We start from the raw sequence: 55,220 nt of genomic DNA on the forward strand, positions 1-55,220 counted from the left end.
ACCCGCTCCCGCCTGGGACGACTCGTCCGCCAGGGAGTCCTCGAGCAACCCGAACGCGGCCGCTACCAGAAACGGACTTAACGTCCTCTCAGAGATGGCCTTTCCAGGACTTCGTCGACACCGCCGACCCGGCATGCTGGAGGGCTGCCTGGAACGGGCAGGACATGGTCGGCGTCGCCCTCTGCTCCATCCGCCGTCACGACCACACCGTGGGTGAGGTGGAAGAGCTGAGTGTCCGGACGGACCAGCGACGCCTCGGAATCGGCCGGGTCCTGCTGCTGGACGGGCTGCGGAGCCTTCGCGAGCAGGGTGCAACGACCGCCCGGCTGTTCACGGGCACGGCAAATCCGCACCGGTCCTACGACCTTTACGAGAGTGTGGGGTTCCGGCGGCAGAACGAGTACGTCCGTTACCGCAAGCCGCTTGCTTGATCGACCGGCCATTGGGCTGTCGGGTCAGTCCACAGGATTTGACAATTCCTCCTGAAACGCGAGCCTGGGCGCCTTGGATGTTGCGTCAGCAGAAGGAGAAGCGTTCGGCGGCTTCGGCGGGTGTGACTCCTTCTCTGCGCCCGGGGACGTCGTGGACGGCTGCTGCGCCCTCTGAGCGCAGTTGGTCGGTACTGGCGTCCCGCGTCATGATCGCGGCGTAGGCGCGGACATCCGCGGCAGTGACGTCCGGACGCGCCCGCTCGCTGTGCTGTTGCAGGAGGTCGGTGATGTCGGAAGTGAATCGCAGCATGGTCACAGGAGCGTTGAAGCGCCTGGCGATGGCGAGGAGCCGTGCGCGGGCCTGCGAGGTGACGTTCGTCGATTCCGCGACCGCGCTTCGCCCCGCAGCGAGCCTGGCGACGATCCTGCGGTCGCGTTCCTCGAAGACGCGCGCGTCCACCTCATCGAAGTCGGATTCGGCGGGCGGGGTGCCGAAGAGCTCCGCACGGATCTCGTCGCTGGACACCACGGCTTCTGCATCGATGCACCGCCGCCCGATCAGTGCCCTCACGAAGCTGGTCTTGCCCGAGGCCGGTGGCCCGACAAGGACGACGAATCCCACCGGTACCAGGATCACCCCGACGCCGGCGGGCTCGGGACCGTTCGTCACGGGGCGGGACTGTCGAGGTAGAGGCCGCAGGCGCAGTCCAGGGCGTCTTCGGGCGAGCCGAAGGGAAGGCCGGTGGGCAGGATGTTGTCCTCGTACTTCTCTCGGCTGGCGAGGTGGAGCGCGAAGCCCCAGGTGTGCAGGACGCCGGTGAAGCGAAGCCGACACAGGGGCAGGGGCCCCTCCTCACCGGGCAACTCGCCTGCCACGTAGGCGAATCCGGACCGGAAGCGGACCTGCACGCGAGCGAGCTGGGGCCAGTGCTCCTTGGCGCGGGCGTTCAGCCGGTGGCTCAGGTGGTGCTGCATGGACTCGGGCGGGTTCTTCGGCACGGAGTCCATCCTGCAGGCATCCGCCGCGACACGCCATGATCATCTCTTTGGTCGGGGTTGACGGACGGGGTTGCGGGGATGGACACGGCAGTGGTCGTGGAGCTGGACGAGGTGGCGCGTCGGCACCTGATACGAGTGGCGGTCTCCGTGAAAGAACAGGTGAGAGCTGTTCTACGGGCACGGATCGTACTGGCCGCAGCCGAGGGTCTGAGCAACGGTGCCATCGCGCGGGAACTGGCCGTCGGGGTGAGCACAGTCCGCAAATGGCGCGGCCGGTTCGCCGGCTCAGGCCTGGGCGGGCTGGGGGACGCCGCCCGCTCGGGCCGCCCCAGGACCTACGGCCCCGAGGTTCGGGTGGCGATCGTAGCGGCGGCCACCGGCACACCGCCGCACCCGGAGGCGACAAGGTCGCACCGCACGATCGCCGCCGAGGTCGCCGCCACTGTGTTCGCCGACATCTCCCCCTCCCAGGTCGGCCGGATCCTGGCTGACCTGGACCTGAAGCCGCACCGGGTCGGCGGCTGGCTCACCCGCCGTGACACCCCCGACTTCTGGGACCGTGTCACGGACGTGTGCGACCTGTACCGCTACCCGCCCGAAGGCGCGGTGGTGCTGTCCATCGACGAGAGACCGCGATCGCCGCCCGCTCGCGGCGCTACCCGGGCCGACCCACCCGACCCGGCGAAGCCGTCCGCGAGGAGTTCGAATACCGTCGTCACGGCACCGCGTCACTGGTCGCCGCGTTGGACGTGACCACCGGCGAGGTCCTCACCGAGATCATCGCCCGCAACGACGCGGTGACCTTCACTGCCTTCCTGGCCCGGCTCGATACCGCCATCGCCCCGGGCCGGAACATTCACGTCGTCCTGGACAACGGCTCCTCCCACACCGCGAAGCACACGAAGAAGTGGCTGGCCCAGCACCCGCGCTGGACCGTGCACTGGACCCCGCCCCGTGCCTCCTGGCTCAACCAGATCGAGCTGTACTTCTCCGCGATGACCCGCCGAGTCCTTCGCCACGGCGACTTCTCCAGCCGCGACGACCTCATCGACAAACTGGAGACCTACGTCATCGGCCGAAACGAAACCGCGAAGCCGTACAAGTGGACCTACGACGGCACCCCACTCAAGGTCACCTGATCAACCCAACACCCCTCCACGAACTTCCGCAGAGCAGCACTAGGACACGGCTCGTGAGACAGCGTGCGCTGCACCAGGGCACTGCGACCTTGTGAGAAGGTCGAGGGCGTGCCGTGCCGCCAGGTCGATCAGGCTGATGTTCGCTGCGCCGGCCACGTCCGGTTCCCGTGGCGCGTCGCGCCGCGGAACGTCCTGGCCGACGACGGCGATGCCCCGGCCGTACGCGGCGCGAAGCCGTGCGGCGGTGCTGGACTTGCCGGCGCCGCTCGGCCCGCGCACCACGATCGGCACCGTGTCGGGGCTGCCTGTTACGCCGGTACTGCGCACGCCGCCCGGGGAGCCGCCTTCCGCTGTGATCCATGACGTACGACGGTATCTGTCGGCAGGTCCCGGGCGGGGGAGATCCGCCTTGCCGGGCCTGTAAGGGCCCGTTGGGCGGGGCGGTGGGTTCGGAGTGGGAGTTGCCGCAGCGAGGCGGCACTGGAGACCGCACAGAGTGCCCGGACTGCGCCGCCGCCCGTGAGAAGAAGGATCTCGGCCCGCTGCGGCTGTCGCTGCCGACCGCGAAGGAGTGGACGTAGAAGCGGCGGAACAGGCTCGAGGGTCCGTGGTGGGAGCTGCGGCTGCTCCATGAGAAGCTCTACCCCGCCTGGAAGCGCCCAGTGTGATCTGCTTCCGGCTCAGGGCGCCTGTACAGGGGTTCCTGGGCCGGGGGTGTGCGGGGGTGGGGTCGGCTACCGGCCGGATTCGTCGAAGGCGGCCTGGAGGTCGCCGGCCAGGGATCGGAGGTCGCGTGCTCAATCAGGCTGCTGACACCGGGGGCACAGCTCGTGGCGGCCCTCGGGTGTGATCACGGTGCCCCAGCTGCGGCATTCTTCGCAGCCGCGGGCCCGGTCGATGTTCGCGCGGATGGTGGGAGCGTGGGGGTGGGCTCCATGAGTCATGGGTGATTTTCCTCTGTAGAGCACTATCACTTACGCCCAGTTTGCCATGGTTCGTATAGATATGCGACATGGGTGGCTGGCGTTCGTGATCTGCTTGGGCGGCAGGACACAGGTCCACGGCAAGCACAAGGTGCGCCCGGACGGGGTGTGGCGGGCTCCGGAGGTGGGGGTGCCGGTGCTGATGGTGGAGGTCGGCCGCTCCATCATGGCCCCGGCCCGGGTCGCGACCAGGGCCCCTCCTCGGGTGGCGGCGAAGTTCGCCGCCTACCGCGAGCTGTTCCGCACCAAGGTCAAGGACAACGACCCGGCCCTGGCCGGCGGGGAGCCGGCCGGCCGGCCGGTGCTCCGGTGGCGTGGTTGGTGGGGGTCGGCCAGCCGGGAGGGGAGCTGTGGGGTGGGGGGGGTGCGGTGGTACGCCCCTGGCTGTTCCAGGTTGTCCGGGGGCGGGGGCGGGCCGGTGGTTCCGTCTGCTGTCCTGGGCGGGACGGTGGTTCTGTCCCCCCCCCCCCCCCCCCCCCCCCCCCCCCCCCCCCCCCCCCCCCCCCCGCCCCCCCCCCCCCCCGCGGCCGTGCGGTCGGTCAGCCGGTGGTCAGCCGGTGGTCAGCACCAGCTTGTGCTTGGCCGACTTCTCGACCGCGTCCGGCGAGTAGGCCCAGGTCAGCAGTTTGCCGCCGAGCCAGAGGTCGGTCTGGTCGTTGTAGTTGGGGTGGAAGGCGTGCCCGGAGGCGCCGCCGACGTTGATCCAGCGCGAGGCGTCGAGGTCACTGAGGTCGACCACCATCCGCATCGACGGGATCCAGTCCACCTGGTAGCCGGCCGCCGCGTTCCAGCCGGCCGCGTCGACCGCCGCCGAGCCGCCGGAGAGGCGGTACGGGCCGCGGTTGAGCAGCTTGTGGACGACGCCGGAGGCGATCGAGGAGTCGTCGGAGCCCAAGGTCTGCTCGCGCAGGGTCAGCTTGTGCAGACGGCCCCAGCTCCAGGTCGAGATGTCCTTGCTGAGCAGCGAGGTGAGGTCCTGGCGGGCATTCTTCATGGCCTCGGCGAGCAGGTTGTCGAGGCCCTTCTGCTCCTTGTGCTGCGAGTCGATGTACGTCCACCAGCTGCTGTCGGGCTTGTCCAGCTGCTGGCGCACCACCTCGGTCCAGCGGTCGCCGCCGTCCGGCTGGGCCTTGCCCGGGTCGCGGGTGCCGCACTCGGTGACGATCTGGGAGCTGCTGTCCGGCTTGGTCGGGTCGGTCTGCCGGCGGACCAGCAGGCAGTTGTCGTCCGCCCGCAGGTCGGCCGGGAACTTCTGGCCGAAGGAGAGGCTGAGCAGCTGGCGCCAGACACCGTTGTAGTAGGCGGCGGCGGCCGAGTCGGCGTCCTGGTGGAAGTTCCAGTCCTTCAGCAGGTCCTGCGCCTCACGCACGTACGGGTCGTCGATCGGCACCTTGAGCAGCAGCGGGACCAGCTTCTTCGCGAGGATGCTGGTGTTGTCGAGCTGCATCTCCTGCATGTCGTCCGGCGAGATCCTGCCGTTGTTCTTGAGCTTGAGCTCGATCTGGTCGGTGATCTCCTTGGCCCGGGTGCCGTACTCCCAGTCCTTGGTCAGCAGGTACTTGTACGACGGGTCGACCACGGCCTGGTTGGCGGTGACGATGTAGCCGGCGGAGGGGTTGTAGCTGTAGGGCAGGGCGGTGAACGGGATGGAGCTCTTCCACTGGTAGGCGGAGTCCCAGCCGGGGGCCGGGTAGCTGCCGTCGCCCTTGCCGCGCACGGGGATGTCGCCCGGGGCCTGGTAGCCGATGTTCGAGGCGTCGGCGTAGATCAGGTTCTGCGCGGGGACGGCGAAGTCCTTGGCGGCGCCCCGGAACTCCTCCCAGTTCTTGGCGCGGTCCAGCGCGAAGACGGCGTCCATGGTCTTGCCGGGGTTGAGCGCCGTCCACTGCAGGGCGACGCCGTAGCCGCCGGTGCCGCGGTCGGGGGCCGCGGTCCCGTTCGGGGCGTACTTGCCGACGTTCTGCTGCTCGGTGCTCTGGTCCGAGATCAGCGGGGCGCCGGTCTGGGTGGTGCGGACGGTGATGGTGCGGTCCTCGCCGCCGGCGACCTTGATGGTCTCCTTGCGCAGCGTGAACTTCACCTCCTTGTTGTCCACGAGGTACGTCTCCGGGCCGGTGACCTTCTCCAGGTAGAGGTCGGTGACGTCGGCGCCGAGGTTGGTGAAGCCCCAGGCGATGTCCTTGTTGTGGCCGATCACCACGCCCGGCATGCCGGCGAAGGTGAAGCCCGAGACGTCGTACTGGCAGGCGGCCGAGGTGGTGCGGCAGTGCAGGCCCATCTGGTACCAGACCGAGGGCAGCCCGGGGCCGAGGTGCGGGTCGTTGGCCAGCAGCGGCTTGCCGGTGGTGGTGTGCGAGCCGGCGACCACCCAGGAGTTGGAGCCGATGCCCTGGCCCTGACGGCCGAGCAGCTGCGGCATCGCGTCGATCCGGTCGGTGATGTCCTTGAGCGTCGCCTTGGTGGCGGCCGCGCCCTGGGCGGCGGTACCGGCGGCACCGGCGTTGGCCTGGCCGGAGCCGTCGGCGGGGCGGTAGGTGTCGCCGCCGACGGTGCCGGTCTTCACGATCGTGCCGTTGCTCGCGTACGGGTACTCCGGGTACAGCTCGGCGATCTTCTCCGGGCTGAAGTCCTGGGCGAGCAGCGAGCGGTCGATCTCCTCCTGGAGGTTGCCGGAGAGGTTCCAGGCCATCGCCTTCAGCCAGGACACCGAGTCGACGGGCGTCCACTGCTCGGGCTTGTAGCCGCCGTTGACGACGCCGAGCAGCGTGTACTCCAGCGAGGCGCTCTGGCCGCCCGGGTGTTCGCCGAGCCAGGCGTTGACGCCGTCCGCGTAGGCCTGGAGGGACTTCTTGGTCTCGGGCGTGAGCTTCTCGTCGAACTCCTTCTGCGCGACCTGGCGCCAGCCCATGGTCCGGATGAAGGAGTCGGTCTCGACCTGGCCGTCTCCGAACATCTCGGAGAGCCGGCCCGCGGTGATGTGCCGTCGGACGTCCATCTCCCAGAAGCGGTCCTGGGCCTGGACGTAGCCCTGGGCGCGGAAGAGATCCTCGTTGGTGTCGGCGTAGAGCTGGGGGATGCCGTTGGCGTCCCGCTTGACGTCGACCGGCGCGCTCAGGCCCGCCACCTTGACGCTGCCGTCGACCTCCGGGAAGGACGCGCGGACCGCGGCCACTCCCTGGTAGCCGCCGTAGCCGGCGCCTGCCACCAGCAGCATGACCAGCACGATCACGATCAGACGGGCGCGCCGGAACTTCTTCGAGCGGGGCATCTGGGTCCTTGCGGTCCTCGACTGGGGAGCAGGTGGGCGTGTCCAGGGCACTCGGCCATGACAGGGCACCACATTAGGCCGACTCGGCTGGCGGGCGTGCACGGGGGACGCTCACCGTGGGATCTGCGGAGGTCAGAGGAGCGCCGGAGAGACTTCCGGGGAGCGGAGGCGGAGGCCGATGTGACGGAAGAAGCTAAAGATATGGCAAAATGTTAGACTGAGTAACGATCCGCAAGGGGAGCAATCGGCCTTCCCGGCCCCGGCCTCCCTTCCGGTCGACTCCTTCGGCCTCACCGCCGTCAGACACCCCGCCCGCCCCCAGCCTGCCCGAGGTGCCCCTGCGTGAATGTCGACCACCTGAACCAGCTGCTCCTCGAGTTCTCCGTGATCCTGCTGGTCGCGGTGGTCGCCGTGCGCATCTCGACCCGGTCGGGACTGCCCAGCCTGCTGATCTACCTCGGCATCGGCGTCGCGCTCGGCCAGAACGGCCTCGGCGTCTCCTTCAACAACGCCGCGCTGACCCAGGTGCTCGGCTACGCCGCCCTGGTGGTGATCCTCGCCGAGGGCGGTCTCAAGACCAGCTGGCGTGAGGTCAGACCGGTGATGCCGGCCGCCACCGTGCTCGCCACCGTCGGCGTCGGGGTCAGCGTCTTCGTGACCGCCGCCGGCGCGCACTGGCTGGTCGGCCTCGACTGGCGGACCTCCATGCTGCTCGGCGCGATCGTCTCCTCGACCGACGCCGCGGCCGTCTTCTCCGTCCTGCGGATGGTGCCGCTGCCCCACCGGCTGACCGGCCTGCTGGAGGCCGAGTCCGGCTTCAACGACGCGCCCGTGGTCATCCTGGTCGTGGCCTTCGCCACCACCGGCGAACTGGACTCCTGGTACGTGCTGGCCGGCACGATCGTCGCCGAGCTGGCCATCGGCGCGGCCGTCGGCTTCGCGGTCGGCAAGATCGGGGCGTTCGGGATCAAGCACGTCGCCCTGCCGTCCTCCGGCCTCTACCCGATCGCCGTCATGGCGCTCACCGTGCTCGCCTACGCGGGCGGTGCGCTGCTGCACGGCTCCGGCTTCCTCGCCGTCTACATCAGCGCCGTCATCCTCGGAAACGCCAAGCTGCCGCACGGTCCGGCCGTCCGCGGCTTCGCCGACGGCCTGGCCTGGATCGGGCAGATCGGCATGTTCGTGCTGCTCGGCCTGCTCTGTACCCCCGAGACGATGGGCTCGGCCGTGGTGCCCGCGCTGGTGATCGGCGCCGTCCTGGTCTTCGTGGCACGGCCGCTCTCGGTGGTGCTGACCCTGACGCCCTTCAAGCTGCCCGCACGCGAACAGGCGCTGCTGAGCTGGGCCGGCCTGCGCGGGGCGGTGCCCATCGTGCTGGCCACCATCCCGATGGTGGCCGACGCGCCGATGGCCCAGGACGTCTTCAACATCGTCTTCATCCTGGTCGTGGTCTTCACCCTGCTCCAGGGCCCGACCCTGCCCCTGGTCGCCAAGTGGCTGCGGATCGGCGAGGGCTCGATGGGCCAGGACCTCGGCATCGAGTCCGCCCCGCTGGAGAAGCTGCACGGGCACCTGCTGTCGGTGGCGCTGTCGCCGAACTCGAAGATGTCGGGCGTGGAGATCGGCGAGCTGCGACTGCCGGCCGGCGCGGCGGTCACCCTGGTCGTCCGCGAGGGGAGCAGCTTCGTGCCGGACAAGGCGACCGTGCTGCGCGGCAGCGACGAGCTGCTGGTGGTCACCACGGACGAGGTGAGCGAGGCGGCGGAGCGGCGACTGCGGGCCGTGGACAAGGGCGGCAAGCTCGCCGGGTGGCTGTACGGCCGGGGGGCCTGAGCGCCACGAGTGGGGCCCGGGCGTCGCGGGCGGGGGCCCGGGCGTCGCGGGCGGGGGCCCGGGCGTCGCGGGGGCCTGGTGGCACTGCGGGCAGAGGTCCTGAGGGGTTTGTCCAACGTTCACCTTCAATTGGCAGGACGATTTTGGACTCGCCCTGTACTGTGGAGGCAAGCGCGACATCTACGCGCGTATAAGTATGATGGTTGATACACACCCAGCATCTGCCTGACGCAGAGTTGGCGCGACCGCTCGGCGGCCGCGGCCAGACCCCCGGCAACCACGCCGGTCCGGCCCGGTAACTACCCCGGTCGACGCGCGAGAGGACGACTCTCGGCGCCGTCGGGGCCACCCCATGCCCCTTCCGCGCTACCAGGCAGCAGGAAGGACCGACCGTGACGGCCCGCCGAACGGTCGACAACAGCGGCGTCCCCACGGACGCCCCCTCGGGTACCTCGCCGGACACCGCGTCCGCCACCGAGGCCCCCGCCCGCGTCGGGTACGGCGCACTGCTGCGCACCCCGGGCGCCTGGACGTTCCTGGCGCCCGCGTTCGCCGCGCGCCTCCCGTACGCCATGCTCAGCCTGGGCATCCTGCTGCTCGTCTTCGACACCCACGGCTCGTACGGCACGGCCGGCACCGTCGCGGCCGTCTCGGCCGTCGCCCAGGCCCTCGTCGGCCCGCAGACCGGCCGGCTGGCCGACCGGTACGGCCAGGCCGCCGTCCTGGTGCCGAGCGTGATCGTGCACGCCGTCTCGGTCGGCGCGCTGATCGCGCTGGCGCTCGGCCACGCCCCCGTCTGGGCCCTGCTGCTGGCCGCCGCGCCGGCCGGCGCCAGCGTGCCGCAGATCGGCGCGATGGTGCGCTCCCGCTGGGTCGCCAAGCTCTCCGCCGACGGTGCACCTGCGGCCAAGCTGAACACCGCGTTCGCCTTCGAGTCGGTGACGGACGAGTTCACCTTCGTGATCGGCCCCGTGCTGGCCAGCGCCATCGCCACCTCGGTCAACCCCTCGGCCGGGCTGATCGCCGAGGCCGCGCTGACCGTCGCCGGCGGGCTCGCTTTCGCAGCGCAGCGCCGCACCGCCCCGGCCCGGCACCCGCATCAGCCGGGCGCCCGCCGCGTCTCGGCCCTCTCCTCGCCCGGCGTCCGGCTGCTGGCCGGCGCGTTCCTGGGCGTCGGCACCGTCTTCGGCGGGATGCAGGTCTCGGTGACCGCCTTCACCGAGTCCGTCGGCCAGCCCGGCGCCAACGGCACGGTGTACGGGATCTTCGCCGGCGGCTCGATGCTGGCCGGTGTGCTCTACGGCATGATCGCCTGGCGCCGGGCCGCCCAGCAGCGGCTGCTGGGCAGCTACGCACTGCTGGTGCTGGGCTGCTCCACGCTCTGGGCGATGCCCAACCTGGTCGCGCTGTCCGTCGCCGGACTGGTCTGCGGCCTGGCCATCGCGCCCACCCTGATCACCGGGTACACCCTCGTCGAGACGCTGGTCGCGGACGGCGCGAAGACCGAGGCCTTCACCTGGCTGACCGGCGCCATCGGCCTCGGCCTGGCGACCGGCTCCACGGTGGCCGGACGGCTGATCGACAGCCACGGACCGTCGGCCGGGTTCCTGGTGCCGGTGGCCGGCGCCGGGCTGGGCCTGGTCGCCCTGGTCGCGCTGCGGCACCTGCTGGTCGCGCCGGGCGCCGCGAGCACGGTGGTCGCGGGCGGCGGCGAGCGGCCTGTGACGCGGCAGCTGGTGGGTGCGGCCAAGGGCTGAGCGGGGCGCGTACAGCACTCACGCGGGGGTCGCCACACGGCGGCCCCCGGCTCATCTCACATTCGAGTCGCTGGACTGATGCAGCGGAATGCCGCATCATTGACCATCGTTAGCACTCATCAGGCGAGAGTGCCAGGAGGAAGACAAGTGCCCACGTACCAGTACCAGTGCACCGAGTGCGGCAACGGCCTGGAGGCGGTGCAGAAGTTCACCGACGAGGCGCTGACCACGTGCCCCGACTGCCAGGGACGGCTCCGCAAGGTCTTCTCGGCCGTGGGTGTGGTCTTCAAGGGTTCCGGCTTCTACCGGACCGACAGCCGCTCGTCCTCCAGCAGCACGGTGGGCGCGGGTTCGTCCTCGTCGACCTCGTCCTCGTCGGCCGCCCCGGCCTCGTCCTCGGGCGGCTCCGCCCCCGCGGCGAGCCCCGCTCCGGCGGCTGCGGCGAAGCCGGCCGGCTGATCCCAGGCTTTCGAAGGGCCCGTCGTCCCCGCTTCGGCGGGGTCGGCGGGCCCTTTGCCTTCCCCCGGCGTTCCCGGGGCCACATTGCGCCCCGAGGTCATAGTGCGCCCTGGAGTCACATTGCACACCGGGGCCTTAACGCACCCCGGGGTCATATTGCATTCCCGGGCTCATTGAATTAACTCGCACGGGCGATGAAAGTTATCCACAGGCCCGGGTTGTCCACAGGTTCCGGGAAAGGCCTTCCGCCGGGCCTGCGAGCGTCCCAGAGTGTGCGTCACGAGAGGTCGGCCCACCCCGGGCCGGCGCCCTGCGACCACCGGCGGTGCCCATGACGACCACGAGCCTCCCCCTTTCGTTCCCGCTCCCCGCGCCCGCTGTCCCGCCGCGGCGGGAGGTGCCGTCCTTCCCGCCGATCCGGCGCGGATCCGGCCGGCTCCACCGGCTCCGGCAGGCCTTGCGGCACCGGCCCGGGCTGCCGGTCCTGCTCCTGCTCGCCGTGGCCGCGGCACTGGCGTCCGGGCCCGCGTGGGCGGGCCTGTCACCGCCCGGAGCCACGCCTGTCCACCAAACGGGTTGTCAATCGGAGGGCGGCGAAGATCACCCGTAACCGGACAACGACTTCGTCGTTCGCGCGGCATGAAAGGCTTCAAAGAATTCCTGCTGCGTGGAAATGTCGTCGATCTCGCCGTCGCCGTGGTCATCGGCGCGGCTTTCACCAACATCGTCAACGCCTTCGTCAAGGGCGTGATCAACCCGATGTCGGCGCGTTCGGCCCGAAGGACCTGAACTCCTACACGTCCTGCCTCAAGGGCCCCTGTGAGCTGAGCGCGACCGGCGAGGCCGCGTCCGGCATCCTGATCCTCTGGGGCTCCGTGCTGAGCGCGATCCTCCAGTTCCTGATCACCGCGGCCGTCGTCTACTTCTGCCTGATCCTGCCCATGATCAAGTACACCGCCAAGCGCAAGACCCTTGCCGAAGTCCAGGCGGAGGCGGAGGCCAAGGAGGTCGTCCTGCTCACCCAGATCCGCGATGCGCTGGTCACGCCGCAGCGCTGAGCCCAGCTGCACTGCGCTGAGCTGAGCTGTACGGCGCCGAGCTGCGCTGTGGCACGGCGCCGCTCAGCGCCCGGGGCGCCCGGTCAGTCGCCGTGGTGCGGCGGGCGCTGGCTCAGGTACCAGTCCAGCCCCCGCCCACTGCTCTCCCCCGCGGCCTGACGGTCGCCCCAGCCGGTGTCGGTGTCGTCCCGGGACTGCTGGTCCAGCGGGTCGCGGAAGACCAGCCGGGCCTTCGGCGCCGCCTCGGTGGCGGGGGCGGCAGCGACCTCGGTCGTCGCGGGGTCCCCGGTCGTCGCCCGGTCCGTGGCCGCTGCCTGGTCCGCGGTCGCTGCCTGGTCCTCGGTCGCCGCGGCGTCCTGCACGGGCTTCTGCTCGGTCACCGGTCGGCCTCCGTCTTGCACGTTGTCCACTCCTCCAGCCTAGAAGCTCCCGGCGCCGGCCCCGGCCCTGCATCGGCCCTGCACCGGCCCCGGCCGCCGTCCGGGCACGCACGCGGGCCCTGGGTGCGGAGCGTTCCGCACCAGGGCCCGGGGCAGCGGCCGAGGCGGCCTGGGCAGCCGGGAGGGCGTCAGGCGGCCTCGAAGCCCGCATGGTCGGCGATCTTCTTCAGCTCGGCCAGCGCGTGCTTCTCGATCTGGCGGATCCGCTCACGAGTCAGCCCGTGCTGCTTGCCGACCTCCGTCAGCGTCCGCTCGCGGCCGTCCTCCATCCCGTAGCGGGACCGGATGATCGACGCCGTACGGTCGTCCAGCCGCCCGATCAGGTCGTCCAGCTCCTCGCGGCGGAGCATGACCATCACGGCGTCCTCCGGGGACGTCGCCCCGGTGTCCTCGACGAGGTCACCGAACTGGGTCTCGCCCTCGTCGTCGACGGACATGTTGAGGCTCACCGGGTCGCGCGCCCAGTCGAGCACGTCCTTGATGCGCGCCTCGGTGGTGTCCAGCTCGGCCGCGATCTCGGCAGGCTCTGCCTCGCGGCCCAGCTCCTTGGACTTCTCGCGCTGCACCCGCCGGATCCGGCCCAGCTCCTCGACCAGGTGGACGGGCAGCCGGATCGTCCGCGACTGATCGGCGATCGACCGGGTGATCGCCTGCCGGATCCACCAGGTCGCGTAGGTGGAGAACTTGAAGCCCTTCGCGTAGTCGAACTTCTCCACCGCCCGCACCAGGCCCGCGTTGCCCTCCTGGATGAGGTCCAGGAGCGGCAGGCCGCTGCGCGGGTAGCGACGGGCGACGGCGACCACGAGACGGAGGTTGGAGCGGATGAAGACGTCCTTGGCGCGTTCGGCATCCTCGGCTATCGCTTCGAGCTCCTCGCGCTTGACGCCCTTGGGCAGCTCTCCTCCGTCCAGCAGGTGCTGGGCGTACACGCCGGCCTCGATCCGCAGCGAGAGCTCGACCTCCTCGGCGGCATCGAGCAGGGGCGTCCTGGCGATCTCGTCGAGGTACATACCGACCAGGTCACGGTCGGCCTCAAGGTTGGTCGGGCGGGCCGCGCGAGTCCGGTCGGCCCTGTCGCGAACGACGGCACGGGTGGCCATGCTTGCTCCCTTTGCTGGTGTTGCCGAGGTCTGCCTGCCTGCCCTGAGAGGGCAAGAAGTGCGGGCCCCACGGGGCTCACACGTAACGATCCAACGAACAGATTCCGGACAACATTCCCAAGTCGCTCAGATTCTTCCAGCGATGCAGTATCCTGCCGGTTTTCACCCCGGTCGTGGACGGAGGGTGACCACTCCGGTGCGTCGGGTGCCAGCCGGGCGACCGGTTCGGAGCGGCGCGGCGCATAGCCCTTCGCAACCCCTTCACCGCTTCACCCCTTTCCATCGTGAACCCCCGGATCGCCCCCCGCGTTCCCGCGCCACCGGGATCCGCCCGCGCCCACGCCCCGGCGCACGCAGGTTCTCCGCACAAAAGATGCCAAATCGCTATCGATCGAGCGCCCGCTGGGCACACCGCACTGGGAAGGTGTCAGCCATGCACCTGACCAACAGCTCGTCGCCCATCACCCCGCGTAGCCGGCACCTTCGCCGGCACGTGGCGCTCGCGACCGGTTGTGCCGTGCTGTTCGGCATCCTGGCGGCAGTCGTGCAGACCGGGTGGCACCCGCTCGCCCGGTTCGACCATGCGTGGATCGAGAGCATGCACCGCTACGCCCGGGAGCACACAGCCTGGACCGCCTCGGTGCAGACGCTCTCCGACATCGGCGGCACGATCACCATGCGGACGCTGCTCGGCCTCACCGCGCTCTGGCTCTGGCTAATCGGCGCACGGGTGCTGGCCGGCTGGGTGGTGGCGCAGACCCTGGTCGGCTGGGGCGCGCAGTGGGCGTTGAAGCTCGCCTTCGACCGCCAGCGGCCGTCCTTCACCGACCCGGTCTCGCACGCCGGCGGCCCGGCGTTCCCCTCCGGGCACGCGATGGCCTCCACCATCGCCTGCGCCGTGCTGGCCGGGCTGCTGTGGTCGCAGGCCCGGCGCGGCGGGCGGATCGCCGCCTGCGCCGTCGCCGGGGTGACGGTCCTGACGATCGGCTGGACCAGGATCGCCCTCGGGGTGCACTGGCCGAGCGACGTCCTGGGCGGGTGGCTGGCCGCCGGGTTCGTGCTGGGGGCGGTCACCGTCGTCGTCGAGCTCTGGCGGCCCGGCGCCCTGGCCCGGGACGTCCGGCGGGTCAACTGGCGGACCAGGCCGAGGGTCCAGCGCGTCCTGGTCTCCCCGGCCCGGCCCGCCCCCTACGACCCCGCCTTCGAGGACGCCACCGACCGCCCGGACGGCGCGGTCGGCTAGGGCGGGGCGCCCGGCCGCGCGGTTCGCCGCCACGGTCTGTCGCCGTTTTCCGCCGCCACGGTCTGTCGCCCTTGTCCGCCGCCCGGGGCCCGTGGAGCAGCCCCGGCCCCGCGCCGTCACGCCGTGCGCAGCGCGTCCACGACCGTCATCCGCCCCACCCGGCGCGCCGGGAGGACGGCCGCGGCGAGGCCGGTCAGCACGGTGAGCACCAGGGCCCCGAGCACCAGGAGGACGGGCGGGCCGCCGACCGTGCCCAGGGCCGAGGTGACGGACCGGGCGGCCGCCCAGCCATAGGCCAGGCCCAGGCCGGTGCCGACCAGGGCGCCGGCCAGCGCCAGCAGGACCGCCTCCAGGGTGAGCATCCGGCGCAGCTGCTGCCGGGACATCCCGATCGCCCGCAGCATGCCGATCTCCCGGGAGCGCTCGCTGACGCTCAGCATCAGGGTGGCCGCGACACCGAGCCCGGCGATCACCACCGAGAAGCCGAGCAGGGCCATGCTGATCAGCATCATCCGGTCCAGCAGCGAGCGCAGGCTCTCGGCCTGCGCGGCCGTGTCGGTGACGGTGAGCTGCGGCTGCCCGTGCAGGGCCCGGTCCATCGCCTGGCGGGCGGCGAGCCGGTCCGCCCCGCCGGCGGGGCCGATCCAGACCGTGGTGACGGCCGCCGCCGGGGCTAGCCGGTCCAGGGTGGCCGGGGTGACGAAGAGGACGGCCCCGCTCTGGAGCGTGAACGGCAGCGCGCTGCGGCCGGGCTCGATCCGCAGGGTGGCGGCGGGCGCTCCCGCTCTGCCGGCGACCATGTGCTCACCGTGCGCGCCGAGGCCGTCCGGGCCGTCGTCGCCGAAGCCGCTGAGCGCGGTGCCGCCGGCCAGCGCCCGGGCCCGGTCGGCCCCGTCGGTGGCCGGGCCGAGCAGCGCCGGGTCGGCCGCCGCCACCAGGGTGCTGCGGCCGTCGATCTCCAGCGTGGCCGAGCGGACGGGCGTGACGCCGAGCGTCTGCTCCCGTCCGAGCGCGGTGAGCGCCCCGGCCGGCAGCGGGGCGCCGCCGGAGGCGGTCACCGAGAAGACGCCGGGCTGGCGGGCGGAGACCGCCGGGGCCAGGGAGTTGGAGGTGATCTCCAGCGCGGTGACGGCGCTCACCATCACCGTCACTCCGAGCAGCAGCGCCGACCCGGTGGCGCCGGTGCGGGCCGGGTTGAGCCGCAGCTGCTGGGTGGCGAGCCTGCCCGCCGTCCCGCAGAGCCGCCGCACCGGTACGCCCAGCCCCGCGACGACCGCCGGCAGCAGGCGGTGGCAGAGCCGCAGGACTCCGAAGAAGCTGCTGATCGCGCCCAGGGTGACGGCCAGCAAGGACAGCGGCGGCCCTGCCACCACCCCGGCCACCAGCAGCGCGATGCCCGCCGCCAGGAGCAGCACGGACAGCGCCGCCGCGCGCAGCCCGGCGCCACCGGTGGTGCCGGCGGCGCCCCCGAGCGCCGCGACCGGCGGCACCGCCGAGGCGGCCTTGGCCGGTCCGCGCACGGCGAGCACCGTGAGCAGGACGCCGAACAGCCCGGCCGACGCGCAGGTGAGTGGGGACGGCGTGAGCGAGAGGCGGACCGGCCCGAGGTCGGCGGTACCGGCCAGCACGGTGCCGGCGGCGCAGAGTGCCGTGCCGAGCAACACCCCGGTGGCCGACGCGCCCGCGCCGAGCAGCAGCCCCTGGCGGCGGATCAGCCGCCGGACCTGGGCCCGGTCGGCGCCCACACAGCGCAGCAGGGCGAGCTGCCTCGTCCGCTGGGCGAGGACGACGGAGAAGGTATTGCTGACGACCATGCGGGCCACCGCGAGGGCGATCAGCACGAACGACAGCGCCGCGATCAGCACCACCCCGTAGAGCGTCCTGCTCTGCCTGGTCGCCTCGGCGACGGAGGCGTCGTGGGTGCGGGCCTCGGCCCCGCCGCCGAGGGCCTGCCGCAGCGCCTCGGCGGTCTGCGAGCGCGAGGCGCCGGGGGCGAGGCGCAGGTCGAGCCGGGCGGCGCCGACCCCGGTCGCGTACTGCGCCATGGCGTCGTCCGGCACCGCGACGACCGGCCGCCCAGCGAGGCTGGGCGCACCACGGCCGTCCAGGGTGCCGGCCAGGCGGACGGTGCCGGTGGTGCCGTCGGCCCGGGTCAGCCGGACGTCCGAGTCGGGCCGGGCGTCGACCCGCCGGGCGGTGTCGGCGTCGAGCAGCACCTCGCCGGGGCCGGCCGGCCACCGGCCGTCCTTGAGCAGTTGCCAGCGCATCGCCGGGTCGGCCGCGATGGAGCTGACCACGGTCGGCTCGTCCAGCGGCCGCCCGGAGGAGGTCAGCACCCCGCCCCGGCCGACCAGCCGCGCCGACACCGCGGCCACCCCGGGCACCTGACGCGCCCGGTCGGCCGTCCCGGGCTCCAGCAGGCCCTGCGCCTGCGGCCCGGTCACCTGGACGTCGGCCGGCCCGACCTCGGCGGCGGCGGTCTGGCTGAACGAGTCGACCAAGGCCCCGCTGCCGCTGACCGAGACGATCAGGAAGGCCACCCCCAGTGCGATCGCCGCCCCGGTGAGGACCAGTTGCCGGAACTGCCCGCGCAGCTCGGCCAGGGTGTATCGGTACGTCGTCATCGTCCCTCGGATCAACCGCCTGACCAGCCGTGATGCGCCGTCAGGATCACGATCGAGCCTAGGTCGGCCGGTCCGCGCTCCCGTCAGTACGACGTCGCATCCTTGATCACTCCGAGGTCTGAGCCCTCCCGCCCGCCCCTCCTCCTCCGGAGGTACGCCGCCCCCGACGAAAATGGCCCTGACTTTGTGCACGAGATTCGGCTCCGGTCCAGCTCCCTTGGTGCGCACACTCTCCATGAGTGTCGATCCATTGGATCTCTCACGAGATCCCTGCCGCTCGACCACGAACTGATCAAGCGTCACATGTATGGCCGTGCGGACTTCGAACTCCTGCGAAAACGCGCTCTCCCGGCCTGACCCAGAGCGCGGAGCGCAACCGCACACGCTTGCACGCGCCGAGTGACCGGGCACGTTGGTGTCAGCCGTTGCGTTGTCAGGATCGGGATGAACGCCGCAACGGCGGCAGTGGAGCAACCCGGCAGGCTGGCATCTTCACGTGGGGGCAGGCGATGAACATTTTCTTCTGGGCAGCCGCAGCCGTGCCAACGCTATTACTCGCCGATCAGGCCCTGCTGTGGATGGAGCGGCGCGGCTGGGTCTACTGGCGCAAACGCGAGGCTGAAGTCGGCGCAGGGTCGATGTTCAGCGTGATCAGCGAGATCCAGACCCTCCTCTCCCCGAACCAGCGGCACGTGGCGGAGGAGAAGGAGCGCCGGCTGGTGTTGCGTGACGACGAGGAGTCGGGCGCTCCGCTCGATCGCCGGATCGACCTCGAATCCGGGCTTGTCGTGATGCGCCGGCCGCCGTCGTCGACGGACCGGCACGAGAGCCCTTGAGGCCGGTCTTCGACCCGTTGCCGGTGAAGGGAGTCGAACCGCGATGAGAAGCAGGACCGGCCGGAGCAATCCGGCACGGAGCAATCCGGCACGGACGTGGCACAGGGCGACTGACCACCCCGAAACGACTGAGGCCCAGACCGGAGGGATCGCTCCCTCTGATCTGGGCCTCAGCGCGTCTGCGCTGCTGTGCCCCAGGCAGGATTCGAACCTGCGACACCGGCTTTAGGAGAGCCGTGCTCTATCCCCTGAGCTACTGAGGCGCGCTCGGTGGACAGCGTACCGGATCGGGGATGGGGCGGGCGTTGAGGTTTCCGCGATGCGCGGGTGGCCGGGGAGGCGTGCGCGGCGGGGGGCGGGGGCGGTGCCCCGAGGGGGCAACTGCCGACTGGGTGTCAGAGGACGTCCAGTAGCCTGCGAGGGACTGCCAGCGCCCGTACGATCCCGAAGGCCGCCCGATGAGACCAGCTGCCGCCCCGCACCCGGCTCTCCGCCTGCTCGGGCAGGTCTGGCTGTGGCCGGCGCTGGTCATGCTCGGCGTCGGCGGGTACCGGCTCGGGACGCCCGAGCTGTGGCGGGACGAGGTGTCGACCTGGACCGCCGCGACCCGGCCGCTCGGCGACCTGCTCCGGCTGCTCCAGCACATCGACGCCAGCAACGGTGCCTACTACCTGCTGATGCACGGCTGGACGACGGTGGCCGGCGACTCCGTGATCGCGCTGCGGCTGCCCTCGGTGCTGGCGATGGCCGGCGCGGCGGCGTTCGTGGCGCTCACCGCCCAGCGGCTGTTCGGGGGCCGGGTGGCGGCGGTCAGTGGCGGGCTGCTGTTCGCCGTGGTGCCGCTGATCTCCCGGTACGCCCAGGAGGCCCGCTCGTACGCTCTGGTGACCTTTGCGGTCGCCGCGGCGACCTGGTTCCTGCTGCGCGCGCTGGAGCGGCCGGGGCTGCGGCGCTGGGCGCCGTACTGCGTGGCGATGACGATGGCCGGGGCGGGCCACCTGATCTCGTTCAGCACCCTCGCCGGGCAGGTGGCCGTGGTGCTGCTGCACCTCTGGCAGACCCGTGGCGCGGTGCGGCGGCGGCTGCTCTGGCAGTTCCCGGCGGCGGTGGCCGTGGCGGCGCTGCCGGCGGTTCCGGTGCTGCTGCTGGGCAGCCGGCAGTCCGGGCGGCAGCTGGGCTGGATCGGCACGCCGTCCCTCTACCAGCTGCGGCACTTCGGCGAGCCGCTGTTCGGCTCGGCCGGGGTGTTCCACGCCTTCGTCCTGCTCGCCCTGCTGGTGCTGGTGCTGCCCGGGCGGCGGCTGCCCGCGCTGCAGCTGCTGCTGCTCGCCGTCCTGCCGGTGGTGTCCGTCTGGCTGGTGTCGCACGGCAGCACCTCGTACTTCGTCGACCGGTACCTGCTGTTCACCGTCCCGGCCTGGGCGGCACTGGCCGGCGGCGGGGTCCGGGCGGTGTACACGACGGTGGCTGCGGCGGCCCGGCGCAGCCGGACCCCGGGGCAGGTGCGGGCCGCCGGGGTGCTGGTGGCGGTCGGGCTGCTGGCGGTGCCCGCGCTGGTGGCGCTGCCGAAGCAGTCCTCGGTGCGGGACACGGGCTCGCACTCGTTCTCCCGCGAGCCGTACCGGGCGGCCGCCGAGCTGATCGCCGCCGGCTACCGGCCCGGGGACGGCCTGGCGGCCCCGCTGGGCAACCAGAGCTGGTCGATGGTCGGGCCGGGCGTCTCCTACTACCTGCCGGCGGACGTCCGCCCGTACCCGGTCTTCGTCGAGCAGAGCGCGGAGCAGGCGGAGGACCTCTTTCCCTCCGCCTGTCCGCGGCCGGACGAGTGCGTCGGGCAGGGGCAGCGGATATGGCTGCTGGTGCTCGGGGACACCACCGAGCCGCTGGCCGCCATGCCCGACGACCAGGCGCAGGCGCTCAGGGCGCGGTACGGCGCACCGGGCCGGGTGACCCCGCTCGGCGGCGTGACGCTCGCCGTGCTGGACCGCACCGCCCGCTGACGGCCCCGCGGGGGACTCGCCGCCCCGGATGCGGGTGCGCGGGGGCCGGGTGACCATGGAGCACGGCGATCAGGGCGCCTCCGCCCGCCCCGCCCGTCCACGGCCGCGACAGCCCACAGGAGGACGAGCCCGTGAGCGAGCAGCCGGCCGGGCGGATGGCCCGGCTGAAGGAGCGGTCGGCGGAGCTGGCCCGGTACGCCCGCGGGCTGCCCGAGCACGTACCGCTGGTCGGCCGCACACTGGGCCATCTGCTCCGGGTGAACCTGCTGGACTGCGCCACCCGGCTGGCAGCCCAGGCCTTCCTGAGCGCGCTGCCCGCGCTGTTCGTGGTCTCGGTGTTCGCCCCGGCCTCGCTCCGTGAGGGCATGGCGACCACGCTCCGCAAGGAACTGGGCCTGCAGGGCGCGGCCCAGCAGTCGGTGCAGCAGCTGCTGCAGACCGGCCACGACCAGGAGACCGGCATCGGGGTGGTCGGCGCGCTGGTGACACTGCTGTCGGCGACGGCGCTGAGCCGGGCGATGCAGCGGGTCTGCGAGCGCTGCTGGGAGCTGCCCAAGTCGGGGAGCCGGGTGGCGGCCTGGCGCTGGCTGGTCTGGCTGGTGGTCTGGCTGGCCTACCTGGTGTTCCAGACCCCCGTGCGGGAGGGCTTCGGCCTGGGTGCCTGGCTGGGGATCCCGCTGATCTATCTCCTCTCGACGGCCATCTGGTGGTGGACGCAGCACCTGCTGCTGGTCGGCCGGGTGCGCTGGCTGCCGTTGCTGCCGGGCTCGCTGCTCTGCGCGTTCACGGTGGGCGCTCTGGGCATCGCGGCCCGGATCTACCTGCCCCGGGCGATGTCGCACAGCGTGTCCCAGTTCGGACCGTACGGGGTGGTCTTCACCAGCCTCTCCTGGCTGATCGTGATGTTCGCCGGGTTGACGCTGGCGATCGCGCTGGGCCGGGTGGTGTCCGAGGAGGAGGTGGTGGCCCACTGGCTGGGCACCCGCACCGAGCCGGGCCGCTGGGGCGGTGTCCGGCTCTGACGCCGCGGATCCGCCGGGGAGCGACCGCGGAGCCGCCGGGGCCGCGAGGGAGCCACCGCGCAGGCGCCGGGGGAACCACCGGAAACGCCGACGGAGTGGGAAGTCGGACCGGCCGACTTCCCACTCCGTCGTCTTGAGGCGGGTCGCTCAGAGCAGGCGGGTGATGCGGGAGAGGATGGACGGCGGCGCCAGGTCGGACTTGAGGAGCACCGGGACCTCCGTCCGGTTCTCGCCCGCACCCACGCTCAGCGTGCCGACCTGGGTACCGGCCTTGGCCTGGTGGCCGAGCTTCGCCGGGTCCAGGGTGAGGGTGCCGCTGATGCCGGGGAAACCGGCCGCGGTGAGGTCCTTGCCCGCGACGACCGGGACGGTGCCGCCGAGACCGTTGTCGACCCGGCCGACCACATCGCCCTGCTTGGCCAGGGTCTGCCCCGTCACCCCGTTCTGGGCGGCCTGGATCTGCTTGCCGCTGACCCTCAGCACCGTCGGGAGGATCCCGTCGCCGGGCGCGGGGGAGGTGGCCTGCTGGCCCAGGGTGACGCCGAGGATCAGCCGCTTCACGCCACCGATCTCCTTGTACGCGGCCCACATCAGGCAGCCGCCGGCCGGGGTGCTGGAGCCGGTCTTGACGCCGATGATCCCGTTCTTCGCGTTGATCAGGTTGTTGGTGTTGGGGATCTTCTGCCCGTTGAAGGTGGTGTCCGGGGTCGAGACGATCTGCCGGAAGATCTCGTCCTGCATCGCCTGCTCGGCCAGCTTCAGCTGGTCCTTCGCGGTGCTCTTGGTGTCCGGGCTGAAGCCGGCCGGGTCGGTGTAGATGGTGTTGGCCATGCCGAACTTCGTGGCGGTGTCGTTCATCTTCTTGACGAACGCGTCCTCCGAGCCGACGTCCCAACGCGCCAGCAGCCGGGCCACGTTGTTGGCCGACGGCAGCATCAGCAGCTCCAGCGCCTGGTACTGGGTGAGCTGCTGGCCCTCGGTCAGGGTGACCCGGGACTCGTCGGTGTTGCCGGACTCCTGGGCGGCCTGCTTGTCGATGGTGATCTTCGGGCCGCTCTCCCCCTTCTTCAGCGGGTGCGACTGGAGGATCAGGTAGGCGTTCATGACCTTGGTGACGCTGGCGATCGAGGCCGGCGCCTCCTGGCCGGAGCTGCCGAGGCTGCCGACGCCGACCACCTCGACCGCCGACTGGCCCTTGGCCGGCCAGGCCAGGTCCAGCGGGTCGCCGCCGAAGCTGAAGCTGCCCGAGGCGGTCATCTTCACCTTGGTGTCCGGCAGCGGGCGGAGCAGCTGGGCGACCACGACCGCGCCGAGCACGACGGCGAGGAAGACGGTCCAGATGGTGATCCGCTTGAGCGCGCGGCGCAGCGGCGAGACCGGGCGGGCGTTGAGCGCCGCCAGTACCTCCATCGCCTCGGCCGTCGTCGCCGGTCCGAGCATCGGCTGGGTGAGGCTCATCAGGTCGGGGCCCGGCAGGGGTTCGGTGGCAGCCGCCTCCGGGCGCGATGCCTCCGGGCGCGACTTCTCCGGGGCGGGCAGCGGATCGGGGGCGGGCAGCGGCTCCGGCTTCGGCAGCGGCGGGGCCGGCGGCATCGGCTGCGGGTCCGGGGTGGGGAGCGGCTCGGGCGCGGGGGCCGGCTCCGGCTTCGGGCCCGGCGCGGGCTTCGGCAGCGGCTTCGGCGTCGGCTCCGGCTCGGGGAGGGGCGCCGGCTCCGGGTGCGGCTCGGGCACCGGGGGGGGGGGGGGGGGGGGGGGGGAGAGGGGGGGGGGGGGGGGGGGGGGGGGGGCTGGTGTTCTTTTTTGTTTTCTGGGCCGGCTGGGTGGTTCGCCCCCCCCCCCCCCGCCCCCCGCCCCGGCACCCCGCCACCCACCCGGCCCGGCCGCTGGCCGCCGTCTGGGCTTGTCGCCGTGAGGGCCGCCGCCGGCCGGGGTGGTTGGGCCTGGTGTGTCCGGGAGGATTGCTTCGTGACCACGCTTCTTCCGCCCCCGGGGCCCGACCGGCACCGGGCCGTCGTTCGCGAGGTGGCTCTTTTGTGGGCCGCGCATCATCCCGGGCCGTTTCCCGAGGTGCCGTTCGACGACAGGCACGATCTGGCGTACCTGGATTTCAACGTGGCTGGCTGTGTCGTGACCTACCTCACGAACGGTGGTATCCCCGGCCCGGGCCACCGCGGCATCCTCCGGGACTGCCTCCCGGAGCTTCACGAGGCTGTCGCTCTGCTGGCGCGCTCGGCGGAGTATCGCGAAGGCCTCAGTGCCTTCCGGGGCCTGCTTGCGATGGCCGAGCTGATCCTCGCCGACGGGGCCTGAGCCGGCCGTCGCCGGGGCCCGCCTGCTGCTTTTGGCCGCCCCCGGGCGGGCGCCCCCGGAGAGGCCGTCCCACCTCTCCGTGGCTGCTGTCCGGGCCGCGCCCCCAGGTGCTGCCGGCAGGGGCCTGGCGGGCCCTGGCTTGGCTGTCGCGTCCTGTTGTCGCGTGGGGGTGTCGCACCGGGTGCTGTCGTGTGTGGTGACGTGCGCGGACGGGCCGTGCGGCGGCCGATTCCGGTCGCCCGGGAGGGTGCTGGGACATCGCTGTCCCACCTGCGTCCTACCTGTTTCTCAGGCCGCCGGGGGTATGTCCGTTTCGCTGGGACGGTCTCAGGCTGTTTCCCCTGGTGGCGGTGGATGCGCCGCACTGGCTGGGACAGCTGGGACAGCACCGCTGGCCGCCGGACTGACCTGTCTCAGCGAAGTTTGGCGAGTCTCATCGAAGTTTGACTGGCGTGGGTCTGTCTCATCGAAGTTTGACCATCGGGGTGGAGCGGGTTGTCCTGGCCGAGTACGGACGTCATCATCGCGGGATGGCTGAGGAGACGGTTGTTGAGAAGACCTGGCGGCGGATGCTGGAGGGGCATCCCATGGCGCGACGGGGGAGCCCGCGGTCATAGAGGCCGCCTACGCCGAACCGCGGTTGCGGGCCCTGTTCCCTTTTCCGGGCCACGGGGCCCTCAAATTCCACAGGAACACCCAGTTCCCGTGGAGCGGCGACGTTGCCGTTCATCGCGAGCGGCACGCAGTCGTACACGGTGTACGCGCCGCGGTACTCGGGCGTCTTGGGCGAGGTGCTCACGCCGCAGGAGGCGGCCGCGTTGGTAGTGGCCCACCTGCCCCACGACTGCGGGCCGGCTTTCGAGGGGCCGTGGCCCCCACCGGAAATCTCCACCGACTGAACCAGCCGCAGAGCTGCGGTGCTGGTCAAACTTCGCTGAGACTGCTCAAACTTCGCTGAGCCGGGTCACGGGCCGTTGCCGTCCCGTCTCGGGCAGTTTGGTCCCCGTCTCAAGTGATCTGGTCCGATTCGCTTGTCGTCTCAGATGATCTGGTCTGGGCCGGCGGCGCCTGTCTGTCCCCGAGGCAGAGCCTGGTCGTCAGCGACGCTGCGGACTGGCATCAAGCTCTGCAACGGTGGGCTTCTGGCCCGGCTGTTCCGCCACTTCGCCAGGGCTGACCAGGACAGCTACTGGGGATCGGCCCGGGCGATACTTTCACCCATGATTGTCAGATGCTTGGAGATCATCCATCCCGACGGCGATTACCCCGTCGCAGAGTTTGATGGGATCCGGGTGGGCGGTGTCTACCCGGTGTTGGAGATGGTCACAGACGACGACCAGTGCTACATCCGTGTGCTCGGCCCCGACTCACCCGACCCCGGACTGGAATGGGACCCCGTCTCCTTCGAGACAGTGGACACCCGGATACCGCCCGGCTGGACCCTCGCCATCGCCGGCGGCCGCACCCGCCTCGCGGATGCCCGCTGGCAGCGTCCCGGCTTCTGGACCGACTACTACCGCGGCGACCCGCAGGCCCGGGCCGACTACGACCACGTGAAGAGCGAACTCCTCGCAGCCGCCCCACCGCACGAGAACTGACCCCCGCGCCCGGGTGCTCTCTCCCGTATCCGAACCGTCAGGTCAGCAGCCCGACGGTCAGCGCGAAGAAGCCGGGAGAGCTCTCCAATCGCGGGGTGCCCGGGCCTGCCAGCGGCGGACCAGATCAACTGAGACGGCGGCAGACATCCGCACTGGAGAGACCAGGCCAACTGAGATGACCTGCTCCCCGGCGTCTCAACTCATCTGGTCGCCGCAGGTCATGGCCATGGGCACGGACCAGATCAGTTGCGGCGGGACAGTTGCCCTCTGCCACGAAACCTTGACCCTTTTGCCAAGAGATCTTGACCGATCGGAAGGGAGCCGGCAGGTCAGGTGTAGACGTTGCGGCCGTACTCCTCGCGGCTCACCTGGAAGGCGTCCGGCCGGTCGCGGCGGAGCTCCTCGTACCGCAGCGCGAAGACGTCGAGCGCCTCGTGGAGCGTGCAGCCGGACGCGTCCATGATCGCCTTGAGCCCAAGGATGATCCGGTGGTCCAGGATGTGGCGATCCACGCTCTCGGGCAGGTCTTCCATGAGAGGACCGTATCGACAAGCGTTCGACCGCACCGGTCAATATCGCCCTGGAAAACGGTCAAGATCACCTGTCAAAGGACAACCGTCAGGCCGCCACCCGGCCCCGGTCGGGGTCTGCCCGTTGTGCCGAGCCACGGTTCCTGGCCGCTATCCCGCCCGCCAGGGCCGCAACGCGGTGCGACGCGGGCCGTGTGTTGCGGTTCTGACCTGGGCTTTTGCTCCTCCGGGGGCGTGTGGCCGTGGCGGGGAGCCGTGTTGCGCCTCGGTGGGCCGGCGCCTGGCCCGTCGTTCTGCGGGGCAGCGGGCTCCGGGCTCCGGGCTGCTGCCGAGGCCCACCAGCTGCGCCGAGCTCCTGTTTCTGGCCGCTGCCAGGGGCCCCGCCGCGCCCCGCCGCGCCCCGCCGTGCCCGCTCGGCCGGCCTGTCCGCCGCCCGGCCCGTACCGGGGCCCGCAAATCGCGCTCTGACGTCCCGTTGGCCTGTGTTCCCCGGGCTGCTCCGGATTTCACCGTCCGAACCCCGAGTCCTTGCCGGGGCCTGATTTTGTCGGGTCATATGAGAGCCACTGCTTCGGTGTGAACGGGAGCCGGGTGTAGACCGTTCGTGGCGGTGGTGTACTCGCCCGGGGCGGGTGCTCTTCGGTGAGTTCGGGGGCCACTTCGGCGGGAATGGGAGCCACTGATCGGGTGACCGGGCGGGTCTGGGTGGAGTGTCCGAAAAGACCGGGTCAGCGTCGTCGATAACGTGTGGTCGCGGGCCCGGGTTGCCTCCCTGACAAGTCGTGGCCAGGGCCCGCCCCACACGAAACGAGAGCACTGCGACAGCATGCCGTGATCGAGCCCGTTGGGTTCCTCGGCGTGCCTGACGCACTGGTCCAGCTGGCTGTCGCGTGGCGTACCCGGCCGTCCCCCGTCTTCAGCACCGCTGTAGCGTTGTCCGCAGACGATCAGGGGGGTTCAGTGACGAGGTCCTTGCATTTCAGCTGGGAACTGAGCGGCTCCGGCTGGGCGACGTGCAGGATCTGGGACGGCTCGACGAAGCACCGGGAGAGCGTCAGCTATTGTACAAACGCGCTCGCCGACTTGTTGAAAGGCGTGACGGGCCTTTACGGCCCCCATGGCATCCAGCGGTTCTCGTTCGACCTTGAACCGGCAGAGGCGCGGTGGATTCTTCGTCGCCGAAACAGTGACGTGCACATCACGATCCGTCGCTTCCCGGACATGTCGACCAGCTTCGACGCGCCGGACGGCAAGGGCACCCTCGTGTGGACGTCCACACGTCCTCGTACCTCCCTGGCGCATGCGGTCCTGATGGCTGCCGAGAACGTGCGGCGAACCCACGGCGAGGACGGCTACCTCCAGAAGTGGCAGCTGCACGCCTTCCCCACCACCGAACTGGAAACCCTTCGGCACCTGCACCTGGCAGCGGATGACTGCACTCTCCAGCACTGAACCAACGGCACCTCACGGCGCAAACAAAAGCTGAGCCAGAACCGCTTCTTATGCTCAGAGCCGGCCATCGGTGGGGGCCAGTCCTTCGTGCTGCCTGGCGGGTTGTCAGCTCTGAGCGGTGAGGAGGGATTCCTGGGTGGCCTGGTAGCGGTAGGACTCGGTGCCGGTCTGGATCAGCGTGCAGCGGAAGGTGATCCGGTCGGCGATGGCCGCGCAGAGGCGGGCGTCGCCGAAGGTCTTGTCCCACTCGGTGAACGGCGAGTTCGTGGCGACCGCGGTGGCCTTGCGCTCCTCGCGCTCGGTGAAGATCTGGAACAACAGCTTGGCGCCCTTGCGGTCCAGGATGAGGTAGCCGAACTCGTCCAGACACAAAAGATCGATCTTGCTGTAGCGGGCGATCACCGAGGACAGGCGGCGGTTCGCGTCAGCCTCGGCGAGCTCGTTCACCAGCGCCGACGTGGTGGTGTAGCGCACCGACAGGCCGGTCTCGGCAATCGCGGTGCCGATGCCGATCAGCAGGTGGGACTTGCCGGTGCCGGAGTCGCCGATCAGCACCAGCGGCCGGCCCTCGCGCACCCAGGTCGGGGACTTCAGGTCCGCGACGACCTCTGGGGTGACGTTCGGGTTCTTCGAGAAGTCGAAGTCCTCCAGCCGCTTGGGCCGCGGGAAGCGGGCCAGCCGCAGCAGCCGCTGCTGGCGGCGGAGGTCGCGGTCGGTCAGCTCGGCCTGCAGCATGTCCAGCAGGAACTGCTTGTAGGTGGCCTGGTCGCGCCGGGCGCCGGCGGCCAGGTCGATGAACCGCTCGCGGAAGGCCGGCAGGCGAAGCTCGCGACATGCCTCGTCGATGAGCATGTCCTCCGGATCTCCGGGCAGCGACAGTCGGCGGCCGGGGACCTTACCGCCGATGTCCGGCTCGTCGTCCTGGTCCGTGACGGTGATGGTCGGGTTCATGCGCCGTGGCCTTTCTGGGCTTGGCTGTCGCGGCCGACGACCGGGCTGAGCAGCCGGTCGTACTTGCTCATGTCGGGCAACCCCTGGCGCGGGTCGGGCGGCAGGCGGCGCGCGTGCAGGGAGATCACCCGGGCCCCGCCGCCCGTGGCCGCCGGGCCGTCCTCGGTCTCCTCTTCGGCGTCGGCCAGCAACTCGGCGTCGTCGGCGTCGGTGCCCTCCATCGCCTTGCGGGCCTCGATGGCGACCAGGTCGGTGGAGACCGACCCGATCCGCAGGCAGGTCTCCATCGCCGCAACCAGCGCCTCGGCGGGCAGCTGGCGGTGCAGCAGCAGCACCTCGATCAGCATCCGGGTGCCCTCGCGGTCGCCGGCCTTCTTCTTCGCCGCCGCCCAGAACGCCTCATGGACCTTGGTGAAGCCGCCCTCCGCGCGGGCCTGCGCGAGCGCCGAGGCCCCCGCGAACGCGCCCGGCTTGACCAGCAGGATCTCCAGGTAGTGGTCCAGGAAGTCGTGGTAGGTGTAGCGGCGCGTCAGGCGCGGGTGGCGGGCGACGACCTTGCGTCCTCGAACACCCACAACTCGTTCGCCCGCAGCTTGACGCGGACCTTCGCGCCGATGAACTTCGCCGGCACCGAGTAGTAGCACTGCCGCACCGTGATCCGGGAGTTGCGCGCGACCACCGGCGTCAGGTCGATCCCGCAGTCGTAGTCGTCCGCCGGCAGCGGCCGCAGCCGCTCGCGCTCGGCCTCGAAGTCGAACCCGATCGAGGCCGGGCGGCCGTGGATGTGCCGGGCGTCCTCCGCGATGTCGATCGCGGCCAGGCGCTCGTTCAGCTCCGCCAGCGACTCCACCGCGGGCGGCGGGACCAGGTGCTTGCGGCGAAAGCGTCCGCCCTCGTGCTCCACCCCGCCCTTCTCGTGCGCACCGTCCTCGCCCGGCGCGCAGTAGAACGCCGAGAACTGGATCTTCCGTGGGTTCGCGATTTCTGAAGGTTGCGATGCACGAATCCGAGGCCGTAGTCGGCAGGGTCAACAAATAAGCACCGGGGTTGGCCGAAAGCCTCGGCCGCGAGGGAGGTACTGAACTTGATCTGATGGTGTTGGCGTCGGTGTGCGGTACGCGCAGGGCGCGAGGCTGACCGACCAGGCATCCTGAATCGCCTCACGGGAAACCCCGTCGACCGCGCGGGCGAGGCTGTCTAGGCTGCACTGCGTGATCCCCGCACTGTGCGTTCGCCGACTCTTCCACACCGTGGAGGAGTACGAGGGTATGGACGTCTTCCTCGCCGTAGTAGATCCGTGGCTGGACGAGCACGCCGATGCCGTCCGGGAGGCCCTCGCGCCGCTGGCCGCCTTCGGCGGATGGACACGGACCGAGTACGAGTTCGGCGATCCCCTGGAGACGGCGTACGCGCTCAGCCGCGTCAGCGACGCCCTGATCTACAAGTTCCAGCCGCTGCTGCCTCCGGGTTCTGAGATCCCCTGGGCGCACGACATCCACGAGCCTGAGCGCTGGCCGCATGTCACCCGTGACCAGTACCTGGCTGCCTTCTCCCGGCTCGGCATGGCACCGATTGGCGACGTCGCCTTCGAACCGTTCTTCCACGAGGTCGTTCACGTCGCGCAGCACGAGCTCCCGGAGGCGCCGGTTGAGATCAACGGGACGGTCTGGCCGGGCCTGATGTTCGGGGAGATGCTGTTCAGCCGCACCGGTGTGACAGTGCGTGCCGGCGCCCAGCACCTGGTCGCGGGAATCGCGGACCGGTCACCGCTCCATGACGTATTCATGCGCCGTTACCGGGAGACGTTCGACGGGTCGCTGGCCTGGGGCCACAACTCGCAGTGGAAAACCGACTTCCGCCGCGACTACCTCACCGATACCGCCTTCCGCTTCAACGTCGACGAGGAGCCCGACTCAGACCAGGACATCCTCGGCAAACCGTGGAGGCTGACTCCGGCCGAGCGATCGGACCTGGTGCGGCACCGCTGCTTGACCCGTCCCCTCCAGAATCCGGATGCCCGGCAAAGCGCCAGCCCGGGCGGGCGGCTCACCGTCTCGCGGACCTGATCAAGTCCGAGGTCAGGCCGCTCCGTGCCGACGTCTCATCTCCGCCCTCTGGCATCTGCCTACTTTGTCCCCGAGCCGATGCCGTTTCGGCCGCCGATGCTGCGACGGCCTGGGTGTAACGCAGGCTGCTCTTGCCGCCCAGGGCGAAGACATGGGCGAGGTGGAGGGGGTCGGCGCCTGTAGCGGCGGCCTCTTCGAGGATGCGGTCCTGTCGCAGCCGGTCGAGGGCGACGGGCAGCGGCTGGACGAGCCGGTCCAGCCAGAACGTGCCGACCGGCGCGGTGGTGGTGGCCGTGTTGCGGGTGATCAGCAGGTGGGGGTTGGTGCTGTTGGGCCAGCGTTCGTGCCGGTAGGCGAGGTAGTCGCTGATTGCTTCGGCCGTGTATTCGTCCAGTGGGCGGTTCCAGCCGTCCGGGTCCAGGCGACGGCCTGCCAGGTCGACCTGGTCTCGCAGAAGGGCGCGGATGAGGTGGGGGCGCATCGCGTGGATGCCCGCGAGCGCGACGACCGTCCGCAGGACGAGGTCTTGGCGGGCCGCGCCGGCGATGGCTGCCACCTCCTGTTCGGTGAGCGGGACGGGTATCGAGGTGTGCGGCCTTCCCGCGGTCACCCTGCGCATCGGGTTGGCGAAGACCAGCTTCTCCTTCTTCAGGACGCCGAACAGGCTGCGTAGGGCGCTGGCCTCCTGCACTCGGTTCGGCCGGTTGGAGAGCCAGGTGGTGACGTCGTCGCGGGTGACCTGACGCAGTGTGGTGCAGGCCGCCGTCCGCTCGAGCAGGAACGGTCGGACCAGCCCGAGCTGGGTGATGACCGTGGACCGGGCGCGGGGGCTCCGGCGCCGATTGCCGTTGCGCAGGATCGAGACCCAGGCGTCGACTTCCGCCCGGATCCCGTCTGCGAGGAAGCTCAGGCGCTCGTCGCACCAGAGCTGCACGGAGTCGGGCCGGTCGTCCACCAGCAAGTCCAGGTCCTCGAAGACCTCCAGGACGTGGTTGGAGGGGATCGCGGTATGGGTGAGCTGGGCAATGGTGGACGCCCGGACCGGCTCGCCGACCTCGTGGATCGCGCAGAGGATGCGTATGCCCCGGCGGACGGATCCGAGCGTGCGCGGCGGCCAGCCCCTCAGCTCCGCGATCCGCGCGGCCCGCGCCTCCAGGAAGTCGGCCAGCTCCGGATCCAGCAGCGGCGCCCGGCTGCTGACCCCGCGCAGGTCGCGCGCCATCTCGAACAGCGGCAGCTGTACCCAGCGCTGGCGGACGCGGTGCAGCCACCGTTCCGGCGAACCGGCGGCGGTGTTATGCGGGCCGGGCGGTCGGCCGCCACGCGGACGCAGGGTGCCGATGATGAACAGTTGGTGGCCGGTGCGAGCGGCGACCGTCAGGTCGACGCGCGCGTGGTTGTCCCGCCCGGCGATCAGACCGGCCTGTCGACGGCAGAGCCGGCAGATGCCCGCCTGGACGGCCACTTCGCGGCCGCAGACCTCGCAGCGGTGACCGGTGGCGTTGGTGACGAACCCCCAGCACGCCTTGCAACGGGGCCGGTCGAGCCACCCCCAGCCGAAGCAGTCTCGGCAGCTGCGGGCCCGCCAGGGACGCGGCCGGACCAGGGCACTCACAGTGGCGGCCCGGACCGACCCGGGCGACGCTGCATGACGACCGGGCTTCCGCCGACGACCTTGCGTTCGGCCTGCTCCGCGGAAGGCAGACGAAGTTCGATCGGCTCGGGAACGAGCAGGTCAGCGGGCGTGCACTGCAGCACCGCGCAGATCACGTCCAGGTCGTCGAGGCGCACGGTCAGCGGGCGGCCGGACCACAGATGCGACATCTTGCCCGCCAAGATGACCAGCCCGGCGTCGGCGAGCATGCGCTGCAGCTCGGACGCCTTCCAGATGTCGCGCTGGGCAGCGATCATCCGCAGGTTCCACTTCACGTTGTCCTCCCGAACCGCGCGGCGGCCCGCTGGCCGGCGCGGACCCATGCGTCCTCGACGTGGGACTGCTCGACATGCACGTAGATCATGGTCGTGTTGAGCCACTCGTGACCGAGGATCTCCTGGATGGCGACGACATCCATGCCGTTGCGGTAGAGATCCGAGGCCGCGAAGTGTCGCAGCAGATGCGGCGTCAACTGGCCTGTTTGGCACGGAAGATGCGCTGCGACTTCCTCGGCGAGCCCGGTCCGGAGCGCGTCGTCGGTGACCGCCCGGCTGGAGCCGTCGCCGTAACGGCGCTCGGAGGGGAACAACGGGCCTGCAGGGTCCTCGACCCGGTCGTCGAACTCCCAGCGCGGGCGGGTCACCCACCACTCCAGAAGATCGCGCGACCCGTTGATCAGCGGGACCAGGCGCTCCTTCTTCCCTCGGCCGACACTTCCCTTGCCCTTGAGCAGGACCTTGCCGAACTGGCCCAAGTCCCAGCGGACGTCGCCGATCCGCAGCAGGCACAACTCCGATATTCGCGGGCCGATCAGGCTGGTCAGCCGGGCGGCGGTGTAGTTTCGCGCGGCCGGAGCGTACTTGCGCGCGACTTCCATGTCCGCCCGCCAGCCGGAGAACAGCTTGGCGGTCTCCTCCGCCGAGAGCGGGATGCGCACTCGCGAGGCGGTGCCACCGCGCGGCCGGTTGACCTCGTCGAGCGGCGACTCGACCACCATGCCGGTAGCCGCGTGGATCGTCGCCTTGTGCCGAAGCTCCAGGAACTCGAAGTAGATGGCGAACGCCGCAGCCTGGCGGACCTTTGTGCCCTGCGCCGAAGCGCGACGGTGTCGCCCGAAGTACCGGTCCAGGTCCTGTGCCTGCATCTCCCACAACGGTCGGCCGAACCACTCCCGCAGCCCCAGAACCGCGCCGACGTCCGCGCGTACCGTCCCGTCCAGCACTCCGGCGGAGGCACGGGCGAGCACGACGACGGTGAAGTCCGGGTCCTCCACGGGTCTCCTCCCGGGCGGTCGGTGTGGTGCCGTACGCGCAGTCAATCGCTTGAAGGGTTGGGGGCTCAAGGGGATATCGGCCCGTGAGGCCGCCCCACCCCGCGCTCCCCGGCCTGCGTCCCGTCGCCCGCCCGCTGTTCCTCGCCCGTCCGGCTTCTACCGCCGCCCTTGAGGGGGACCTGGCCGTGCTGTTCCGGCTCGCCTCTTCCGTCGCCCCGGCCCTGGGGCCCGCCCCATTGCTGCTCCCGTTTCGGGGGGAGCGCGCCCGCCGGCGCTTCCAGGACGGCAGCTCCAGCACGGGGGCAGAGCAACGACCAGGCGGAGCACGTCTCGGGGGAGTGCCGGCATCGCGGGGCCCCTAGGCCGCCCGGCCTCACCACCACCCGCCTTCGGCACCCGCCTCCACCATCCGCCCTGGCACCCACCCCGCCCCGCAGCCGGCCTGCCCGGGGGCCGCAGGCCACTACCATCGCCCCGCACCGGCTACCCGGCCGGGTGCCACAGGACGGGACCCGCACCCGCTCACCGCAGGGCCGTCAGGCCCCAGTACCCTCAGCCACCCACCGGGCCCGGCCGCCAGGCCGGCCCCTTCGCCGCGGCCGTCAGGCCGCCCGCCTTCGAGGACCAGGTGGTGGTGCCCGGCTGCGCCCCGACTCTCGCCCGCATTCCCTTCCCGATCGTGTGGTGCCTGGTCTCCGTGCTGCCCAGTGCTCCGCAACGCGCCGGAGGGCGGTCGGCCCTGTCGTCGCGTCCGCCGGCCAGGACTGTGCTCGATCACGGCCTGGTGGCCAGCCAGATGGTCACGGCCGCGGTGGCGGTGAGTCCGGCGTTGAGTGCGATCCGGCGGTCTCCACCGGTCAGATGGAGGGCGATCGCGCCGGTCTGCAGGAGTACGAAGCCGATGGCCGCGGTCGGCGCCAGCCAGGGAGCGATGCCGGTCAGCGGCGGCAGGATCAGGCCGGTCGCGCCGAGTATTTCGACCGTCCCCAGGGCCCTGAGGGCGGGCAGGGGTATGCGGTCGACCCAGGCCATCATCGGCCGGAGTTGATCGCGGCTGCGGATGACCTTCAGTGTGCCTGCGTAGGAGTAGAAGAGCGCGAGCAGTCCTGCGGTGATCCAGTAGGCGATGTTCATGGTTTCCGTTCATGGGCCACCGGTTCACGGGGACCCGTCGATTGCGTCGATTGCCGGAAGAGCCCTGGTGAAGGCCCGGTCCGTCGTCCGAGGGGTTCGAACGCCCAAAGGCGGCGGCGCCACCGCCCTGCCGGTCGGAAGGAGGTGGCCGAGCCGTGTTGTGTCGCCGGCTTCAGGCGAGGTCGGTGGCGGGCTCGGTCGCGTAGCGGGTCATCGTGTCGATGTTGGCCTGTGGCGTCAGCGGCCGGCCGCCGGCGAGCGCCTCCTGGAGGTCCCGGAAGTACTGCACATACAGGTCGGGGGTGAAGGTGCTGAGCATGACGGCGGGTTGGTCGCTCAGGTTGGCGAAGGTGTGCGGGGTGCCGGGCGCAACCACCACGAGCGTGCCCGTGGTGGCGTCGTGGTCCTCGTCCCCGACGGTGAACCGCACGGTGCCGGAGAGGATGTAGAAGCCCTCGTCATGTCGGGCATGGCGGTGCTGAGGCGGTCCCTGGGTGTGCGGGGCGAGGACGGACTCGGCGATCGCGAGGCGGTGCCCGGTGTGGCTGCCGTCCTCCAACACGCGCATGCGTGTGGTGCCCAGAACGATCGTCTCGCCGTCGCCGGGACCCACCACCGATACGGCGGGGTCGATCTGCGGCTGACTGGTCTTCGCTTCTTCGGTCATGCATACGAGTGCACCGCCGGGGGCCTGCCGGTGTCCAAGACCCATCCCGCGGCGCCGATACCTCGTGGGTATCTTTGCAGCGTGGAGCTACGGACCTTGCGCTACTTCGTGGCGGTCGCCGAGGAACTTCACTTCGGCCGGGCCGCCACCCGACTGCACATGAGTCAGCCGCCGCTGAGCCGGGCGATCAAGCAGTTGGAGGCCGATGTCGGGGCCCTGCTGTTCGCCCGCTCGCCCACCGGCGTCACGCTCACTCCGGTGGGCGCGGTGCTGCTCGACGAGGCGCGGGCCCTGCTCGACCATGCCGACCGCGTCCGTGTACGCGTGAGCGCGGCAGCCGGCATCGCGACCATCTCCATCGGCATCCTGGGCGACGGCACCGACCCGGGAGTGTCCAGGCTGGCCGCCGCCTACCGCCGAACCCACCCCGGCATCGACATCCGCATCCGTGACACCGATCTGACCGACCCGACATGCGGGCTGCGCGCCGGACTGGTCGACGTCGCCCTGACCCGGGCGCCGTTCGACGAGACCGCCCTGACGGTGCGTGCGCTGCGGACCGATCCGGTCGGCGTGGTCCTGCGGGCCGACGATCCGCTGGCCCGCCGAGACGGGCTGCGGCTGGCCGAGCTGAGCGACCGTCGCTGGTTCCAGTTCCCGCCGGGTACCGACCCCCTCTGGCAGTCCTACTGGAACGGCGGCAGGCCGCGCGAGGGCCCAGTGGTGCGCGCCGTCCAGGAATGCCTACAGGCCGTACTGTGGAACGGCACGGTCGGCCTGGCCCCGCTCGGACACGACCTGCCCGCGGAGTTGACCGTGGTGCCGCTGACCGACATGGTGCCGAGCCGAGTGGTGGCGGTGTGGAACGAAGGTGACACCAATCCGCTGATCCGATCCTTCATCGAGATCGCAACAGCCGCCTACAGTCACTGAGCACCAGCGACCGGTGCTGCCGCAGCTCGTGAACAATGCGCGGCGGCCCCGGGGCCGCCTCCCGAGGTGGTGAACACGTGCCATGGCGGCCGGTGCCGGCGCCTCGACGAGGGGCTGCGATGCGAAGGCCCAGTGGATCCGGGTGGGAGGCTGTCGGCGGACGGAGCCGTACCGCGAGTCGGCTTTCCAGGCGGACGCGGGCGACACGGTGACGATCGAGCCCCCGCAGGCGCACCGCCGGGGCCGCCAAGCCGGATCCCGTTCCCACCACCGCGGCCGCTGTCCTGGTCCGTCGTTCTCGGTGGCCTGGGTCGGGTCCTTGTGCTGTACCGCCGCCGTCGCTGCGACTGTGCCGTCGTGTGCTTGCTGACACGGGCCGGGTCGGGCCGGGATGCCATGGGGCATCACGAGTCCGCTTCGGCGGTCCGTGGTGCCGGAAGGTGGGCGGGCGAGAAGGCGCGTCAAAGGGGGGCAGGCACCGGTTTCGCCGGCGGTACCGGCCCGGGGTGAGGGTGCCGGACCGGCGGACGATGCACCGCTCGGACAGGCGGTCAACCCCGCGACGAGAACCGGGTTCGACCAGGTCCGGAACATGGGGACGGCCGCCACCCCACGGCGTGAGGGGTGGCGGCCGGACCGGGGAAGGACGGTGGTGTTCGTCTACGGAAAGGTAGCGGTCAGCGGGCCGGGGTGATGGTCGGGTTCTCGTTGGGGCAGCTTGCGCCGAGGTCACGCAGGACGTCTTTCTCGGTGGTGTCGACGCTCTGGCCCCGGCAGGTCTCGGATACGGTCCAGCGGTTGACGTGGTCGTACTTCTCGGTCTCGACCGGGCGCCATTCGGCGATGTCCTTGTCGGATTTCTGCCTGTTCGAGCGGGCGGTGACGGCGACCACCGTGAGCCGGTGGAACGGTGCCCGAAGTGGCGGGCTTGAGGCATTGGTCCGAGGTCCGGTTCCGGGTCGGGGTCGTCGGCCGCTGCTCGACGGTCCACGCCGCCCGGCACCGGAGCGCGGATCGATTTCCGGTCAGCCGGTGTGGGTGAACTCGTCGACCGCAACGGCGGGAGACAGGTAGCCGTTCACCCGTACCCGGACGTCGATGGTCTTGGGCTGGAGGGGATCCGGCACCGGCACCGTCGCCCTGATCTGGGTCGGCGAGACCCCCGTGACGGTTGCGGTGCGGCTGCCGAAGTACACGGTGGGCGTGGTGCCGAAACCCACGCCGTTGATGGTGACGGTGTTTCCGAGCTTCCCGCTGTCCGGGACGATGCCGGTGACCACCACGGGCTCCGGGCCGCCGTAGGCGAACTGCCCGAACGGCACGGCCGGGGAGGTGCCCAGGGCGTTGGTGACCCGGACATCGACGACACCGACCCCGTCGGGCGCGATCGCGGTGATCTGGGTGTCACCGACGACGTTGGGCGGCACGCACGGGACGGTACCGAAGTCGACCATGCTCTCCGAGTCGAAGCCGCTGCCGGTGATGGTGATCAGGGCGCCCGGGGCACCGACGCGGGGGCTGATGCTGTCCACCACCGGCGCGGGAGCCGGTACGGGGGAATTCAGCAGCTTCAGGTAGGTCGGGTTGGAGTGCTGGAAGGCGACCTGGGCCAGGAAGTCCTGGGTCGTGCTCTTGAGCACCCTGGGGTCGTAGGCCTTGTAGTCCGCGTTCAGCGGGGAGGAGGTGGTGGCCGGCTGGATGTACGCGTTGGTCCCGCTGAGACCCTTGATCACCGTGAGGAGATCCTTGACGGCCGGGGGCGCGACCGGACCGGGGGAGGGGTACCACTGTTTGGCGGTGTCGAGACTGGCCCAGGCCAGCGGCACGAGGTCGTACTTGTTGACGTAGCCCTGGTACAGGGCCCACTTCACGGAGTTGAAGCGGTCGGCGAAGTCCTTCAGACCGGCGGTGGGGGCGGCGAAGGTGCTCACGGCGAACTGCGGCGAGTCGTTCCAGGTCTGGGCCTGCAGGTACAGCGCGAGCATGGTCGCGATGCAGCCGCCCAGGCTGTGACCGACCACGTAGACCGTCGCCCCCGGGGCGGGCTTGAGCAGGGAGGTGAGCGCCTCCACGAGGCCGGCACCGGCCGCCGAGGACTCGTCGGTCATGGCGACGACCTGGGTGAACGCCGTCATGGCCCCCTTCGAGACGGAGACCGGCGACGGCCCGCCGACCGTGAACGGGACCACCGTGCCGACGTCGAGGTCCTCGATCGTGTCGATCGCGTTGCCGACCGTCCCGCGCACGACCACGGCGAACTGGCTCGACGGACCCTTCGCGATGTACGCCATGTTGGCGTTGTCCGGGCTCAGCCCGAGCCAGGCCAGCTCCCAGTTGCCCTGCGTCGCCAGGGTCTTGTCGGAGAGCTGCTGGACGATGCCGTTGGAGATGCGCTGCTTCTGCACCGCCAGGGTCTCCCCGGACGGACGCGGGGCCGCCCCGGTCGCCGCGATCGCGGCCAGGGTCATGGTCACACCGGGCGGCAGCGCGCTCAGGTCTTCCGTCATGATCACTCCTCGGGTGTTCTGCTCGGTCGTCGAACGTGCCAGATAGGTCGTATCCAATGTATTTTCTGGTGTGAACACCTGAGTGCATATCGGCTCCGCGGCTTCCCGGTGTCGACCGGCAGCCGGTCGGACTCGGGGCCGGTCTCCACGGCTGACCCGACCGGACACGAAGGCACCGGCCCCCGACGTGGCGGCCGGTGTCTTCGCGCTCGAAGACAAGGACGTCGAGGCCATCGGCGACGAGCTGGGCCTGGTTCTGCCTCCGAGCGCCCGGGTCGAGGCGTGGCGCACCTACGGCGGCGACCTGGAGGCCCGAGTCCTGGGCGACTTCGCCGAGATTCTGGAGATCGCCTGCAACGAGGCCGGAGTCGACGACGAGGACGACCGGGCCGCGCTTGCCGAGCACACCACGTCCCAGGACGTCGTGGCCGCCGCGGCCGCCCTCGTCAAGGACCTCACCGCCAAATCTCCCCGGGGCAAGAACCTCGGCAAGATCGCGGCGGAGCTGAAGAAGTTCGCCCCGCTCCTGGACGGCGAGCTGGACGACGACCAGTACGCCGCAGTGCAGCGGCGGCCGCCGTGGTGCGCCGGCTGCCGAAGTTCTTCTACTTCTCCACCTACGAGATGCTCCCCGGCGAGTGCGACCTGACCGCGCTCGTGGCGCGGGCGAAGGCCGGCACGGCCAAGGACGGCGACCACACCATGCTCGCGCTGCTGCGCCGGGCCGGCGACGTCAGCCGGGGGCCTGCGCCCCGCTGGGTGGGCGCTTGGGTCGGGCGTCTGGTCGCCTCCGTCAGGGCTGTCGACCGTCCGGTCGGGTGATAGGCCGAGCGCCCCACACAAGGTCGCCACCGCCGCGTCCGAGACGCGACGACCGGGCTGCCAGGGAGGTCAGCGCCAGTCGAGACCGAGCGCGGCGGGCTGGTCGAGCTGCGCGTGGTTCGCCCGAGACTCCCGACGTTGATGTTCATGCCCCGCAGCTGAGCGAATTCGGTCCCGCCAGACCTGGAGCCAGGGATGCCCAGTCTGATCGGTGACTGCAGCAGGAATGCTCAGGAGAGCACGACGGGGTGGCCGGTCAGGTGGACGCCGGCATGGCGCATCTCGTGGAGGGCGGTGCGGGTGCTGTCGGCGGCGACGCCGGCGGTGTAGTCCAGCAGGACACGGACGGTGAAGCCGGCACGGGCGCCGTCCAGCGCGGTGGCCTTCACACAGTGGTCGGTGGCGATGCCGACGACGTCCACCGCGGTGACGTCGCGGGCGCGCAGCCAGTTGGCCAGCAGCATGCCGTCCTCGGTCGAGCCCTCGAAGCCACTCTTCGAGGCCGAGTGCGCGCCCTTGTAGAAAACCTCGTCGACGGCGCCGTCCGTCGCGACGGGCGCGAAGTTCGGATGGAAGTTGCCGCCCTCGCTGCCGACCACGCAGTGAACCGGGAACGAGGTGGAGAAGTCCGGCCGGTCGGAGAAGTGGCCCCCCGGATCGACGTGGTGGTCCCGCGTGGCGACGACATGCGCGTACCTGCTGCCCGCCGAACGTCGCACCAGGTCGGCGATGGCCGCGGCGCGGTCCGCGCCGCCCTTCACCGGAACGCTGCCACCCTCACAGAAGTCCTTCTGCACGTCCACCACGATCAGCGCACGCCTCACGGTTCACCCTCTCTCGGATCCTGCCGACAGCGATACCCATTCGCGGTCTCCCACCTCCGCTCGCTGTTGCGGATTCACCCGTCCGATACCCAACGCGCGCCGGCCCGGCAGTCCCTCAGGTGGAAGGACACACACGGAAGTCACCGCAATGTCAGCCCAGGATTGACGAGGCGACGCCGCCTGCGGATAACGTTCGCCGACCCGCGCGGCAAGTCCACGCTCGAATGCCGGTGCTCGTTCAGGCCCACAGCCGACCGGCCCCACCACGGCGACAGGGCCAGCGGCAGGGTGAGCGGGGCGGCGCAAGGGGCAGGCTGCGCGACCAGCAGAGTCGGATCGTGACGAGGACTTCTTCTTGACCGGGCGCCGCCGCCGCTTCTGGCAATACGTGGCATGCTCCTTTGCGTGATCGACACTCCCGATATCGACGCTCCGGGCGGGGGCTGGTCGTTCGCGACGGCGCGTGAGCCGGCCGAGTTCCCTGCGGTCGGGGTCGAGGGCGTGCCCGGTGTCGAGCACGCCGGGGGGAGGGGCCGTACCCTGTGCGGGATCCGCGGCCGGTACCTGACGTTCTTCCTGCACCCTTTCCGGCCCCGGGCCCGGCCTCGTGCCGGAAGTGCCGAGTGCTGGCCGAGGCCGCGCCGTCCCGGCCGTGCGGGCAGGAACGCCTGCACGACCTTCCAGGGCGGTGGCGCGCCGGTGCCAGCGTCGGGGGAGGTGTTGCTGGTGGTCGTACCAGCGGGTGGTGACGGCCAGTGCCCAGGTCCACGCGGTGGGAGCGTTGGCGTGCTGCAGTAGCCGCTGGTGGGAGCGCTGCGCGTCCGCCAGGTCGGGCAGGGCCGCTACGTCGAGGGACTGTCCGGGGTCGGGGCCGGTGCTCCAGGTGTGATGCCGGGAGCACAGCCGCTGGTGGGTCGGTGTGTAGGTCCAGGCGGTGCGGCTGGCGCCGTGGGTGCGGCGCAGGACACAGGAGGGGCATGCGGCTGCGGCTTGGCGCTGCGCCGTGTCGCGCAGCCGGCTGATGTGGGGGAGGGCGTGGCTGCTTCCCGGGCGGGGCGGCCGGGTGCCGGTGACGGGTTCCCAGTGTGGCAGCGCCCGGGCGAGGTGGGCGTGGGGTATGCGGGTCAGGGCGGCGATGCGTACCTGGGCGGCGCGGTTGGGGTGCAGCTCGCCGCCCTGGGCGGGGGTGAGGCCCTTTCCCTGCGCGTCGACGGCGATGGCGAGGCCCTCCAGAAGGTGAGGCAGGCCCTGTCCGTAGGCGCGTGCGCCTCGGGTGAGGTAGGAGGCGGTGCTTTCCCCGGGCAGGGGCCGGACGCGCAGGCAGCCGGGGGTGACGGGCGGCGTGTGGAGGAGGATCGGCAGGCGCAGTGTCACCTGCGCCTGCCCGGTTTCTCTCCGGGGGAGCGGGGTGTGCCGAGGGGGCGGTAGTGCTCTTCGGCGAGGTGGTCGAGGTCGATGTTCTCCAGGACGGTGCGGGTGATGCGTTCTGTGCCGTCCAGTCCGGATGATCCGTGGGTGGGAGGTGCGGGTTGTGTAATGCGAGGTTGTACCGGGTCAAGGACTGGGTTCTGGATCACTCCTACCGGCCCCGCCTTGCTCGCAGTCCCAGCTAGGTTGCATTCCTATCTAGGTGGTGATGGAATGCAGCCATGGCCGCAGACCGCAGATCCAGCTGGCTCAAAGGAGTCCTTGACCTTCTCGTCCTCGCCTGCCTCACCGAGGGCGAGAGCTATGGATACGAGATTTCCAAGGCCCTGGCGGGAGCCGGGCTCGGTGAGATCAAGGGTGGAACGCTCTACCCGGTACTCAACAGGCTTGAGGAGGCCGGCCTGGCCGTCGGGGAGTTCAGGGCCGCTGAGCGCGGACCGGGCCGCCGTTACTACCGGCTCACAGACGACGGCCGTCGAGCCCTCGCCGAACAGGGCGAGTTGTGGCTGGAGTTCCACACCGCCGTCAAGACCATGCTGAACAGTGCACGTCCAGGGGGAGCATCGTGATTCGAAGCAACGGGAGCAGCTCGGAAGGCGCCGGCGGGAGCGAGACGGGCGGTGACTACTTCACGGAGCTCGCCGCGTGCCTGATCGCCGCCGGCATGGCGGAGGGGGAAGCGGCAGCGACCGTCGCCGACCTCAGCGGCTATCTGGCGGAGACCGAATCGCCGGACGCGTACGAGGAATTCGGTGCGCCGCAGGCCTTTGCGGCCCGCCTGACCGAGGGGCGCACTGCTGAGCAGCCCGCCGCAGGGGTGGAGACCTGGAAGTGGACCGCCGACATCTATACCGACCGCAAGCACCTCAACCACTACGGCGACCAGGGTTGGGAGGTCGAGGGCCTCGACCGCTTCGGCCGCTTCGTTTGCCGCCGGGAGCCGGACGCCGCGATGCGCTGGGAGTACCGGCGGGAGACCGCGAGCAACGCGAAGGAGCGCGAGTCGGTCGCAGCCGGGCTCGCCCCGGACGCCTGGGAGCTGTGCGGGCAGTGGATGTACTTCATGTACTTCAAGCGCCCGAACGCGGCTAGCGCCGGTCCGGCGGCGGCGCTCGGCGAGTTGGTGGCGGCGCCGGACCGGCAGCTGTTCCTCGGCCGTACGTACCGAGGCAAGGTGAAGCAGGCCCTGGCGGCCGCGGTGATTTCGGCGGTCCTGGCAGCCACGGCGGTGCACTACGCGGGCGACCGCATGGCCTTCCCGATCCTGATCGGTGCGGCCGTCGCGGCACCGATCGGTCTGATCGCCGGCTGGTACCGCGTGAAGCGGGAGGTCATGTCGGGCGTCGAGGACGCCTGACCGCGCAGGGGTCTGTAAAAGAACGGCTCTGTCCCGTAATCGGTGGTAACCCTCTGCGATTCAGGCGCACCCGGCTGGTCGGACGGCACCCGGGCCGCAGCTCCGACAGCCACGTCCCGATCGCGTACCCGCCGATCGACGCCCGAGCCGACCGAGCAGGCCGCAGGCCAGGCACAAACGATCCTGCCCGCTCCGGGGAGCAGGTGGGGAGCGCACCGTGCTACGGGGTCCCGCCGGCCCGGGCAGGGCGGGAGGATGGCGCCGGCCGCCCCCCGGCGAGGGGCGGCCGGCGGCCGGGGCGATCGCACTGCCCGGCCTGATCTTGCGCCAGGCCCGGTGATTCAGCCGAGTACGCGCTTGAGCGGGCTTGCCCCCGCGCCGGCTACCACTACCGGTCCGCCAGCACCTCGGACGACGTGTCCCGCTGGTGCGGAACCGGCGGGCGGAACGACGGTGCGCCCGCCCCGTCCTGCTGGAGCGAGACGGTGCGCGTGGGCGCGGGGATCGAGATGCCCTCCGTCCGGTACCGCTGGTGCAGGCGCTTGATGAACTCGTGCTTGATCCGGTACTGGTCGCTGAACTCGCCGACGCCCAGGATCACGGTGAAGTTGATCCTGGAGTCCGCGAAGGTGTGGAAGCGGACGGCGGCCTCGTGGTCGGGCACGCCGCCGCTGATGTCGGCCATCACGCTGTCGACGACGTCGAGGGTGACCCTCTCCACGTGCTCCAGGTCGCTGTCGTAGCCGACCCCGACCTGGACCAGGATCGACAGCTTCTGCTCGGGCTGGGAGTAGTTCGTCATGTTCGTCCGCGCCAGGCGGCCGTTGGGGATGATCACCAGGTTGTTCGACAGGTTGCGCACCACGCTGTTGCGCCAGTTGATGTCGACGACGTACCCCTCCTCCCCGCTGGTGAGCCGGATGTAGTCACCCGGCTGGACCGTCTTCGAGGCGAGGATGTGCACACCCGCGAAGAGGTTGGCGAGCGTGTCCTGCAACGCCAGCGCGACCGCGAGACCGCCCACCCCGAGGGCGGTGACCAGCGGGGCGATGGACACCCCGAGGGTCTCCAGGGCCACGAGGACGCCCATCGACAGCACCACGGTCCGGGTGATGTTGACGAAGATGGTCGCGGACGCCGCGACGCCCGTCCGGGACGCGGCCACCGACTGCACCAGCCCGGCCACCACCCGGGCCGCGCTGAGTGTCGCGATGACGATGAGCACGGCCGTCAGCGACTGGTCGACCAGCCCCCGGATCCGCGCGGTGAGCGGCAGGGCCGAAGCGGCCACCGCGGCCCCGGCGATCACGGCCGCCCAGGGGACGATGGTGCGCAGCGCGTCGACGATGATGTCGTCCCCGCTCCACTTGGTCCTGCTCGCGTGCTTGCCCAGCCACTTCATCAGAGCCCGCAGCACCAGACCGGCCACACAGCCGGAGGCCAGCGCGATGCCGGCCGCCACCCAGTCGTGCAGGGCCAGGTCCCGGGTCACCGTCGCGCCCCCGCAGTGTGGAGGGCGAGGGAACGGGCCGCCGCCGGCCGCCGTACGTGCTGTGTCGTCACCTTGTCGCCTGTCAGGTCGTGTTGTGCGCGGCCGCGTTGGAGCGGATGTACGCATTCCGAACAAGCTGCCATCCTGCCCCATGGCCTGGCTGCCGCCACAACCGGACCCCGGCGTTCCGTCCGCTCGGCCGACCGGCGCGCCTTCCGCCGGCGCAGCTCCACCAGGACCGTGTCGAGGCCGCTCCCGTCTCACGCGGCGTTGAAGGTGAGCGCCACCACCCTGCGGGACGCGGGCAACTGCCGGAAATCCTGGGGCCGGCCAGGCCAGCCAGCCGGTGGGCGATGGGCGATGGGCGATGGAGGCGTAGGAGGCCGCCACCCGCAAGGTGACGGCCTTCCAGTGCTTTCTCGGCGCCGCAGCAGCGCAGCGCCGACCGGCACCTGCCCTGGCCGGGGAGGGCCTACCAGGCCACTCCGAGAGCCTCCAGCTGCCCGAGCTGCTCCTCGCTGAGCTTCGCCCGGCGGGCCTTGACGTTGTTCAGCCAGGCGGCCACGGCCACGGCCACGGTGCCGCTGCACCACGGCCTGCCCACCACCGTGCCCACCGTGCCTCCGGCCCCCGGCCCCCGCCGAGGTGACACCGGCGGCAACGGCCCACGGGCTCCTGCCCGACTCGCTGTCGGACCGCGGCAACGCCAAGCTCTTCGTGACCCTGTACGGGCGGGACTACCGGCACGTACCGGGCCTCGGGTGGTACCAGTGGGCCGGGCACCGCTGGCGCCTGGACGAGGACGACACCGTCCTGTGGGCGGCCGGCGAGATGGCCGAGAGCATCGCCGTCCACGACCCGCGTGGCATCTACACCAACACCGACCTGCGCCGGCACCGCCGCCGGGCCCTGTCGACATCCGGCATGAACGCGATGCTGATGCAGGCCAAGGCCGACCCCGGCATGGTCCTGAACACCGCCCTGCTGGACGCCGACCCTTACGCGCTGTGCACCCCCGGCGGGGTCGTGGACCTGGGCACCGGCATGGTCGCCGCCCCGGACCCGGCCAAGCACCACCACTCCCGCTCCACCACCCTCGCCCCGGCCCGGATGGCCACGCCGCGCTGGGACCGGTTCCTGGCCGACACCTTCGGCGAGGACCGGGACGGTCGGCAGACCCGCGACTTCCTGCATCTGCTGCTCGGCTACTCCATCAGCGGCGACGTCGGCGCCCAGGTCATGCCGTTCCTCTATGGCCAGGGCAAGAACGGCAAGTCCGTGCTCCTGGACGTGATGATCCAGCTGCTCGGCGACTACGCCGACGCCGCCCCGCCCGGCTTCCTCATGGCCAAGACCTTCGACGGCCACCCCACCGACCTGGCCGAACTCCACGGCCGCCGGGTGATCGTCTGCTCCGAGCTGAAACCCGGCAACCGCTTCGACGAGGCCCGAGTCAAGCTGCTCACCGGCGGCGACAAGAAGGGCTACAAGACCGAGCGCTCCGAAGGCGGCCCCGCCTCACCCGCCTCGAACTGGGGATAACACTCCCCAAAGCCTGAACGGTGACGCCCTGTTGACGGCGGACGTGCGCCGACCGCAGACGGCACTACGCTCCCGCCATGACCAACGACACCGCAGTGGTGCCAGCACCGCGGGAACACGCCGAGCCGTCGTTCCCGGCCGCGTACGGGACCGACGGAACGGGCTGGACCAAAGTCAACGCGTCGCCCGAGTGGTGGAGATGGGTCGCCACGTCCCCCTGATGGCCAGAGTCGGCGGAACAGTTCGCCCGGGCGGGCGAGGAGGCGCCGACTCCCATCTGTGCGGGGCCGTCGGCACGACCACCAAACGCCCTTGTGAATTCGACACCACCACCACCTGGAACCGCTGGTCGGACTTGCCCGGTAAGGACCGTACAAGATCAGCGCCTTCCTGAAGCGGTCGGCCTGACCCAGCCGTCGGAACGGAACGTCGCTTGCGCCGGTCGGCGGCTCCAGTCAGTGGGCCTCGTTGCCCAGCCGCCGGAGCGGTAGGTGTGGTCAGCCCGATGTGGTCGGGGCGCCGGGACGGTCATCCCTTTGGGCGATGGTCGCTGTCCACTGCGGGAACTGCGCCATGGGTATCGCGGACGAGGCGGTGGAGTTGGGGCGCAGCGACGCGGCGGGGAGGAACGCGACGCGGCAGCGTCGGCACAGCCAGGTCGCCCGCCACACTCGTTGGAGCTGCTGCCACTGCTCGTAGGTCCGGGGCCACTGGTCCGCCGTGTCACTTCGACGGCTTCGGTGGTCGGAATGGACGGCGAGTCCGATTCCCAGCAGGACCAGGGCGACGAACAATACGCCGTAGCGGGAGCCGACCTGGTACGCGACGTCGGAGCTGCCGTCGCCGTCGCCGGAGAACAGCGCGCGCAGCCCCAGGAGGCCGAAGAGGCCGGCCAGGACGAAGAGGGTGATCGCGGCCCCGGTCGTGCCCCCTGGCTCGGGTGGCATCGACAGCAGCTCCCGCGTCGGCGGATCGAGGGGCCGGTCGGCGTCCAGCAGGGCGTTCCGCACGGCGACGGTTTCGTCCGCCGCGGCGCACGTAGGACAGGTGGCACTCATCGAGGTGGCTCCGGAAATGATGGACGATGTATGCGAAAGAGCACGTAGTACAGCACAGGGAACTGACTACTCATGTGACCGGCCCCGGAACCGGGAGGGTTGAGCCAAGGCGGGCTTTACCCCGGACAGTGGACGCTTCTGAGGAGCGGATCTTCGGGTCCGTGGAGAGGATGTCCTCATGGGTGCTGCGAGGTACTCGGGGGAGTTCAAGCGGGACGCGGTCGCGCTGGTGGAGTCCAGCGGGCGGCGTATCCCGTCGGTGGCGCGCGAGCTGGGTGTCGACCCGGAGTCGCTGCGGCAGCGGGTCCAGCGCTCCCGGGCGGCTGCCGGCGCGTCGGGTACGGGTGGGGAGGGCCCGATGACGGCGGCGGAGCGAGAGGAGCTGCGCCGGTTGCGCCGACAGGTCCGTGAGCTGGAGCTGGAGAAGGCGACGCACCGGCCCCTGACGGCGCCACTTCTGACCGGTCCTCGTCCACGGGCTGAGCCACTGACTTGCGGTGGTGAGTTTCGCCGGCGGGGTGGTGAGTTCCGTGCCGGGGCGCTGGTGAGTTTGCCCGACCGCCCCGGCCCGCCCAGGTGAGTTTCGGGTGTCTGCGCAGGTCAGCGGCCAGTTGGAACGGCTCGGGGTGCTCCGATCGGGTGGCGGCCAGATTCGGCTAAGTGGTCGGTTCCGGAAGTCCTTCGGGGTTGACTCCGGGGGGCTGCGCGATGTCGCGCAGCCGGCGTCTTGACCGGCGGCGGGGGAGATGGTGTCTGTTGCCGCGCTGGCGTACAGCGATGCAACGTTGTCGATGTTCGAGCTGGACTTCGTCGAGGTTGGTGAGCGTCGTCGGCTGCCGTCGGGCCAGGCGGCGAGCGGGCCCGCGCCGGGCTTCCGGGCTTGTGGCGGCTACGGCTCGATGCGTAGTGCGCCGCGCAGCCGCCACGGCTACCGGGTGGCGGTCCCTTCTGCTGTTGGTCAGCGTCGCAGGTTGGGTGCAGCCACTGGCTTGGTCGACCTGCGCTCCCTTGATGCGCGACGTTGCGGTGACCGGGCCGACTCCGGTGTCACCCGAAGATGCAGTGTGGCGAGCAGTAGGCAGAACGCGGCCATTGCCGACCACAGTGCGGTCGTCCCCGCGTGGGCGAGCAACTGGGTGCCGAGGACGGGTGCGAGCGTCGCGGCGATCCCCCAGCTGGTTCCGAAGACGGCCAGGTAGCGGCCGCTTGCGCCGGGTGGTGCGAGGTCGGTGACGAGCGCGTAGACGCGGCCCATGACCAGCAGATCGCCGAGACTCCACACGGCGGCTGAGGCGAGCAGCGCAGGCAGCGTGCGGGTGAGGGCGAGGCCGGTCAGCCCCGTGGCCAGTAGGAGATGGGCGAGGGCGAGCGTGACGGGCGTGGTGAGCCGGGTCGCCCAGGGCAGGCGGATCAGTGGCTGGGCGAGCACGGTGGTGGCCGCGGCGGCGGTGAACAACAGCCCGGCGTCGGCGGCGGGCAGGCCCTGCCGCGCGAGTGCGAGCGGCAGGGTGATCACGGTCTGTTGGTTGATCAGGGCGTAGGCGGTGCCGGTGGCCAGGACGCTCAGCAGGGCTCGGTCGCGCAGCGGCCGTACGGCGGTGTCGTCCTGGTCCGCTGCGGGCGGTGTCGGGCGGTCGCGCGGAAGGGCCAGGTGGATCAGCAGCGCGCAGGCCAGGCACGTGGCGGCGTCGGTGACGAAGAGCCAGCGCAGGTCCCAGCGTCCGAGCAGGGCGGCGAGCAGCCCGGCGCCCATGGCGCCCGCCGCGAGCGCGGCGCTGAACAGGCTGAACGCGCGCACCCGGTGCTGCTCCGGCACGGACTCGCCGATGATCGCCTGGCTCGGCGGCTCGTAGAGCTCGAAGGCCAGCCCGAGCAGCACCGCCCCGGCCACCGCCCAGGTGAGCGACGCGGAGGCCGCGATCGCCAACTGCGCGACCGCGCATCCGCAGAGCCCGAGCACGATGGTCGTGCGCCGGCCGATTCGGTCGGCCAGATGTCCCCCGGCCAGACGCGAGGGGATCGTCGCGAGCCCGAAGGCGGCGCTGACCAGCCCGGCGGTGGTCAGGCTCGCGCCGTGGTCGGTGCTGATCAGCGCGGTGAGAAAGGGCAGTGAGAAGGCCCCGAGTCGGTTGACGACCCGGGCGAGTAACAGCAGCCGGACGGTGCGGGGCAGTGGTTCGGAGCGAGCCACGGCGCCTCCTGTTCTCGTGAATCGTCCATGTCAGTGATCAACGGGTGGTACGTGAGCTGATGTCCGTGTCGTCGTTGTGTGACCTGCGGGCCCTGCCCGACGCCGGCTGCGCCGGCCGCCGCATCGGTCTGCGCTGCCGGGTCGGCGATCCACCGTCAGGTCGGACCGACGCCGCGGGCGAAGTGCGGCAGCATCATCGCGACCAGGGCGTCGACATCGGCATCGACCATCGGTTCGCCGGTCATGCCCATCCGGTGGAGCAGGGTGCCGACGACGACGTCGATGAAGAACAGGACCCTGTTCTCCGGCTCGTCGAGCGCGTCCTGGAGGGCGAGTCGGTAGGGGTCCTGCAACCGTGCGGAGAGGATCTCGCGCAGGGCCGGGTCGCTGACGGCGTCGCTGAAAACGCCCGCGAACGCGTCGCCCACCCCGCGCTCGCCGATCTTCACCGCGATCCAGCGGATGGTCGAGGACATGAGCTCGGCCCGGTCGGCGCCTTCCTTCAGTGGAACCGGGCCGAACGCGTCGAGGAGGCAGTCCACGATCAGCGCGCCCTTCGACGGCCAGCGGCGGTAGATCGTCGTCTTCGCGATGCCGGCCGCGGCGGCGATGCGCTCGACCGTGGCGCGCGCGTAGCCGACTTCGAGGACTGTGTTCAGGGTGGCGGTGAAGACCTCGGCGTCGAGGCCGGCGCGCGGGCGTCCGGGCGGTCGGGCGGGAGGAGGCGTTCGAGTCATTCCCTCACCATAGCTAGTTCCGCTACCTTAGGTATCGATACCTAAGGTAGCGGAACCATTCGGGGAGGAGAAGGCATGAGCGGGGACAGCGGTGCGCGGCAGCCGTCGGCGAGCAGCAGCGGGTTGCGGCAGCAGGCATTGGGGGGTGAGCCGGACTGGGCGGCGATGACCGCCGAGGAACTGGCTGCCTACCGCGAGGCGGAGAACCGCAGGCGGGCGTCGCCTGCGATGCGGGCGATCACCGGGATGCCGGACCCCGGTGCCGCGATCGACTGGCAGTCGCTGGCGCTGCCCGGCCGCCGCCTGCCGGTCCGGGTCCACCGGCCGGTGCGCGAACGCGGCGCCAGCTCCGCCGACCGGGCGGCGGCCCTGCCCCTCGTACTCCACGTCCACGGCGGCGGGTTCGTGGGCACGGCGGTGCAGAGCGACTGGATCAACAGCCATCTCGCCGCCCAGTTGCCGGCCCTTGTCGTCTCGGTCGAGCACCGCCTCCTCGCCCCGGAGACTCCGCTGTCGGCCGCCGCCGACGACGGCTGGGACGCGCTCGACCACCTGGTGCGGCACGCCGCCGACTGGGGCATCGACCCGGCGCGCATCGCTGTGTTCGGCGAGAGCTGCGGCGCACTGATCACCGCCCTGGCCGCCATCCGCGCCAGGCAGGCCAACCTGCAACTGCGGGCGCAGGTGCTGGTCAACCCCGTCGCGGACGTGACCGGGACGATGCTCGACCACCCCTCGGTCACCGAACACGCCCACAGCCCGACGCTGACCGTTCCCCAACTGCGGCTGTTGCACCGGCTTGCCGTCCCCTCGGGAACCGATCCCCGTGCGCTGTCTCCGCTGCACGCCGGCAGTCTCACCGGGCTCGCCCCGGCGCTGGTGGTGGTGCCGAGTCATGACCCGCTGGCCGACCACGGCCGCCGCTACGCCGAGCGCCTGCGCGCGGCTGGGACGCCCGCGCGGCTGACCGAGTTCCCCGAGACCACGCACGCCTTCGTCAGCATGCCGGCCGTAGTGCCGCAGGCCGAGGCGGCACGGGCGGAGATCACCGAGTTCCTCCGCGACGCCCTCGGCCGCCCCGGCGGCCGCTGACCAAGCGAGTCCGACGGACGGGCCGCGGCGTCCGCCGGCGACCCGCGCCCCGAACCAAGCGGCCAACATCACCCTGTCAAACGGTCACGATCACCTGTCAGAGGACAATCGGTACCCCAGGCGGACACAACCTGTGGGCCCCCGCGGCATGCAGGGATCAAGTGCAGGTACTCGGCTGCGGCCAAGCGGTGCGGGTGTGCCCACATCCTGTCGGACGGGCCGGGAAGAGGACACGGCAGGCTACGGCCTGTCGTGATCCACTTCTCCCGATCGGCCCTTGCCCCATGCCCGTTGCCCCATGCCCGTTGCCCCGGCCTGTCCGATAGCCCCAACTGCCGCCGAGCGCGAGCGGCTGAAGAAGTTGGCCTACGGCCACAAGACCGAGTACCGGCTGCGTGTCTGGGCGCAGGTCGTGCTGCACGCGTCTCGCGGGCGCTCCAACGCGCGCATCGCCCGCGAGACGGGGCTGCTCTGGACACGGTGCGCAAGTGGCGGGGGCGGTTCGCCGCGCTGGGTCTTGCGGGCCTGGCCGATCGAAAACGCACCGGCCGCTCGGCTTCCTTCACCGCACTGCAGGCCGCCCGGATCAAGGCGCTGGCCTGCCGACTGCCCGCCGAGACCGGGGCGCCGCTGTCGCGCTGGTCGTGCCCGGAGCTGGCCCGCGAAGCCATGGTCCAGGGCATCGCCACGTCCGGCAGAGCCTTCGGCATGACGACATCTTCGACGAGGCGCCCCACCGCCGTCGGTGCCCGCCGCGTACGCTGCCGCGCCCACCCGGGCCCACGCGCCGCAGACCTCGGCCCGCCTGCGCGACCTGGGGTCGGCCGTGACCGCCCCGGCCGCTGCGGACACTCGGTTCGCGCCGGGGCCACGGTGGTGCGCCGTGACCTCCACGTTGGCCGGGTGTGGTCCGCCCAGCACTGCCGGGCCCGTGCCGACACCGCCTTGCGCACCGTCGACGGTGTGTGCAGTGCGGCAACCCGTCGGTCTACCGGGCGCAGGGCGTGCCGATGCACCTGGGCGGGTTCTGCCGTCCCGGCCCCGCCCCGGTACCCGCGGCCTGGTGATCGAAGACCGCCTCTATCCGCACCAGTGGATCCAGGACCTGATCGCCACGGCCTGGCTCAACCACCCTGCGTCCGACGAGGAGGCCGCCGACACGGTCAAGGCGTTCTTGTGGTCAGTCGTCCCCGACGGCACGGAGCTGGACGGGCTGACCGTGGTCCAGGAGGAAGGCACCGGGCCGGTGCCGGTGTTCGGCTACCGCCGGGCCGTGCCGGCCGCCGGGCTGACCTCCTGGGCCGAGGCCGAAGCGCACAACACCTTCGGCCCCCTCTACAAGGGCATGAACTACCTCAGCAACGACCGAGTCGACGTCACCGACGAGATGATCGACTATCTCCGCTCCAGGGGCCTGCCGGTGCAGGTGTGTGGCCAGTGCGAGGATTTCGTCACCAACCGGCACCCGAACTGGCCCGGCGTGTGGGTCGCCCTGGGCGAGGAGACCGGACCGTTGTGCCACAGCGCCGACGACGATGACACCTGGAACGACCTGTTCACCATCGCCGTCCACGGCCCGCACCGCGTGCCGTAGCTGTCACCGCTCCCACCGGCAGGCGAAAGCGCCGGCGGTGTTCAACGGGGGACCAACAAGCCCCGGCCTGGAAGGAAGACGGCGTACGAGAGCCCGACCATCGACGTATCGCCCCTCAGAGTTCACCGTTCGGTGCTGAGTCGCAGCTGTGCGCTTTCGCTGGTCACGGCTAGCTCGTGCTCACGGAGTGCCTGGTTAAAGCGTTCCATGGTCTCGGCATACCGCTCCCGGGTCGCTTCGAGCATGGTCACGCGCGAGAACCCGGTGCTGGGGTACGGCTCGATCGGGTGCGCCAGCCCGAGTTCGGAGGCGATGAGCATGAAATGACGGTTGTGGTAACGCCTGGCCCGCGAGGTGTCCCTGATCCCCCGCGCGGCGGCCAGCCTGTGGGCGGCCTCGTGCAGCAGCCACTCAAAATCGAACCGTCGGCCACAGGTGTGGGAGAACACGCTGACCAGCGCCTCGGGCGAGGTCAGATCAGGCAGGTCCTGATGGTGGGCTCGGATGTCGTTCCACGCCCGCTGAATCTCTGTGGCGAGTCTCTCCGGTGTTGAGCTGGGAGCATCACCCTCGAGGCAACGCAACAGCTCCGCCAGTTTCCTGGAGGCATCCTCAGCAATGCTCCCGTCGGAGTGGATGATGGTATTCCGCAGCTCGATAATCCGGCGAACGGTGTCGGCGCGTACTGCCGGGGTGCGGGCACGCAGCCGACGGGCTCCGGGAGAACCGAGGGAAGAACGTTCCAGCAGGGCGTCGAAGTCCTGGTCGTCATCCATGCTCGCCACGCTCCTCCTGTTTCGCTTTGGTCCGCCACCGGTGGATCCGGCCTTCGATCGCCCGGACGGACTTGGCGTCCAGGAGCTCGCGGATCTCCTCCTGGGAGAAGCCGTCGATGGTCAGCGCGACGGCGGCCCTGGTCGTCGGGTTGTCGATCTCCTCGATGTCGGTGAGCACCCGCAGGTTGCCGATCACCTCGTCGGCGACGCTCACGGTTCGCACTGGCTTCTCGTAGAGGGCCTTCTCGCGGCCGAGCGCGCGGGCCTGCCGTTCCTCGCTGGTCTTCCACTGGCGGAACTCGTTCGGGAAGTCGTACGCGCAGGCGCCCATGAAGTAGGTGGTGATGCTGATCCGCTGACCCCAGCCCCGGGCCCTGAGACGGGGAAGGTGATGATCAATCCGGCCGCGCCTCGGTGTGGCCGGCGCCTCCCGCAGCCGGGACCCGGGGTGCCCCCCGTCCCCGAGGTCCCGGCTGGCTGCGGTCGTAGCCGACCACGACGGCGCTTCGTCCGCCGTCCGGTGTCCTTACCCCAAGGGCCGGACTCGCGGGGTGATGCCCCGGGTACCGTCCGGACCTGTCGGGGAGGACACCGGTACCGGTCCCGCCCGCACGAGAGCTTCCGGAGGAACGGTGAGCGCAGCGCCCCTGCACGGCCACCACGACGGCCGTCAGCCCATCGCCCGTACCCAGGACGGCGTCGCCGCGGCGTTACTCGCGACCCGGGCACGCCAGCCGACGTCTTCTCCGCCGTCGTGGCGTTCCTGGTCGACCTGCGCGAGAACCCCTTCCCGCGCCTGAGCATGCCGGTGCCCGGCCGGCCGGGCATGCACTCGGCGCCGCTGCGCCGGGATCTGGGGCTGGTGGAGTACGTGGTGAACGAGGACTCGGACCCGCCGCGGATCTACGTCTCGCGGATCCTGCGCGCGGACTGACCGCCGCGCCGGGTTTTGCACGGCTGAGAATGTCAGGCCGGGGTCGCAGGTGGGCGCAATGCGGTGCTAACGGGGTGTGGGAAGGATGCCGTTGATGATCATCTGCGGGCCGTACGGGGTGGTGCCGGGCGCGAAGGCCACCGCAGTGCGAAGGGGCTTGATGGAGAACCGGTAGCCGTCGATTGGGCCGTGGCAGATCAGCCCGGACGGGCTGGGGATGGCGATACCGTCGGGGGAGAGGGCGTACCCGAGGCGGGTGTAGAAGTCGGTGAGCTCGGGCTCGTGGGTGACGGTCATGACGGCGCCGGATAGCTTGCCGGTGGTGCGGTCGTGGGCCAGTTCGACCGAGCGTGACTCAAGGGCTTGGGCCAGGCCGCGACGGCGCCATCGGTCGACGACAGCGAGGCTGTCCAGCGAGAGTATGAGGTTCGCCAGGAGGCCTGCGTACGGAGAGCCAGCAAGCACCGGATGCCTGGCCGTCCACGGGGACGGAAGCGTTAGTGCGGCCCCTACGAGGTCGCCGGTGCTGGTTTCCTCGGCGATGACGAACGAGACCACGTGCTCGGGGCTTTGTCCGAGGCGAATGGCTTCGCCAACGGTCCGCCAGCTCCCGTGGGGATTGTCCGGGTCTGCGAGGCGCAGGATCGTGGCGATGGCGTCGGCGTCGGCCGGAGTCGCTTGGCGCAGCACGATTCCCTCCGGGACCTGCGAGGCCGGGATGGAGAGGGCCTTTCCGGGTTGGACTCCCTGAGTACGTGTTGGGGCGGCGTGGAGACGCTCGCTGATCAACTGGCTGGCCAGCCGTGTGGAGTTGCGTTGTGCCGGGTTGCCGGACCGCCTCGCGCCTGTCTTCTTCCCCATGTTCCCCTCATTCTGCGGCTGCCGGTCGGCAGTGCCGCTTCCCGGTTCCTACCCCGGGAAAGGCAGTGGTCAGTCGACCCTGTCGGTCAGCTTCGGAGGCGTGGGTGAAAGCGGTCCAGGCCGTGAGGCCTTCTGCTCGGCGAGGAGTTGCTGGAACAGGGTGCAGTCGACGGCGTGCCATTCGCGGACCAGGATCTCGTTGCCATCACAGACGACCTCGAAGTGCCAGGGATAGCAGTCGTGGC

The 55,220-nt window shown here is 71.0% G+C and carries 53 protein-coding genes, 1 tRNA gene and 4 pseudogenes (1 of these 58 running past the window's edge); 28 read left to right on the forward strand and 30 right to left on the reverse strand.

Annotated elements, in window-relative coordinates; all coding sequences use genetic code 11:
• Positions 1-431: GNAT family N-acetyltransferase (locus ACZ6NC_RS36315; RefSeq protein WP_465738150.1), on the forward strand; the 431-nt coding region annotated here is incomplete at its 5' end.
• Between the two features lie 85 nt (positions 432-516).
• Here ACZ6NC_RS36315 and ACZ6NC_RS36320 read toward each other — a convergent pair.
• Positions 517-1,101, reverse strand: coding sequence for an AAA family ATPase (locus ACZ6NC_RS36320; protein WP_465738151.1), 585 nt, complete (start codon positions 1,099-1,101; stop codon positions 517-519).
• Positions 1,098-1,430 (reverse strand): hypothetical protein, encoded by a 333-nt coding sequence (locus ACZ6NC_RS36325; protein ID WP_465738152.1) that lies wholly within the window; start codon positions 1,428-1,430, stop codon positions 1,098-1,100. Before ACZ6NC_RS36325 ends, ACZ6NC_RS36320 begins: the two co-directional genes overlap by 4 nt.
• 78 nt (positions 1,431-1,508) lie before the next feature.
• Between ACZ6NC_RS36325 and ACZ6NC_RS36330 the strand changes: the two genes are divergently transcribed.
• The gene (locus ACZ6NC_RS36330) at positions 1,509-2,183 is read left to right on the forward strand and encodes a helix-turn-helix domain-containing protein (protein ID WP_465738153.1); all 675 of its coding nucleotides are present in this window, start codon (positions 1,509-1,511) and stop codon (positions 2,181-2,183) included.
• Positions 2,066-2,569 carry an IS630 family transposase gene (locus ACZ6NC_RS36335; RefSeq protein WP_465738206.1) on the forward strand — a complete coding sequence of 168 codons (504 nt, stop codon included), beginning with the start codon at positions 2,066-2,068 and terminating at the stop codon, positions 2,567-2,569. Before ACZ6NC_RS36330 ends, ACZ6NC_RS36335 begins: the two co-directional genes overlap by 118 nt.
• Positions 2,570-4,102: 1,533 nt before the next feature.
• On the opposite strand, the gene ACZ6NC_RS36340 is transcribed toward ACZ6NC_RS36335, so the two are convergent.
• Complete coding sequence (locus ACZ6NC_RS36340) at positions 4,103-6,820, reverse strand: penicillin acylase family protein (RefSeq protein WP_465738154.1); 2,718 nt, start codon at positions 6,818-6,820, stop codon at positions 4,103-4,105.
• Positions 6,821-7,162: 342 nt separating this feature from the next.
• Between ACZ6NC_RS36340 and ACZ6NC_RS36345 the strand changes: the two genes are divergently transcribed.
• From ACZ6NC_RS36345 to mscL, 4 genes and pseudogenes are all read left to right on the forward strand, one after another.
• A complete protein-coding gene (locus ACZ6NC_RS36345; protein WP_465738155.1) occupies positions 7,163-8,653 on the forward strand; it encodes a potassium/proton antiporter in 1,491 nt (496 codons plus the stop codon).
• Positions 8,654-9,159: 506 nt separating this feature from the next.
• On the forward strand, positions 9,160-10,410 hold the full coding sequence (locus ACZ6NC_RS36350) for an MFS transporter (RefSeq protein WP_465738207.1): 1,251 nt from the start codon (positions 9,160-9,162) through the stop codon (positions 10,408-10,410).
• A 147-nt stretch (positions 10,411-10,557) separates the two neighbouring features.
• Complete coding sequence (locus tag ACZ6NC_RS36355; RefSeq protein WP_465738156.1) at positions 10,558-10,869, forward strand: FmdB family zinc ribbon protein; 312 nt, start codon at positions 10,558-10,560, stop codon at positions 10,867-10,869.
• 639 nt (positions 10,870-11,508) lie between these two features.
• A pseudogene (mscL, locus tag ACZ6NC_RS36360) lies at positions 11,509-11,927 on the forward strand (large conductance mechanosensitive channel protein MscL).
• Between the two features lie 83 nt (positions 11,928-12,010).
• On the opposite strand, the gene ACZ6NC_RS36365 reads toward mscL, so the two are convergent.
• Positions 12,011-12,307 (reverse strand): hypothetical protein, encoded by a 297-nt coding sequence (locus tag ACZ6NC_RS36365; protein WP_465738157.1) that lies wholly within the window; start codon positions 12,305-12,307, stop codon positions 12,011-12,013.
• Positions 12,308-12,495: 188 nt separating this feature from the next.
• A complete protein-coding gene (locus ACZ6NC_RS36370) occupies positions 12,496-13,467 on the reverse strand; it encodes a sigma-70 family RNA polymerase sigma factor (RefSeq protein WP_465738158.1) in 972 nt (323 codons plus the stop codon).
• A 433-nt stretch (positions 13,468-13,900) separates the two neighbouring features.
• Here ACZ6NC_RS36370 and ACZ6NC_RS36375 point away from each other — a divergent pair, with 433 nt between their 5' ends.
• On the forward strand, positions 13,901-14,710 hold the full coding sequence (locus tag ACZ6NC_RS36375) for a phosphatase PAP2 family protein (RefSeq protein WP_465738159.1): 810 nt from the start codon (positions 13,901-13,903) through the stop codon (positions 14,708-14,710).
• A 116-nt stretch (positions 14,711-14,826) separates the two neighbouring features.
• Here ACZ6NC_RS36375 and ACZ6NC_RS36380 read toward each other — a convergent pair whose 3' ends face one another.
• Positions 14,827-17,334 (reverse strand): FtsX-like permease family protein, encoded by a 2,508-nt coding sequence (locus tag ACZ6NC_RS36380; protein WP_465738160.1) that lies wholly within the window; start codon positions 17,332-17,334, stop codon positions 14,827-14,829.
• Positions 17,335-17,843: 509 nt separating this feature from the next.
• On the opposite strand from ACZ6NC_RS36380, the gene ACZ6NC_RS36385 reads away from it, so the two are divergent.
• Positions 17,844-18,170 (forward strand): DUF6191 domain-containing protein, encoded by a 327-nt coding sequence (locus ACZ6NC_RS36385; RefSeq protein WP_465738161.1) that lies wholly within the window; start codon positions 17,844-17,846, stop codon positions 18,168-18,170.
• A gap of 190 nt (positions 18,171-18,360) precedes the next feature.
• Here ACZ6NC_RS36385 and ACZ6NC_RS36390 read toward each other — a convergent pair.
• Positions 18,361-18,433, reverse strand: a tRNA-Arg gene (locus ACZ6NC_RS36390).
• 195 nt (positions 18,434-18,628) lie between these two features.
• Between ACZ6NC_RS36390 and ACZ6NC_RS36395 the strand changes: the two genes are divergently transcribed.
• Positions 18,629-20,170: a glycosyltransferase family 39 protein gene (locus ACZ6NC_RS36395; protein WP_465738162.1), complete on the forward strand. Its 1,542-nt coding sequence runs from the start codon at positions 18,629-18,631 to the stop codon at positions 20,168-20,170.
• A 131-nt stretch (positions 20,171-20,301) separates the two neighbouring features.
• On the forward strand, positions 20,302-21,192 hold the full coding sequence (locus tag ACZ6NC_RS36400; RefSeq protein WP_465738163.1) for a YhjD/YihY/BrkB family envelope integrity protein: 891 nt from the start codon (positions 20,302-20,304) through the stop codon (positions 21,190-21,192).
• A 147-nt stretch (positions 21,193-21,339) separates the two neighbouring features.
• Here ACZ6NC_RS36400 and ACZ6NC_RS36405 read toward each other — a convergent pair whose 3' ends face one another.
• Positions 21,340-22,923, reverse strand: coding sequence for a D-alanyl-D-alanine carboxypeptidase (locus ACZ6NC_RS36405; protein WP_465738164.1), 1,584 nt, complete (start codon positions 22,921-22,923; stop codon positions 21,340-21,342).
• Positions 22,924-23,157: 234 nt separating this feature from the next.
• On the opposite strand from ACZ6NC_RS36405, the gene ACZ6NC_RS36410 reads away from it, so the two are divergent.
• The 3 genes and pseudogenes from ACZ6NC_RS36410 to ACZ6NC_RS36420 all read left to right on the forward strand — a co-directional run bounded on the left by ACZ6NC_RS36410 (position 23,158) and on the right by ACZ6NC_RS36420 (position 25,100).
• Complete coding sequence (locus ACZ6NC_RS36410) at positions 23,158-23,502, forward strand: hypothetical protein (RefSeq protein WP_465738165.1); 345 nt, start codon at positions 23,158-23,160, stop codon at positions 23,500-23,502.
• A 640-nt stretch (positions 23,503-24,142) separates the two neighbouring features.
• Positions 24,143-24,401 (forward strand): annotated as a pseudogene (locus ACZ6NC_RS36415) (DUF6193 family natural product biosynthesis protein).
• Positions 24,402-24,821: 420 nt separating this feature from the next.
• Positions 24,822-25,100, forward strand: a complete 279-nt coding sequence (locus ACZ6NC_RS36420) for a hypothetical protein (RefSeq protein WP_465738166.1) — start codon at positions 24,822-24,824, stop codon at positions 25,098-25,100.
• A 329-nt stretch (positions 25,101-25,429) separates the two neighbouring features.
• Here the strand turns inward: ACZ6NC_RS36420 and ACZ6NC_RS36425 are convergent, their stop codons facing one another.
• Entirely contained in the window at positions 25,430-25,633 is a 204-nt protein-coding gene (locus ACZ6NC_RS36425; RefSeq protein ID WP_465738167.1) for a hypothetical protein, read from the reverse strand.
• Between the two features lie 828 nt (positions 25,634-26,461).
• On the opposite strand from ACZ6NC_RS36425, the gene ACZ6NC_RS36430 reads away from it, so the two are divergent.
• Entirely contained in the window at positions 26,462-27,082 is a 621-nt protein-coding gene (locus tag ACZ6NC_RS36430; protein WP_465738168.1) for a hypothetical protein, read from the forward strand.
• 105 nt (positions 27,083-27,187) lie between these two features.
• Here ACZ6NC_RS36430 and istB read toward each other — a convergent pair whose 3' ends face one another.
• The 3 genes from istB to ACZ6NC_RS36445 form a co-directional block, all read right to left on the reverse strand.
• On the reverse strand, positions 27,188-27,934 hold the full coding sequence (gene istB, locus ACZ6NC_RS36435; RefSeq protein WP_465738208.1) for an IS21-like element helper ATPase IstB: 747 nt from the start codon (positions 27,932-27,934) through the stop codon (positions 27,188-27,190).
• A 95-nt stretch (positions 27,935-28,029) separates the two neighbouring features.
• On the reverse strand, positions 28,030-28,608 hold the full coding sequence (locus tag ACZ6NC_RS36440) for a hypothetical protein (RefSeq protein ID WP_465738169.1): 579 nt from the start codon (positions 28,606-28,608) through the stop codon (positions 28,030-28,032).
• Positions 28,563-28,937, reverse strand: a complete 375-nt coding sequence (locus ACZ6NC_RS36445; protein WP_465738170.1) for a Mu transposase domain-containing protein — start codon at positions 28,935-28,937, stop codon at positions 28,563-28,565. The genes ACZ6NC_RS36440 and ACZ6NC_RS36445 overlap by 46 nt, the downstream gene beginning before the upstream one ends.
• Positions 28,938-29,301: 364 nt before the next feature.
• Here ACZ6NC_RS36445 and ACZ6NC_RS36450 point away from each other — a divergent pair, with 364 nt between their 5' ends.
• Positions 29,302-30,099: a hypothetical protein gene (locus ACZ6NC_RS36450; protein WP_465738171.1), complete on the forward strand. Its 798-nt coding sequence runs from the start codon at positions 29,302-29,304 to the stop codon at positions 30,097-30,099.
• Here the strand turns inward: ACZ6NC_RS36450 and ACZ6NC_RS36455 are convergent.
• From ACZ6NC_RS36455 to ACZ6NC_RS36475, 5 genes are all read right to left on the reverse strand, one after another.
• A complete protein-coding gene (locus tag ACZ6NC_RS36455) occupies positions 30,080-31,714 on the reverse strand; it encodes a hypothetical protein (RefSeq protein ID WP_465738172.1) in 1,635 nt (544 codons plus the stop codon). The genes ACZ6NC_RS36450 and ACZ6NC_RS36455 overlap by 20 nt on opposite strands.
• Positions 31,711-32,028 carry a helix-turn-helix domain-containing protein gene (locus tag ACZ6NC_RS36460; RefSeq protein ID WP_465738173.1) on the reverse strand — a complete coding sequence of 106 codons (318 nt, stop codon included), beginning with the start codon at positions 32,026-32,028 and terminating at the stop codon, positions 31,711-31,713. Before ACZ6NC_RS36460 ends, ACZ6NC_RS36455 begins: the two co-directional genes overlap by 4 nt.
• A complete protein-coding gene (locus ACZ6NC_RS36465; RefSeq protein ID WP_465738174.1) occupies positions 32,025-33,026 on the reverse strand; it encodes a tyrosine-type recombinase/integrase in 1,002 nt (333 codons plus the stop codon). The genes ACZ6NC_RS36460 and ACZ6NC_RS36465 overlap by 4 nt, the downstream gene beginning before the upstream one ends.
• Before the next feature lie 774 nt (positions 33,027-33,800).
• Positions 33,801-34,160, reverse strand: coding sequence for a DoxX family protein (locus tag ACZ6NC_RS36470; protein WP_465738175.1), 360 nt, complete (start codon positions 34,158-34,160; stop codon positions 33,801-33,803).
• 172 nt (positions 34,161-34,332) lie between these two features.
• Positions 34,333-34,827: a cupin domain-containing protein gene (locus ACZ6NC_RS36475; protein WP_465738176.1), complete on the reverse strand. Its 495-nt coding sequence runs from the start codon at positions 34,825-34,827 to the stop codon at positions 34,333-34,335.
• An 81-nt stretch (positions 34,828-34,908) separates the two neighbouring features.
• Between ACZ6NC_RS36475 and ACZ6NC_RS36480 the strand changes: the two genes are divergently transcribed.
• Positions 34,909-35,760, forward strand: coding sequence for a LysR family transcriptional regulator (locus ACZ6NC_RS36480; protein ID WP_465738177.1), 852 nt, complete (start codon positions 34,909-34,911; stop codon positions 35,758-35,760).
• A gap of 677 nt (positions 35,761-36,437) precedes the next feature.
• On the opposite strand, the gene ACZ6NC_RS36485 is transcribed toward ACZ6NC_RS36480, so the two are convergent.
• Both ACZ6NC_RS36485 and ACZ6NC_RS36490 read right to left on the reverse strand, forming a co-directional pair.
• Positions 36,438-36,653: a hypothetical protein gene (locus ACZ6NC_RS36485; RefSeq protein WP_465738178.1), complete on the reverse strand. Its 216-nt coding sequence runs from the start codon at positions 36,651-36,653 to the stop codon at positions 36,438-36,440.
• A 132-nt stretch (positions 36,654-36,785) separates the two neighbouring features.
• Positions 36,786-38,267: an IPT/TIG domain-containing protein gene (locus ACZ6NC_RS36490; protein ID WP_465738179.1), complete on the reverse strand. Its 1,482-nt coding sequence runs from the start codon at positions 38,265-38,267 to the stop codon at positions 36,786-36,788.
• 187 nt (positions 38,268-38,454) lie between these two features.
• On the opposite strand from ACZ6NC_RS36490, the gene ACZ6NC_RS36495 reads away from it, so the two are divergent.
• Positions 38,455-38,916: a hypothetical protein gene (locus ACZ6NC_RS36495; RefSeq protein WP_465738180.1), complete on the forward strand. Its 462-nt coding sequence runs from the start codon at positions 38,455-38,457 to the stop codon at positions 38,914-38,916.
• Positions 38,892-39,089 carry a hypothetical protein gene (locus ACZ6NC_RS36500; protein ID WP_465738181.1) on the forward strand — a complete coding sequence of 66 codons (198 nt, stop codon included), beginning with the start codon at positions 38,892-38,894 and terminating at the stop codon, positions 39,087-39,089. The genes ACZ6NC_RS36495 and ACZ6NC_RS36500 overlap by 25 nt, the downstream gene beginning before the upstream one ends.
• Positions 39,090-39,319: 230 nt before the next feature.
• On the opposite strand, the gene ACZ6NC_RS36505 is transcribed toward ACZ6NC_RS36500, so the two are convergent.
• Together ACZ6NC_RS36505 and ACZ6NC_RS36510 are read right to left on the reverse strand one after the other, a co-directional pair.
• Entirely contained in the window at positions 39,320-39,913 is a 594-nt protein-coding gene (locus ACZ6NC_RS36505) for an isochorismatase family protein (RefSeq protein ID WP_465738182.1), read from the reverse strand.
• 3 nt (positions 39,914-39,916) lie between these two features.
• A complete protein-coding gene (locus tag ACZ6NC_RS36510) occupies positions 39,917-41,287 on the reverse strand; it encodes a TniQ family protein (protein WP_465738183.1) in 1,371 nt (456 codons plus the stop codon).
• A gap of 275 nt (positions 41,288-41,562) precedes the next feature.
• Between ACZ6NC_RS36510 and ACZ6NC_RS36515 the strand changes: the two genes are divergently transcribed.
• Positions 41,563-41,910, forward strand: coding sequence for a PadR family transcriptional regulator (locus ACZ6NC_RS36515; RefSeq protein ID WP_465738184.1), 348 nt, complete (start codon positions 41,563-41,565; stop codon positions 41,908-41,910).
• Positions 41,907-42,698, forward strand: a complete 792-nt coding sequence (locus tag ACZ6NC_RS36520; RefSeq protein WP_465738185.1) for a hypothetical protein — start codon at positions 41,907-41,909, stop codon at positions 42,696-42,698. Before ACZ6NC_RS36515 ends, ACZ6NC_RS36520 begins: the two co-directional genes overlap by 4 nt.
• Before the next feature lie 388 nt (positions 42,699-43,086).
• Here ACZ6NC_RS36520 and ACZ6NC_RS36525 read toward each other — a convergent pair whose 3' ends face one another.
• Together ACZ6NC_RS36525 and ACZ6NC_RS36530 are read right to left on the reverse strand one after the other, a co-directional pair.
• Positions 43,087-44,190 carry a mechanosensitive ion channel family protein gene (locus ACZ6NC_RS36525; protein ID WP_465738186.1) on the reverse strand — a complete coding sequence of 368 codons (1,104 nt, stop codon included), beginning with the start codon at positions 44,188-44,190 and terminating at the stop codon, positions 43,087-43,089.
• 472 nt (positions 44,191-44,662) lie between these two features.
• Entirely contained in the window at positions 44,663-44,806 is a 144-nt protein-coding gene (locus tag ACZ6NC_RS36530; RefSeq protein ID WP_465738187.1) for a hypothetical protein, read from the reverse strand.
• Positions 44,807-44,835: 29 nt separating this feature from the next.
• Here ACZ6NC_RS36530 and ACZ6NC_RS36535 point away from each other — a divergent pair.
• Together ACZ6NC_RS36535 and ACZ6NC_RS36540 are read left to right on the forward strand one after the other, a co-directional pair.
• Positions 44,836-45,669: pseudogene (locus ACZ6NC_RS36535) on the forward strand (phage/plasmid primase, P4 family); the annotation flags it as partial.
• Positions 45,670-45,809: 140 nt separating this feature from the next.
• Complete coding sequence (locus tag ACZ6NC_RS36540) at positions 45,810-45,953, forward strand: hypothetical protein (RefSeq protein WP_465738188.1); 144 nt, start codon at positions 45,810-45,812, stop codon at positions 45,951-45,953.
• A 276-nt stretch (positions 45,954-46,229) separates the two neighbouring features.
• Here the strand turns inward: ACZ6NC_RS36540 and ACZ6NC_RS36545 are convergent, their stop codons facing one another.
• Positions 46,230-46,790: a hypothetical protein gene (locus ACZ6NC_RS36545; RefSeq protein ID WP_465738189.1), complete on the reverse strand. Its 561-nt coding sequence runs from the start codon at positions 46,788-46,790 to the stop codon at positions 46,230-46,232.
• A gap of 178 nt (positions 46,791-46,968) precedes the next feature.
• Here ACZ6NC_RS36545 and ACZ6NC_RS36550 point away from each other — a divergent pair, with 178 nt between their 5' ends.
• Positions 46,969-47,370 carry a transposase gene (locus tag ACZ6NC_RS36550; protein WP_465738190.1) on the forward strand — a complete coding sequence of 134 codons (402 nt, stop codon included), beginning with the start codon at positions 46,969-46,971 and terminating at the stop codon, positions 47,368-47,370.
• Between the two features lie 378 nt (positions 47,371-47,748).
• On the opposite strand, the gene ACZ6NC_RS36555 is transcribed toward ACZ6NC_RS36550, so the two are convergent.
• Positions 47,749-48,981 carry an MFS transporter gene (locus ACZ6NC_RS36555; protein ID WP_465738191.1) on the reverse strand — a complete coding sequence of 411 codons (1,233 nt, stop codon included), beginning with the start codon at positions 48,979-48,981 and terminating at the stop codon, positions 47,749-47,751.
• Between the two features lie 155 nt (positions 48,982-49,136).
• Positions 49,137-49,718, reverse strand: coding sequence for a TetR/AcrR family transcriptional regulator (locus ACZ6NC_RS36560; RefSeq protein WP_465738192.1), 582 nt, complete (start codon positions 49,716-49,718; stop codon positions 49,137-49,139).
• 165 nt (positions 49,719-49,883) lie between these two features.
• Here ACZ6NC_RS36560 and ACZ6NC_RS36565 point away from each other — a divergent pair, with 165 nt between their 5' ends.
• The 3 genes and pseudogenes from ACZ6NC_RS36565 (at position 49,884) to ACZ6NC_RS36575 (ending at position 52,404) form a co-directional block, all read left to right on the forward strand.
• Positions 49,884-50,810, forward strand: coding sequence for an alpha/beta hydrolase (locus tag ACZ6NC_RS36565; protein ID WP_465738209.1), 927 nt, complete (start codon positions 49,884-49,886; stop codon positions 50,808-50,810).
• Positions 50,811-51,290: 480 nt separating this feature from the next.
• Positions 51,291-51,467, forward strand: a pseudogene (locus tag ACZ6NC_RS36570) (helix-turn-helix domain-containing protein); the annotation flags it as partial.
• A gap of 406 nt (positions 51,468-51,873) precedes the next feature.
• Complete coding sequence (locus ACZ6NC_RS36575; protein ID WP_465738193.1) at positions 51,874-52,404, forward strand: hypothetical protein; 531 nt, start codon at positions 51,874-51,876, stop codon at positions 52,402-52,404.
• Positions 52,405-52,526: 122 nt separating this feature from the next.
• Here the strand turns inward: ACZ6NC_RS36575 and ACZ6NC_RS36580 are convergent, their stop codons facing one another.
• On the reverse strand, positions 52,527-53,180 hold the full coding sequence (locus ACZ6NC_RS36580) for a hypothetical protein (RefSeq protein WP_465738194.1): 654 nt from the start codon (positions 53,178-53,180) through the stop codon (positions 52,527-52,529).
• The gene (locus ACZ6NC_RS36585) at positions 53,173-53,511 is read right to left on the reverse strand and encodes a hypothetical protein (protein ID WP_465738195.1); all 339 of its coding nucleotides are present in this window, start codon (positions 53,509-53,511) and stop codon (positions 53,173-53,175) included. The genes ACZ6NC_RS36580 and ACZ6NC_RS36585 overlap by 8 nt, the downstream gene beginning before the upstream one ends.
• A gap of 423 nt (positions 53,512-53,934) precedes the next feature.
• Here ACZ6NC_RS36585 and ACZ6NC_RS36590 point away from each other — a divergent pair, with 423 nt between their 5' ends.
• On the forward strand, positions 53,935-54,114 hold the full coding sequence (locus ACZ6NC_RS36590) for a hypothetical protein (RefSeq protein ID WP_465738196.1): 180 nt from the start codon (positions 53,935-53,937) through the stop codon (positions 54,112-54,114).
• A gap of 66 nt (positions 54,115-54,180) precedes the next feature.
• On the opposite strand, the gene ACZ6NC_RS36595 is transcribed toward ACZ6NC_RS36590, so the two are convergent.
• Together ACZ6NC_RS36595 and ACZ6NC_RS36600 are read right to left on the reverse strand one after the other, a co-directional pair.
• A complete protein-coding gene (locus ACZ6NC_RS36595; protein WP_465738197.1) occupies positions 54,181-54,975 on the reverse strand; it encodes a GNAT family N-acetyltransferase in 795 nt (264 codons plus the stop codon).
• A 69-nt stretch (positions 54,976-55,044) separates the two neighbouring features.
• On the reverse strand, positions 55,045-55,220 hold the 3' portion of the coding sequence (locus tag ACZ6NC_RS36600) for a hypothetical protein (protein WP_465738198.1). The gene runs 103 nt beyond the window's last position; only the last 176 of its 279 coding nucleotides appear in the window; its start codon lies beyond the right edge, outside the window — the gene reads right to left on this strand; it ends in the stop codon at positions 55,045-55,047.

The organism is Kitasatospora sp. NPDC041988 (assembly GCF_055588525.1).

Excerpts from the sequence above, each read along its gene's own strand:
- ACZ6NC_RS36330 (WP_465738153.1), top strand. The coding sequence starts at position 1,509 with ATGGACACGGCAGTGGTCGTGGAGCTGGACGAGGTGGCGCGTCGGCAC.
- ACZ6NC_RS36340 (WP_465738154.1), bottom strand. The coding sequence starts at position 6,820 with ATGCCCCGCTCGAAGAAGTTCCGGCGCGCCCGTCTGATCGTGATCGTG.
- ACZ6NC_RS36370 (WP_465738158.1), bottom strand. The coding sequence starts at position 13,467 with ATGGCCACCCGTGCCGTCGTTCGCGACAGGGCCGACCGGACTCGCGCG.
- ACZ6NC_RS36375 (WP_465738159.1), top strand. The coding sequence starts at position 13,901 with ATGCACCTGACCAACAGCTCGTCGCCCATCACCCCGCGTAGCCGGCAC.
- ACZ6NC_RS36380 (WP_465738160.1), bottom strand. The coding sequence starts at position 17,334 with ATGACGACGTACCGATACACCCTGGCCGAGCTGCGCGGGCAGTTCCGG.
- ACZ6NC_RS36385 (WP_465738161.1), top strand. The coding sequence starts at position 17,844 with ATGAACATTTTCTTCTGGGCAGCCGCAGCCGTGCCAACGCTATTACTC.
- ACZ6NC_RS36395 (WP_465738162.1), top strand. The coding sequence starts at position 18,629 with ATGAGACCAGCTGCCGCCCCGCACCCGGCTCTCCGCCTGCTCGGGCAG.
- ACZ6NC_RS36420 (WP_465738166.1), top strand. The coding sequence starts at position 24,822 with ATGGTCACAGACGACGACCAGTGCTACATCCGTGTGCTCGGCCCCGAC.
- ACZ6NC_RS36425 (WP_465738167.1), bottom strand. The coding sequence starts at position 25,633 with ATGGAAGACCTGCCCGAGAGCGTGGATCGCCACATCCTGGACCACCGG.
- istB (WP_465738208.1), bottom strand. The coding sequence starts at position 27,934 with ATGCTCATCGACGAGGCATGTCGCGAGCTTCGCCTGCCGGCCTTCCGC.
- ACZ6NC_RS36450 (WP_465738171.1), top strand. The coding sequence starts at position 29,302 with ATGGACGTCTTCCTCGCCGTAGTAGATCCGTGGCTGGACGAGCACGCC.
- ACZ6NC_RS36470 (WP_465738175.1), bottom strand. The coding sequence starts at position 34,160 with ATGAACATCGCCTACTGGATCACCGCAGGACTGCTCGCGCTCTTCTAC.
- ACZ6NC_RS36475 (WP_465738176.1), bottom strand. The coding sequence starts at position 34,827 with ATGACCGAAGAAGCGAAGACCAGTCAGCCGCAGATCGACCCCGCCGTA.
- ACZ6NC_RS36490 (WP_465738179.1), bottom strand. The coding sequence starts at position 38,267 with ATGACGGAAGACCTGAGCGCGCTGCCGCCCGGTGTGACCATGACCCTG.
- ACZ6NC_RS36500 (WP_465738181.1), top strand. The coding sequence starts at position 38,892 with ATGCTCCCCGGCGAGTGCGACCTGACCGCGCTCGTGGCGCGGGCGAAG.
- ACZ6NC_RS36515 (WP_465738184.1), top strand. The coding sequence starts at position 41,563 with ATGGCCGCAGACCGCAGATCCAGCTGGCTCAAAGGAGTCCTTGACCTT.
- ACZ6NC_RS36540 (WP_465738188.1), top strand. The coding sequence starts at position 45,810 with ATGACCAACGACACCGCAGTGGTGCCAGCACCGCGGGAACACGCCGAG.
- ACZ6NC_RS36545 (WP_465738189.1), bottom strand. The coding sequence starts at position 46,790 with ATGAGTGCCACCTGTCCTACGTGCGCCGCGGCGGACGAAACCGTCGCC.
- ACZ6NC_RS36550 (WP_465738190.1), top strand. The coding sequence starts at position 46,969 with ATGGGTGCTGCGAGGTACTCGGGGGAGTTCAAGCGGGACGCGGTCGCG.
- ACZ6NC_RS36560 (WP_465738192.1), bottom strand. The coding sequence starts at position 49,718 with ATGACTCGAACGCCTCCTCCCGCCCGACCGCCCGGACGCCCGCGCGCC.
- ACZ6NC_RS36565 (WP_465738209.1), top strand. The coding sequence starts at position 49,884 with ATGACCGCCGAGGAACTGGCTGCCTACCGCGAGGCGGAGAACCGCAGG.
- ACZ6NC_RS36580 (WP_465738194.1), bottom strand. The coding sequence starts at position 53,180 with ATGGATGACGACCAGGACTTCGACGCCCTGCTGGAACGTTCTTCCCTC.
- ACZ6NC_RS36585 (WP_465738195.1), bottom strand. The coding sequence starts at position 53,511 with ATGGGCGCCTGCGCGTACGACTTCCCGAACGAGTTCCGCCAGTGGAAG.
- ACZ6NC_RS36595 (WP_465738197.1), bottom strand. The coding sequence starts at position 54,975 with ATGGGGAAGAAGACAGGCGCGAGGCGGTCCGGCAACCCGGCACAACGC.